This is a genomic window from Paenibacillus sp. R-74696, from assembly GCF_055814915.1.
The window spans coordinates 171,730-229,400 of sequence record NZ_JBPULM010000030.1 but is presented as its reverse complement, the minus strand read 5'-3'; the positions used below and the strand labels follow the sequence as shown (position 1 = coordinate 229,400).

The following is a 57,671-nucleotide window of genomic DNA, read 5'->3' as shown; positions in this document are numbered from 1 at the left end:
CAGCAAACGGTGCGGGAGGCGCTCAAGTTCCTGAGCCCGAGCCTGCAAGTCGAGTTCATCGCACAGGGAAGCTCGATTCCAGAGTCCTTCCAACGCATGCAGGAGGAGCGTCGAGACGTCTTCGGGATGCTGTATCTGTGGCCGCTTGAAGACAAGTCTCTAATTCGAGAGTACTCCAGTATCGTGAACATCCTGAAGTTCCTCGACGCTTCCGGTCTGAAGCCCGAACGCTTGCTGCTGGCTGGGCAATTCGAGAACGGAGTGGAGCGAAGCTACTTCGAATCGTGGATCGGCTTTGAAAGATCTTTGGGCCTAGTGCTGCCTAACACGAAGGTGACGGCGGTCTTGCAGGCGGGCTCTTCCTCGCTTCAAGACTGGATGCCGCTGCTCTGGCGTGAACTCCATGCCCCGCAAGCGCAAAGCATCCTGTACGAAGCAGGCAAGCGCCACATCTGCACCGTCCAGCCGACCCGTCTTGAAGCGGGCCAACGCACGGTACGGGCAGGCGGCACCTACCTGATCACCGGCGGCCTCGGTGCGCTCGGCTACTTGTTCGCGGAGCATCTGGCCCAAAAACAGCCTGTGAACCTCATTCTTACCGGCCGCTCCGAGCTCGACGAAGAGAAGCGAAGAAAGCTGAGCGATCTGGAGATGCTGGGTAGCCAAGTCTTCTACCTGCAAGCGGACGTATGTGCCAAAGAGCAGATGCGAGCCGGGTTGATTCGTGCACGCGATCGCTTCGGACCTCTGCACGGCGTGCTACACGCAGCAGGATTGTCCGGGGACGATAGCCTTTTTGCCAAGGACATCAAGGCGTTTGAACGGGTTCTGAGCCCGAAGATCGCAGGAACCCTGCTGCTCGACGAATGGCTGGCGGAGGAGACCGATCTTGATTTTGTCTGCTACTTCTCCTCGTCATCCGCCGTGTTGGGCGATTTCGGTTCCTGCGACTATGCGATTGGCAACCGCTTCCAGATGGCCTACGCGCAACACCGTCACGAACAGCAGTTGCCGGGCCAGACGCTGGTGATCAACTGGCCGCTCTGGAAAGAAGGCGGAATGGGTCTTGATGAAGGAGAGATCACGGCGAACTACCTGAAGTCGAGCGGACAGCGCTTCTTGGAAGCGGAGGAGGGAGTGGAGCTCTTTGACCTGATCCTCTCGCAGAACGACGTGCAGCATCTGATCCTCGTCGGGCAGCCAAGCCGCGTCAAACGCTTCCTCAGAATGGCTGCACAAGCGACGACAGCGGTTCAACCCACTACGCCGCTGCCAACTTTCAGCGTCTCGTCGGGTACAGCGATGCGTCCGGAGTTGCAAGGAATCTCGCTTGAGCAATGCATCGAGTGGGATCTCAAAGAACAGGTCAGCCAGATCCTAAAAATCTCCCGCGACGAACTCGATGTCGAGGAAAATCTGGTCGACTTCGGGTTTGACTCGATCAGCTTGGCCGAGCTTGGCAACCGTCTTTCCAAAAACTACGGCCTCGAAGTGACGCCGGCCTTGTTCTTCAGCTACTCTACGATGGAAAAATTGACCCTGCACTTCCTGCGCGAACACGAGGCGTTGATGACGCAGTACTACCTTGAACCGACTGCCGAACCAGCCCCCGAACCGACACCCGTTCCGGTTGTCGCTCGGGCCCGGGAAGAAGTCGCGGTGACAAAAGAGACTCTCGTGCCGCCGCCGACATCCAGCGTTCACGAACCGATCGCCGTAATCGGGATGAGCGGACGCTTCCCGCAAGCGGACAGTGTGCAGGACTTCTGGCAGAACCTCAAAGCGGGCAAGAACGCGATCACCGAGATTCCTTCGGATCGCTGGGACTGGCAAAGTGACTATGAAGAAGGCAAAATCACGTCCAAATGGGGCGGATTCGTAAAAGACGTCGACTGCTTCGATCCGCTGTTCTTCGAGATCTCGCCGAGAGAAGCCGAGTACATGGACCCGAAACAACGCCTGTTCTTGGAGGAAGCATGGCATGCGCTCGAAGATGCCGGCTACATGGGCGATCAGATTCGCGGCAAGTTGTGCGGCGTCTACGTCGGTGTCGAAGAGGGTGAATACGGGTTCCTGACAGGGAATGGCGGCCCGCTCAACGGCAATCAAAATGCGACGTTGGCCGCCCGCATCGCCTACGCCCTCGACTTGAAGGGGCCGAATCTGGCGTTGACCGCCGCTTGCTCCTCCGGGCTGGTTGCGCTACATCAAGCCTGCCAAGCCTTGCGCGCAGGGGACTGCGACGTGGCGCTGGCCGGCGGGGTCAACCTTTTGATCTCCCCGATGATCTACCAAGGGATGAGCAAGATCGACATGCTGTCCCCGGACGGACACTCGTATGTGTTTGATTCGCGTGCGAACGGGTTGGTGCCGAGCGAAGCCGTTGCCGTCGTCGTGCTCAAGCCTCTGTCCAAAGCAATCGCCGATCGCGACCAGATCTACGGCTGCATTACAGCGACCGGAGTCAACTACAACGGCCAATCCAATGGTATCACATCGCCTAACCCGGACGCTCAAGCCGATCTGATCCGCAGCGTGTATGACCGTTATGGAATCGATTCGTCTGATATCCAGTTCATCATGTCGCACAGCACCGGGTCGAAGCTAGGTGATCCGATGGAGATCCAAGCGCTGACCAACGCCTTCCGCAAGCCTGGCGCTCAAAAGCAGAACTGTGCGCTCTCCTCGACCAAGCCGCTCATCGGGCACACGTTTGCCGCATCGGGCATCGTCAGCCTGATCAGCATGCTGATGGCGATGCGCGAACGCACCCTGTTGGGCTTACACGGATTCGAATCGAGCAACGAATACATCCGATTTGAGGAGAGTCCGTTCGTCGTCAGCACCGAGAACCGAGCGTGGACGACGCAGGAAGGCCGCCCGCGAGTCGGCGCGATCAGCACGACAGGGATCAGCGGCACGAATGCCCATGCCGTGATCGAAGAATACATTCCGACCGCGATGGCTGTGCAGGTAGAACGACTTGGCGCAGCACAGCAACTGGTGATCCTCTCGGCCCGAAACCACGATCGCCTGCAGCACATGGCGGCTCGTCTGACTGAGCATCTCGCGAGCGAAGCGGGCCGATCCCTGACGCTCGCCCAGATCGCCTACACGCTGCAAGTCGGTCGCGAGCCGATGAAAAAGCGCGCAGCCTTCATCGTCTCTTCCAAAGAAGAACTGCTGCAGCGCTTGCAGGAATACATCTCCTCGCCTGTTGTGGACGAGACACGTCCTGCACCGGATCGCCACCAAGCCAGAGCCCTTGTGGAAACCGCGCTGCAAGAGCGCAATCTTGAGCAACTGGCCGCCCTCTGGCTCTCCGGCAGCAAAGTGCTGTGGCAGCGACTACATGACGACAAGAACGTGCAGCGCGTCTCGCTGCCGACCTATCCATTTGTGAAGCGTAGATGTTGGGTGGAGGGGCCGAAACCGCAAGAAAAGGAATTTGCCATCTCGAACAAGGCGGCCGAGTTCTATACACGCGTCGTCGAAAGCGGAGACTCCGGCTTCCAAGAAGAGTATCTGACCTTCTGCCCGTTTGAGGAAAAAATTCCCGACTTCTCGATCAGCCGCGTGTACCTGAACCCGGAACAATATCCAGCCGAACTTGAGATGGTGCGCAGCAAGCAGATCGAGATGCGCCGCGTGCTGTTCAGCCGAGGCGATTTCCAGCGCGCGCAGGCTCTGCTCGACATCGGATGCGGTCATGGGACGGACGTGATTCAGCTGGCCAAGCGCTACCCGCATCTGAAAACGCAGGGCTTTACGATCACGGAGGCGCAGGTGGACCTTGGCAACCGGAGAATTCAAGAACTGAATTTGGGCGCACAAGCTGCCATCTTCCATGGTGACAGCTCCAAAGACCGATTCCCAGGTCGCTACGACATGATGATCGGGATCGAAGTTAGCTGCCACATCCCTGGCAAGCAGGGGCTGTTCCAGAACATGTCCTCGGCGCTCAACGAAGGGGGGCAGGTGCTGATGATGGACTTCATCGCGAACCTGTGCGGAGCCATTGCCGATCCGAGCATCGACATCTACATCCCGACTGTACAAGGCTGGATCGACCTGCTGGCGGAGCATCACCTCGTTGTTGACGAAGTGATTGACGTCTCCAAGCAGGTCGCCAACTCTCTGCATGATCCTGAGCACGCGGAGAATACGAAAGGTCTGCCGGAAGTCGTACAAAATTCCATTCGGAACTTTGCCAATAGCTCGATCGCGCTTGAGAAAGGCTGGATTAGCTACTGTTTGTTCGTCATCAGCAAAAATTCAGCTCTCAGCCCGGCAGAACTGCGAGAGCACAACGCAAAGCAGATGTCCAACAGGACACCGTATCTGGAAGCTCGGCGCAACATGTTGCAACAAATCTAAAGGAGTGAGGGAGCATGAGTTACGGGATTACCAGAACTGAGATCAAAGAGATCCTGTTCGATATCTTCGAACAGACCTTGGGTTTGGAACGCACCGAATTGGAGCAATCGGATACCTTCAAAGAACTGGGGATCGGATCGCTCAATGCGGTTGAACTGCTCGAAGCGATCAACGTCCGGTTCGACCTGAACCTGCCGACCAGCATCGTATTTGAATGTGCAGACCTTGAGTCTCTGGCGGTCTACATGGAAAAGCAGTTCCATACCCTCGTACAACCTGCAAAACAAGCACAGCCGACGGTATCGGCACCAACGCCGACACCGACACCGAAACCAGCACCAGCACCGACACCCACTCCGCCCGCTCGCGAAGCACGGGTCGAGACCGAGGAGATCGCCATCATCGGTCTCTCCGTCCGGAGTGCCGGGGCGAACGATCAAGAAGAATTCTGGAACCTGATTCGCGACGGGAAAAAATGCATCAGCGAAGTGAGCGATCCGAAACGACTGGAATACATCCAAGATCATTCGTCCAATCCGTTTCCGATCAACTATGGCAAGATGGACGACATCGACCGCTTTGACCCGCTCTTTTTTAATATCTCGGCCATCGAAGCTGAGAAGATGGATGTCACCCAGCGTATTTTGCTGGAAGAAGCGTACAAGTCTTTAGAAGATGCCGGCTACACCCCGACGCAGCTGCGCGGGCAGCCCGTCGGCACCTTTATCGGCACCGCCGGTTCCTCGGCGCTCGCTCAAGATTTTTCCCATTATTCCATGCTCGGATATGACATCAGCATCCTCGCGGCTCGCATGGCGTACTATCTGGATCTGAAAGGGCCGGCGCTGGCGGTGAACACGGCCTGCTCCTCTTCGATGGTGGCGATCGACCTGGCCTGCCAGCAGTTGAAGAGCGGGGAGATCAACCTCGCCATCGCAGGCGGAATCACGGTCTACAGCCATCCGGGCTCGTTCATCTCCATGCACAACGCCGGGATGCTGTCTCCTAATGGCGAGTGCCGTCCATTTGACGATGGAGCGAACGGCATCGTTGTAGGCGACGGCGTCGGGGTCTTGATTCTCAAGCGCCTCTGCGATGCCGAGCGGGACAACGACCACATCTACGGCATCATCCGAGGCAGCGGCACCAACCAAGACGGCCAGACCTCCGGCATCACCGCGCCGAGCTTCCTCGCGCAGAGCCAGCTGCAAGAATCGATCTACCGCAAGTACGAGATCGACGTGGAAGACATTCAATACATTGAAGCGCATGGCACGGGCACCAAGCTTGGCGATCCGATCGAGATTCACGCCCTTAACAACACCTTCCGCAAATTCACGACTCAGACAGGCTTCTGCGGAATCGGTTCGCTCAAGGCGAACATTGGTCACACGACGGCTGCAGCAGGCGTGCTCGGCGTGATCAAAGTCTTGATGAGCATGAAGCATGGAGAGATGCCACCCTCCATCCAGTATGCACAGGGCAACAAGCACATCGACTTTGCCAACAGCCCGGTCTTTGTCAACACAGCTCGTCGCGAGTGGACGCCAAATCGAAATGGCAAGCGCCTGGCTGCCGTAAACTCGTTCGGCTACAGCGGCACGAATGCCCATATGGTGATTGAAGACTATTCCAATCCGTCGCGTGCGGTTGCAGCGCCGATCAACGAAGCGATGCCAGGTCTGTTCGTGCTGTCGGCCCAAAGTGCAGAATCGCTGCAAGCCAATGCCGATGCCGCGCTCCGCTACCTCCGCTCTCACCCGGACGTCTCGCTCCCCGACTTCCTGTACACCTATCAAGTGGCGAGAGAGAGCATGGCACAACGGCTTGCCATCGTTGTCAAAGACCGGGACCAGCTGATCGGCCAGCTCGAACGCTACCTAGCAGGGGCCGGCAAGTCTGGAGAAGTCTTCGTGGGCACCGTCGGCAAGAACGGCAGCGTCAACGTTATCAATCTGGCCGACACCGAAGAGGGACAGGCGTTCCTCCTGAGTCTGCTGCACAACTGCAAGCTCAAGACGATTGCAGAACTGTGGGTCAACGGCAACCGGATCGACTGGGAAGGGCTCTACCCGGCGGGGACGGTCAAGCGACTGACCGGACTGCCGACCTATTCGTTTGCGCAAGAGCGCTACCCGTTGCCTGCGTTTCAAATCGTGCAGACAGGCTTCGGCAAGCAGGGAAAATCTGCCGTCAACGCCTTGCATCCGCTGCTCCATCGCAACACGTCAGACCTGAACGAAATGCGCTACAGCACCGTCTTCGCCGGCGAGGAGACCTTCCTTCGCGATCGGATGGTGCCGGAATTCGCCCTGTTGGAGATGGCGCGCGCGGCTGTGGAACAGGCGTCCGGCGCTCTAAAGGAAGGTCGCACACGCCTTTGTTTGCAAAATATCGTCTGGGAGTCGCCGCTCGCAGTGGGTGCTGACGGGTCGCAGGTGCACATCGCACTGTACCTGGCCGCTAATGGCGAGATCTCCTTTGAGATCTACAATGACGAGGAAGAGCTGCACGCATCAGGAAGCGCCTTGCTGACAGAGGACGAAGCGCCACTCCTCGATGCGTCCACCTTGCAGGAGCGGGGCGCGCGCGTCACGCTGCCGATGGTGCCTTCGCAGTTTCTGCTCCATCCGCACTTGCTGGATACCGTGCTGCAAGGGAGTGTGCCCGCCACCTTGCAAGAGGTCGCGATCTATGCCCCTTGCCCTCCCTCCATGTGGGTTGTGGCAGACGACGGCAACTTCACGTTCTGCGACGAACAAGGCAAGGTCTGTCTGCAAATCAGCGGTCTGCAAACGCAGAAGAACCGCCCGCAAGCGGTCTCTCCATCCGCCGAGCCGTTTGCCTTGATGACCTTTGAGGAGATCTGGCAAGAAAAAGCTCGAAACAACCACGCGCCTTCCAACTTGAACACGCTGCTCTGCTTCCTCTCGAATGCGGAGGCTCAGCGTGCGGTCGTGGAAGCGGTGCAAGCGCGAAGCCCGCAGACGCAGGTCCTTTTCGTCGCGCAAGAGACATCCTGTCAGCAGGCGCTCCGCAGCGTCCAAGAACAGCAGGGGGAAGTTGATGCCTTGCTCTACCTCTGGCCGCTGGAAGACGCTTCGCTCGTGGAGGACACGAAACCGATCCTCGACATCGTACAAGCCCTTGCGACGACGAAGCTTAAAGCCAAGAGCCTGATGCTCGTCGGCCAGCACCGAAATGCGACCGAGCGTGCGTTCCTTGAATCATGGATCGGCTTTGAGCGCTCCTTGGGCTTGGTGCTCCCGGATACCCGAGCGGCTGTCGTGATGCAAGAAGCCGGGGCCGTTTCCTTGCAGGAGAACATGCATCTCCTTCTAGACGAGCTTAATGCTTCCAAAATCGAAAGCGTCCTCTACCAAAACGGCAAGCGCCACGTCTGCAAGGTACAGCCGACCCGCATCCAAGCCGGCTCTTCCACCTTGCTGAAATCGGGCGGCACTTACCTGATCACCGGCGGTCTGGGCGGTCTGGGCTACTTGCTCGCCGAGCATCTGGCTGGCAAACACACGGTCAACCTGATCCTGACCGGGCGCTCGGCGCTCGATGCTGCCAAACAGGCGAAGATCGAAGCGCTTGAAAAACGAGACAGCCGCGTCTTCTATCTGCAAGCGGACGTCTGTGACCGCACGCGTATGGAGGAGGGGCTTGCAGAAGCCAGGTCGCAGTTCGGCCGTGTTCACGGCGTCCTGCACGCAGCCGGCCTCGTCGGAGCCGAGAGCATTCTCGACAAGGATGACCGCCGGTTCCAGCAAGTGCTCGACCCGAAGGTCAAAGGAACGCTTCTGCTCGACGAACTGCTGCAAGGGGAGCCGGAACTTGATTTTACCTGCTACTTCTCCTCTTCATCGGCGATCATCGGGGACTTCGGCTCGTGCGACTATTCGATTGCCAACCGCTTCCAAATGGCCTATGGCGAGCTGCGCAACGGGACAACATTCGTCATCAACTGGCCGCTTTGGAAAGCTGGGGGCATGCATTTTGAGAAGAAAGAAAACACGGAAGCCTACTTCAAGACCAGCGGGCAACGCTTCTTGGAAGTGGAAGAGGGCCTTGCAATTTTTGACCGCATCCTGTCGCAGAACCGCACCCAGCATCTTGTGATGGTCGGCCAGCCGAGCCGCATCGAACGCATGCTGGGCCTCGCGAAGTCGGCAGCGCCCACTCCGGTGCCCGTGCATTCCGGCAGAAACACCTCTTGCGGCAAGGGAAGACGTCCGGAGATGAAAGGATTCACGCTCGAACAGTGCGTGGGGTGGGATCTCAAAGAGCAGATCAGCTCCGTTCTCAAGATTCCGCGCACCAAACTGGACGTCGAGGAGAACTTGGCCGATTTCGGGTTTGATTCGATCAGCTTGGCCGAGTTTGCCGGTTTCCTGTCGAAACACTACAGCATTGCCGTGACGCCAGCCTTGTTCTTTGATCATTCCACGATCAGAGCTCTGACCCAGTTTTACGCGGTCACACATAGGGAGGCAATGCGGGACTTCTACCAAGAGCAAGCGGCATCCACACCGGCGATCGCGTCAGCACCTGTCGCTCCAATCGTCAGCACCCCGTCCAAGCGCCCTTCGCGCAAAAAGACCGGCAAGGCGCGATTCGCGCCCGGAGGAGCGGTGCGCAGTGCGCAGGAGCCGATTGCCATTGTCGGGATCAGCGGCAGATTCCCGCAGGCGAGCAACGTGCAGGAACTGTGGAAAAACATCCGAGACGGGAAGGAAGCGATCACGGCCGTCCTGTCTGACCGCTGGGACTGGCGGGAAGAGAAGGGCATGGGCAAATGGGGCGGATTTGTCCCGGACGTGGATCGCTTCGATCCCTTGTTCTTTAAGATCTCGCCCAAAGAAGCGGAGTACATCGATCCGAAACAGCGCCTGTTCCTGCAGGAAGCATGGCATGCGCTGGAAGATGCCGGCTATATGGGCGAGCGCATTCGTGGAACCGCATGCGGCGTCTATGTCGGGGTGGAAGAGGGAGAGTACGGGTTCTTGGCCGGAGAGGACAGTCCGCTGAACAGCAACCAGAACGCCACGCTCGCGGCCCGCATCTCCTATGCGCTCAACCTCAAGGGCCCGAACATGGCGATCACCGCCGCCTGCTCGTCCGGTCTCGTCGCGATTCACCAAGCCTGCCAAGCCCTGCGCCAAGGCGAATGCGACATGGCGCTGGCCGGCGGTGTCAGCCTGTTGGTCTCGCCGATGATCCACAACGGCATGGGCAAGCTCGACATGCTCTCCCCGGATGGCACCTGCTTTGTGTTCGACGGGCGTGCAAATGGCCTGGTGCCGAGCGAAGCGGTAGCTGTCGTCGTGCTCAAGCCGCTTAGCAAAGCGCTGGAGGATGGCGATCAGATCTACGGCTGCATCAAGGGCAGCGCCGTCAACTACGACGGCCAGACCAACGGCATCACCGCGCCGAGCCCTGCGAGCCAAGCAGACCTGCTTCATCAAGTCTACAAGCGCTTCAGCATCAACCCGGCCGACATCCAGTTTGTGCTCTCCCACAGCGTCGGTTCCAGATTGGGAGACCCCATCGAGGTGCAGGCGCTCACTAACGCCTTCCGCCGACACACTGACCGGACGCAATACTGCGCGCTCGGCTCGATCAAGCCGTTGATCGGGCATACGTTCGCCGCATCCGGCGTCGTCAGCTTGATCTCCATGCTGATGGCGATGAAAGAGCGGACGATTCCGGCTCTGCACAACTATGAATCGAGCAACGACTACATCAACCTGACAGACAGCCCGTTCGTGATTTATACCAAGAACAGATCGTGGACCACAGCCGATGAGCGCCCGCGCCTCGGTGCAGTCAGCACGACCGGCATCAGCGGCACGAACGCGCATCTTGTAGTCGAAGAATACATCCCGGCGCAGCAAGAGGCGGTCGATCAAGAACCGACGGAACCACCGCAGATCATCGTCCTCTCCGCGAAGAATCGCGAGCGTCTGGACGAGGTTGCCGCACAGCTGCTCGCGTTCCTCGAAGCCGACGAGAGCTTGAAGCTGCCTGACATCGCGCACACGCTGCAAGTCGGCCGTGACGAGATGGAGGCGCGACTTGCGATGGTGGTACAAAGCCGCGACGAGCTGATGCAAGGTCTGCGAGGCTATTTGAAAAAAGGCGACGCGCCCATCGTGCTCTATCTCGGCGACCTGAACGAGTCTCATTCCGAGATCCTCGATCTTCTGGCCGTGATCACCGGAGAGACCGTTCTTCGAGCCTTGCTGGCAGAGGGTAATCTTGGAAAATTAGCCCTCTACTGGGCGAAAGGCGGCAAGATTCCTTGGGAAGCGCTGCAAGGCGGAGCATCCGCTCGTCGCATCTCCTTGCCGACCTATCCGTTTGAGCGCCGCCGCTGCTGGCTGACCGCTCCGACAATCGCAAGACGAGAGCTGACAACGCAGAGCCTGCCAGCAGTTGCTGCAGCTTCTGCTTCCGAGGCGGCTCCCGTCTCGGAGGAACAGGACCTCGCCATCGCGGAGGATCTGCAGGAGCGAGTCATCGGCATCATCTCCGAACTGGTGGGTCTCAAGCCTGCGGAGCTTAAGGTGAACAAGCCGCTCGACCACTACGGGTTTGACTCGATTCTGTTCATGCAGCTGCTGCAGCAGATACAAACGCAGATCGACCCATCTTTCTCATTCGTCAAACTGAGCGATTGCCGATCGATGGAAGACCTGATTCGAGAGCTGGTTCCCAATGGGACGACCAAGGCGAAGCCTAAAGCGGAGATCGTGAGCCAGACTCCCACACCGCCGCAAGCACCGCTCGCAGCACCGCCGGCCCACAAGCCCGTGCAGACCAGCTTGCCGCAGTTCCCGGAACTCGTCCTGCTGAACCAAGCCACGGAAGGTCGTCCGATCTTCTGGATGCACGGGACGGCTGGCGGCGTCGGCATCTACTCGATGATCGCCAAAGTGAGCAACCGACCCTTCTACGGCATCAAAGCGCGTGGTTGGATGAGCAACCGCACCCCGATCCGAGGCATCTACGCGATGGCCGCGTATTACGTGCACATCATTCAGAGCGTGCAGCCGGAAGGGCCGTATGACTTCGGTGGCTATTCGCTCGGCGGCCTTCTCGCCTACGAAGTGGCCCGTCAATTGCAGGAACTCGGGCAAAAGGTGAACTCCATCATGTTCCTCGACACCTTGTATTCGGACAAAATCTACACCAAGACCATTTTGCCGGAAGCGATGTTCAATAGAAAAACCGCGATCCTGCAGTCGGTCAACATGTCCCTGCTCACCGAGATTCAGCACGAGCCGGAGAAGATTCCGACCACATTGATTCACCGTGATGATCTGGACCCGACACTCTCGGATGAGGAATATTCCAAGCAGCTGTTGACCCTGGCCCGCGAGCGCGGCTACAAGCGCACGGAAGACTACCTGAACACCATGATTCAGAGTAGTTCTGACGTGCAGGAAGCGATCGACCGCAGCGGATTTACCATCTTGCCGTTGACCTATCCGCAAGAGGTCAGCGCCTATTTCTTCCGCAACAAAAGCGGCTCGTTCCTCGGGGCACTGGAACCGTACTTCAAAGTCAAGACGAGCCCCGTATTCGACCAAGGGGATTATTGGTCCGAATTTGAACGTCAGATCGACGATTTCCACCTATTCGACATTGACTCGTCCAACCACATGATGCTGCTCTCGGAACCAAAAGCAGCTGCATCGATCCTTGCTTTCAGCCAAGAGCTCTACTCCGCATTCGGGCTGGACCCGACGTTCCTTGTAACGTTTGCCAACGAGCATCGCAGTTGCGTCGGCACCACTTCATAACGCCAAAAAGGGATTCTCACGCGGGTCGTGAGAATCCCTTTTTTTGTCTTCAAAATTAGTCTTTTTTGATTGCGAAGGTCAGTTCCGCTTCAGCGGCCAGCTCGCCGTCGACATAAGCAACGGCCTGTCCTTTGCCGATGACGCCTTTGAGTTTCGTGATCGAGACTTCGATGCGCAGTTGGTCGCCCGGAACGACTTGGCGGCGGAAGCGAGCACCGTCAATACCTGCCAGGAAGGCGATCTTGCCTTTAAAGTCCGGCACGCTCAACATTGCGACTCCTCCAACCTGTGCCATTGCCTCGACGATCAGCACCCCCGGCATCACCGGAAATCCTGGGAAATGCCCTTGGAAAAACGGTTCGTTGATGCTGACATTCTTGAATGCAAACAGCGCCCGCACCTGTTCTTCCTCCGTATGATCGATCTGCAACGCAATCCCGAGGCCGCCGGCCTGGGTGACCATCTCCGCCGTCTCCTCAATCGTTTCCGTACGCCCGAGGTCCGAGCTATGCCCGCGCACGCGACCCGTGCAATACAACTGCTTCAAAGCGAAGAAGGGTACCACCTTTCGGTTCGTCGTATGATTGAACCCGAAAGTGTCATTGGGCAACTGAAAAGTAACCGGGGATTCTGGCGTTATCTGCTTCGTGGCTTACCCAAAGTGAGTCTTGAGGTCGGGTGGCTTTCGCTTGCCCACAATTTGCTCAAGTGGGCAACGCTGAAGCAAAAGCGCAAGTTCTGGGGCTAGTTTAGCCCCGAAACTCGCGCTTTTTTTATCTCATTCAAAATTCGAAGCGGTAAGGGCATCACAAGGTAGATAAAAAACTACTTTTGGGACAGCCCATTTTTTCTTGTTTTTACCTGCTGCGTCGTGACTATCTGATTCCTGTTTTTCTCATACTAAAAGGGAAACGAACCCAAAGTACAGATAAAGGACTGATGACGGATGGATACGACGCAGCGGCAGCCTCTCTATTTGCGTTTGCGCAAGCGGATTGGGATACGTCCCGAGAAGGAAGTGACGCTCGGGCAGGCGGCGAGGCTGCTTGGCGAGTCCGAAGAGCAGGAACAGCGCCTCGGCCAGCTCGTTCTATATCGTCACAGCAAGCCGGACGGCAACCGCGTCGTCATCGATTTGCTGCAAATTGTCAGCCGGCTGCGCGAGCTGGAGCCTGGTCTGTCTATTGAAGCCTATGGCGATCCGCAGGTGCTGGTTATGATTGCGGATAAGCCGCCAAAGCCGCGCATTCCGCTGCTGATTTTTTCATGGCTGCTGCTGTTTTTCGGCGCAGGTCTGGCGATTATGAACTTCCATACGGATGTCAGTATGAAGGAGGTCCATATTCGGATCGTCGAGCTGATAACCGGAGAGCATAATGAACATCCGCTTTGGTTTCAAATTCCATATTCCTTCGGCATTGGGCTTGGCATGGTGCTGTTTTTCAACCATCTGTTCCGAAAAAAATTCAATGAAGAGCCGAATCCGCTAGAAGTAGAGCTGTTCACCTACCAGGAAAATGTGAACGCCTATGTTATCGCCGACGAGATGCGTAAAAAAAATGATCGTCAAACCGCTCGGAGTGAGGACGATGCTTGATTGGCCGATTCATGCGTTTATTGTCATGCTGGGCTTATCGGGAGGGCTTGCGGTAGGCAGCGGACTGGTGGCGCTGCTAACAGTGCTGGATCTTATTCCGCGATTGGCCCAAATTGCCTTTGCCTACAGCCTGTCCATTTGGTTTGAAACGGCGGTAATAAGCGGTGCGGTTTATTGGACATTCGCAGATTTTTTCGATTGGAAGCTTTCGCTTGCGGGCATTACGTCACAGATTGCTGTTGGGCTGCTCAATGGCATTTTCGTCGGCTTGCTTGCGGCGGCGCTGACGGAAGTGCTGAATGTGTTTCCCATCCTCGCCAAACGCATCCATCTGTCGGACTATTTAGTTGGCCTTGTGATGGCGATGGTGCTTGGCAAAACGCTCGGGTCGCTGCTGGACTGGCTTTGGTATCAATGGTAGGGAAATGGTAGAGAATGAGCAGGGCTATGCTGGAGAACTGAGGTGAAGGAAGAGGATGGATAAGGATCAAGAGCAGCACAATGAAACGGGGCAAGATTACAAGCAGGCGAGCATTCCTGGCTTGATGAAGCTGGGAAATGAGCCAGACACCGAAGCGGGCAGGGAGAAGCATTCTTCCGGTAAAAGAGAGCGAGGCTGGCGGCAGGTGAAGGGGTTTCTTCATGCCCAGCAGCTTGCTGGCGGGGAGAAGGAGAACCCGCACGTGGAGAGTAGAAGCGACCACCAGCAAAATAGGGAGGAAGGGCAGCATGGCCACGATCAGCCGCTGCATGCCCGTGCCAAAGTGCAAGAAAGCAGGCAGGGACAGCGGCAAACGCAGGAACGAGGGAAGTCGCAAGGCAAAGAGCAAGGGCAGGATGGTCGCGAGGAGCGGATTCCTTCGGATTTGGATGATGTATTGGAGCGGCTGAAAAATGAGCTTGGCTACGGCAGCAGCTTCGATGTTGTTGTTCGGGAAATGATATTCGGCGAGCGGCGAGTCGCGTTCGTGTTTATGAACGGTCTAGCAAAGGATACGCTGCAAACAGAAGTGCTGAAGCGGCTGACCTACTTGCAGCCGGATGATTTATCATCCGATGCGCTGCATGCCTTTCTCGATATGTATGTGCCAGCATCCCAGGTCAAGTCCGAGCAGGACTGGAATAAGCTGCTGACGGGCATTCTCTCTGGCGGAACGGCGCTGTTCATCGACAAGGAAGCAACGGCGCTGCTTATTGACGCCAAAAACTTTCCGGCACGCTCGCCGGACGAGCCAAGCCTGGAGCGGGTCGTCAGAGGCAGTCGCGACGGCTTCGTCGAAACGTTGATGATGAATATTTCGCTTGTAAGGCGCAGGCTGCGTGATCCGCAGCTTCGTTACGAGCTGGTGCAGATTGGCGAGCGCACGCAGACGGATGTATGTATCGCCTACATTGCTGATTTGGTAGACAAGGAATTGCTTAAATCCGTTAAGGAAAAAATTTCGCTGGTCAAGGTAGACGGCATTCCGCTTGCCGACAAGCAGCTGGAGGAGGCGACCGTTAAACGGGGCTGGAGCCCATTCCCGCTCGTCCGTTATTCGGAGCGTCCGGATGTTGTGGCCTCGCATTTGCTGGAAGGAGCGGTTGTCGTCTTCGTGGACACATCGCCCAGCGTCATGATTTTGCCGACGACATATTTCGATCTTATCCAGCATGTTGAGGAAAATCGCCAGACGCCGTTTATCGGCACCTATCTGCGCTGGGTACGGTTTATTGGCATATTCGCCTCGCTTTTTCTGCTGCCGCTCTGGCTGCTGTTCGTTATCCATCCGGAGCTGAAGCCGCAGGCGCTGGAGTTTCTAGGGCCATCGAAAACCGGCAAGCTACCGCTGCTCGTACAATTTCTACTGGCGGAGGTTGGTGTCGATCTGCTGCGGCTCGCCTCGGTGCATACGCCAACTTCGCTGGCGACGGCAATGTCGCTCGTATCAGCTATTCTCATTGGCGATATTGCGGTCCAGACGGGCATTTTCGTCAATGAGGTCATTTTGTATATGTCGGTTGCGGCTATTGGGATGTTTGCGACGCCGAGCTATGAGCTGGGGCTGGCGAACCGCATTGTCAGGCTTGTGCTCATTACGCTTGTGGCAGCCTTTCAGGTGCCGGGCTTCATTGTTGGGACGACGGTTATCCTGCTGTTTTTGTGCATGGAGCGTTCGTTCAATCGTCCCTACATGTGGCCGTTTATTCCGTTTGATTTCCGGGCGATGATGAATATCATTTTCCGGACGCCCGTGCTGCAAAATCGCAAGCGGCCCAATCTGCTGCGGCCCCAGCAGCTCGATAAAATGCCCGAAACGGAGTAAAGCCGTAAATAATGCAAATGACTTGTTAAATTATCCATTACGCTTGCGGGTAGATTGCGATATACTGTTGCTATTGGTGTAAATCGAATCTATTCACGTATGGAGGAATAATAACAATGTACTTGCACGGAACGAGCAAAGTTAATGCCCAGGGGCATTTGGAAATCGGCGGCTGTGATGTAACGGAGCTGGCGAAAGAATATGGTACGCCGCTATATATTGTCGATGAGGCGTTAGTGCGAAAGCGCGCGAATGAATATGTGACCGCTTTTCAAAAATCCGGCCTGCAATTTCAAGTGGCCTATGCAAGCAAAGCATTCAGCACAATGGCAATGTGTGCGCTTGCCGAGCAGGAAAACCTGTCGCTTGACATCGTTTCCGACGGAGAGCTGCACACGGCGCTGAAAGCGGGCTTCCCAGCAGCGCGCATTCACTTCCACGGCAACAATAAATCGCCGGATGAAATCAATATGGCGCTGGATGCAGGCATCGGCTGCTTCGTAGTAGATAACTCTACTGAGCTTAAAGTGCTTAATGCGCTGGCGAAGGACAAAGGCTTGACGGTTAAAATTTTGCTGCGGATTACGCCGGGTGTTGAGGCGCATACGCATGACTATATTTCCACGGGCCAACAAGATTCCAAGTTCGGCTTCGATTTGACGAATGGCGCGGCTAAACTGGCGATTAAGGAAGCGATGGAGCTGTCCAATCTGGATGTGCTTGGCGTTCATTCCCACATCGGCTCGCAAATTTTTGAAGTAGACGGCTTTAAGATGGCTGTTGAGAAAATGTCGGCGTTTGCAATTGAAATTCGCCAAGACCTTGGCTTGACGTTCCAGGTTATCAACCTTGGCGGCGGCTTCGGCATCCGTTATGTAGACGGAGATTCCCCGCTTCCAGTTGCTCAATACGTTGCAGCGATTACGGATACGCTCATTTCCAGCTTTACGGCAGCGGAATTCCCGCTTCCTGAAATTTGGGTTGAGCCGGGCCGCAGCATCGTTGGCGATGCAGGCACAACGCTTTATACAGTTGGAACTAGCAAGGAAATTCCAGGCGTGCGCAAATATATCGCTGTAGATGGCGGCATGATGGATAACCCGCGTCCGGCGCTTTATCAATCCGTTTATGAAGCGGTGCTTGCAAATCGTGCGAACGAGGCAAGCGAAGAGACGGTTACCGTAGCGGGCAAAGCTTGCGAAAGCGGCGACAAGCTCATTATTGATTTGGAATTGCCGAAAGCAAACAGCGGCGATCTGCTTGCAGTATTTTGCACAGGCGCTTATAATTATTCGATGGCGAGCAACTACAACCGTTTCCGCCGTCCAGCTGTCGTATTTGTCAAAGATGGCGTGTCTGATCTCGTCGTTCAGCGCGAATCTTTGGACAATATTGTCGGCAATGACTTGCTTCCGGCAAGACTTCGCAAAACAGCCCTTGCGAAATAAGGGTTAAATTTGGTAACGTAGTCTTATTCGGATATAGAAAGGTAGATGTTTAATAGATGGCAAAACAAGCGAAAATTACAATGGCAAACGGAGCAGAGGTTATAATTGACCTCTTTGATCAAGATGCGCCTAACACAGTTGCAAACTTTGAGAAGCTTGCCAACGATGGTTTTTATAATGGTTTGACTTTCCACCGCGTAATCCCGGGCTTCGTTGCTCAAGGCGGCTGCCCTACTGGCAACGGCACTGGCGGACCTGGCTACACAATCAACTGTGAAATCAACCCAAACAAGCATGAGCGCGGTTCCCTTGCAATGGCGCATGCTGGACGCAACACAGGCGGAAGCCAATTCTACATCGGCTATGCTCCACAGCCGCATCTGGATGGCGGACACACTGTATTTGGCAAAGTAGCTAAAGGCATGGAGCATGTTGACACGTTCCGCCAAGGCGAAAAAATGGAAAAAGTTGAAATTGTAACGGTTTAATCGTTGCTAGAAGGCCGCTTGTTTTTCCGATTGGTCGGGGGAACGAGCGGCTTTTTTTATAAAAGGCTCAAACATTATGACTGCTAATTGAGAATCAGAATCGAAAACTCTTGCTTTTTCAATTTTGCGGTGGTAACATTTCATCAGAGTTACATTTTAAAAGTAAGTGACTATAAGAAAAACGCCTGACGGCGTTCTTTCTATTAGACGCCATCGTTTTGGCGAAACGTATAGAAAAAAATAATACAGTGGCTTTCCTTCGGGGTCGGGTGAAAATCCCAACCGGCGGTGATCAGGAGGCTGTCTAAGCGCTTGGAACGTTGAAGCGACAGATATGCTGCCTGTCAGTCCGTGACCCGTATACAATGAATTCAGAGCGTGTGAACGCATGAACGGATTGTGTACGGCTGACCTGGTGCAATTCCGGGACCGACAGTACAGTCTGGATGGGAGAAGGAGACACTTTCAAGGCGTGATTTCATGCTTATTTGCTTGCACTTTTTTTGCTGGGCAATTAGGTCTGTTAAAATCGATTATTTGTGTACTTGAAAGCGGGTCTCTAGGATATACTCTCATCTCCGTTGGCTATGTTGCTAATGGAGGTTTTTTGCGTTCATGGATATTTTGAATGACAGTTATTATATGAGCTTAGCACTGGATATGGCAGAGAAGGCGGCTGGACAGACGGATATTAATCCAATCGTCGGCTGCGTCGTTGTAAAGGAAGGCCGAATTATCGGCATTGGTACACATCTCAAGCGGGGAACCGGGCATGCTGAGGTGCATGCGCTGCAAATGGCGGGCGAAGAAGCGGAAGGTGCTACTGCGTATGTAACGCTGGAGCCTTGCAGCCATTTTGGCAAGACGCCGCCTTGCTGCGAGCGGCTTATTGATGCCAAGGTGGCAAGGGTGGTCGTTGCAACGACCGATCCGAACCCACAGGTAGCTGGGCGGGGCATTGAACGGCTGAAGGAATGCGGCATTGAGGTTGAGGTGGGCCTTCTAGGGGAACGTTCCAACCAAATGAATGAAAAATTTAATAAATACATTACGACGAAGCTGCCGTTTGTCACCCTTAAGACAGCGAGCACGCTCGATGGCAAAATTGCTTCCCGCACCGGCGACAGCAGATGGGTAACGGGCAGTGCTGCAAGGGAGCAGGTGCATACGCTGCGCCATCAGCATATGGGTATCATGGTCGGTATCGGCACCGTTCTTGCAGACGATCCGCAGCTCACGACAAGAGCAGACGTACCGGCGCTGCATCCGGTGCGTATTGTCATCGACAGCAGCCTGAAGCTGCCGCTCACCGCGCGCGTGGTCACGGATCGGACAGCAAGAACGATCGTCATTGCGACTGAGCAGGCGGGTGACGCCAAGGCGCAGGAGCTGCTGGCTGCTGGCGTCGAGCTCATTCGGGCAGGCACCGGAGAGCAGGTTGATTTGCCGGAAGCGATGAGAAAGCTTGGCGAGCTGGAAATAGGGTCGATTTTGCTGGAAGGCGGAGGTAAGCTCAATGGTGCAATGCTAACAGCAGGACTCATCGATAAAATCATGATTTACATGGCTACCAAAATCATTGGCGGAGCAGCAGCTCCCGGCACCTTTGATTTTGAAGGCTTTGAAAAAATGGCGCAGGCTATTGAACTGGAGCGCACGCAGGTGGAGCAAGCGGGAGCTGATATTTGCATAAGCGGCTACCCGGTCTACCGTCATGTTTAGAGAGGAGGGTTAGCCGTGTTTACGGGTCTGATTGAAGAAGTCGGGAAGCTGAAGCGGGTGGTCAAGCAGGGCGAGGCTATGGTAGTAACGATTGCCGCCTCCCGCGTCCTCGAAGGTGTGGCGCTGGGCGACAGCATAGCCGTAAACGGCGTTTGTCTGACGGTCATCTCCTTTACAGGCAGCACCTTTGACGCTGATGTAATGCCGGAGACATACCGGCGCTCCAATCTTCACCAGCTAAAGCCCGGTGAACAGGTCAATCTGGAGCGCGCGATGCTGGCTGGAGGGCGCTTTGGCGGTCATATGGTGCAGGGGCATATTGACGGCACAGGCGTCATTGCAAAAAGGGCAACCGACGCCAATGCTGTTATATTCAGTATTAAGCTGAACGATGCGGCAACGCTGAAATATGTCATTCCGAAAGGTTCGATCGCCATTGACGGCATCAGCCTAACGGTTGTTGGCACGAATGATTCGGGCTTCTCGGTGTCCGTCATCCCGCATACGCTTGGCGAAACGGCTTTGCTCGATAAGCGCATAGGCGATTCCGTTAATATCGAATGCGATATGATTGGCAAATATGTGGAGCATTTGCTGCATTTCAAGCCAGCTCGCGAGGCTGGGGCGACTTCCGGCAGCAAAGCTGGCACGGCAAGCGGAGCGAAGCTGAGCACTGCTTTTTTAAGTGAAAATGGATTTATGTAATAACGAATAGATGTTTAGTTGAAGTGGTGAACGATCAGGGAGGGAAGCTTTATGGGACAGCAGGATCAGCCTTTGGAGAAATCATTGTTTAATACGATTGAGGAAGCGCTTGAGGATTTGCTGCTTGGCAAGCCCGTTATCGTTGTAGATGATGAGGATCGTGAAAATGAAGGCGACCTCATTGCGCTGGCCTCAATGGCGACGCCTGAAGTGATCAATTTTATGATTACGAAGGCCCGCGGGCTTGTGTGCGTTCCGATTACCGCAGAGCGGGCGGAGCAGCTTGAACTGCCGCCGATGGTAGCACGCAATACGGATTTTCATGGAACGGCATTTACCGTTTCCGTTGACCATATTTCCACAACGACCGGCATCTCTGCGCATGAGCGCTCCGAGACGGTCAAGTCGCTCATTGACCCGAATACGAAGGCGGCGGATTTCCGCAAGCCGGGCCACATTTTTCCGCTGATTGCGAAAGATGGCGGCGTGCTCAGACGGGCAGGCCACACAGAGGCGGGTATTGATCTGGCCTTAATGTGCGGCTCAGAGCCCGCAGCGGTCATTTGCGAAGTCATTAATGAAGACGGCACGATGGCAAGATTGCCGGATCTTGTTGAGTTTAAGCATGAGCATGATCTCAAGCTTATTACAATCCAAGAGCTGATTGTATACCGCAATGCGAAGGAAAAGCTCGTTGAGCGAGTCGTTGAGGTTAATATGCCGACGGATTTCGGAGATTTTAAAGCGATTGGTTTTACGAATGATATAGACGGCAAGGAGCATGTCGCTTTTGTAAAAGGCGAGATTGATCCGGAAAGCCCGCTGCTTGTGCGCGTGCACTCGGAATGCTTGACGGGCGATGTATTCCATTCGCATCGCTGTGATTGCGGACCGCAGCTTGCGGCAGCGCTGACGCAGATTGAGGAAGCGGGCAATGGCGTGCTGCTCTATATGCGCCAAGAAGGACGCGGAATCGGCCTAATCAACAAGCTCAAAGCTTATGTGCTTCAGGAGCAGGGGCTCGATACGGTCGATGCCAATTTGCAGCTTGGATTTGCGCCGGACTTGCGCGACTACGGCATTGGAGCACAAATTTTGCGCGATCTCGGCATTCGCAAAATGCGCCTGCTCACCAACAACCCGCGCAAAATTAAAGGGCTGGAAGGCTACGGGCTTGAAGTTACCGAGCGTGTGCCGATTCAAATGGAAGCGAATAAGGACAATGACCGTTATTTGCGGACCAAGCAAGCGAAGCTCGGCCATCTGTTTGATTTTCAGGATCAAAATCAGGAACAAAAGTAATATTACACGCATTATAAAAACCAATTGGGAGGAATTTAATTATGCCACATGTATATGAGGGACATTTAGTTTCGGAAGGCTTGCGTTACGGAATCGTTGTTGGAAGGTTTAATGAATTTATTGCCGGCAAGCTGCTTAGCGGAGCGCTTGATGCATTTAAACGCCATGGTGCATTGGATAACGAGGTTGAGGTTGCTTGGGTACCGGGAGCTTTTGAAATTCCGCTTATCGCGCAAAAGATGGCAGAGAGCGGCAAATACGATGCGGTTATTACGCTAGGCGCCGTTATTCGGGGGTCAACACCGCATTTTGACTACGTGTGCAACGAGGCGGCAAAAGGAGTGGCGGCTGTTGGCTTGAAAACGGGCGTACCGACGATTTTTGGCGTATTGACGGTTGATTCCATCGAGCAAGCGATTGAGCGTGCAGGAACAAAAGCTGGAAATAAAGGGTACGAAGCTGCAGCCAGTGCAATAGAGATGGCTAATTTAACAAAATTGCTGCATAATTAAGCTTAAGGCTTGCAGCTCACGAGAAGGGCCTCTGAGAAGAGGCCTTTCTATTTTTGGCGTAACGGATGGTTGCGGTTGGTTGGCATCAGCTGTTTACGTTTACGAGTGGCGCAGCGATTTTATCGGAAGATTAGTCGGGAGGAAATGGCAGTGTCAGTGCTTTACAAGCTGGAATCTTTCGAAGGGCCTCTGGATCTGCTGCTGCATTTGATTGATAAAGCAGAAATCGATATTCATGAGGTATCAATCAACGAGATTACAGATCAGTATATGGACTATTTGAATGCAATGACGGAGATGGAGCTTGAGGTGACCAGCGAGTTTCTGGTGATGGCGGCTACACTGCTGGCCATTAAGAGCAGGCAGCTGCTGCCGAAGCCGCCCGTGTTTGAGGAAGAATATGAGGACTGGCCGGATGATGGCCTTGATCCTCGCGATGAGCTCATTCAGAAGCTCGTTGAATATCGCAAATTCAAGCAAATTGCCGAGCAGCTGCGGGAGAAGGAAACGCAGCGGAGCCTCGTTTTTTCGCGTGAGCCGGAGGACATGACCCCCTTTTTGCAGGAGCAGGACATTAACCCGCTTGAGGGCCTGCATGTGTCTGATCTGGTAGCGGCTTTTCAGCGTGCGCTCAAAAAGGCGGCGAGGCGCCAATTTGTGGCGACTGTGCAGCGGGACGAAATATCCGTAAAGGATCGGATTCGCGACATTGTTGAGGTGCTGCGGCAGTATGAGACGGTGCAGTTTTCAAAGCTGATTCGCGAAAATATGGACAAGCATGAAATCGTCGTAACGTTTTTGGCGATTTTGGAGTTGATGAAGATGAAGCATATTCGTTGTTTTCAGCATCAGCTGTTTGATGATATTGTGATTCATTGGAGAGGGGATGCGGAGGACAGTGGATTATCAGAAGTTGAAGTCGATTATTGAGGGTCTGCTGTTCATGGCAGGCGATGAAGGGCTGACGAAGCGGCAAATTGCAGATATTATGCAGTTTGATGCCGAGCTTGCTGCCGATTTGGTGTATGAGCTGCATCGGGATTTGGCTCGGGAGGAGCGAGGCGTTCAGGTAACGGAGGTTGCCGGTGCTTATCGGTTGACGACTCATCCAGATCACGCCGCTTATTTTGAGCGGATGGCCTATACGCCAACACGTTCGCAGCTATCGCAAGCAGCGCTGGAGACATTATCAATCGTTGCTTACCGCCAGCCGATTACCCGTATTGATATCGAGGAAATTCGCGGTGTCAAAACCGATAGAGCAATTCAGTCGCTCGTCTCCAAAGATTTAATTGAAGAGGTGGGCCGCGCGGAAGCAATTGGACGTCCTATTTTGTATGGCACGACCAAAGCGTTTCTCGATTATTTCGGCTTGTCCAGCATTAAAGCTTTGCCAGAGCCGAAGCATATCGATGTGGAAGACGCCCTTGAAGAACAGACACAAATGCTGTTTGAACGCATCGGCGAGCGGCAAATGACGATTGACGAGATTCCGCCGAATTAATCAGGCTTGCAGAGAATGAGATTTGACCGCCGGGTCATACTATATTCAACCCATAATAGGAAAACGGAGGAAGCACTATGCCCGGAAACCTTTACGGCTTGATGACGGCGGCAGGTCTCTTTTTTTTGTTCTTATTGCTGCTTGCCCTTGCTTCGCCGGTGCGCGTATATGGAAAGCTTAGAAGGAAGGGCGACCTTGACCATATCGATGTGCGAATTGTAGGGCTGTATGGTCTGCTGCATTATAAGGTGAAGATCCCGCAATTGAAATTGCAGGGAGCCACAATCCGGCTGCATGAGCAAATTAGCACCAAGCAGGCGGGCGTGGAGCATTCCAAGGAGCAGCAGGGGAAAATTGACGCCGAAAATGTACAGCGGTTTATTGAAAAACTGAAGCATGCGCTGGAAGTAACCGATAATTTGCGAGGCTGGGTCAAGCAGCTGCTGAAAAAGGTGCAATTGACCGAATGGAAATGGTCGACAACGGTAGGCGTTGGGGACGCGATGTGGACGGCCATGACGACTGGGGCTGTGTGGTCGATTAAAACGACGATGCTGGGCGTCATATCACAGTTCGTTTTGCTTAAAGCCGATCCGGTGCTTCAGGTGCAGCCGATGTACCAAGGGACTTATTTTCAAACAGAATGGCAATGTACGGCCAAGCTTAGCATGTTCCATGCGGTAAAATCAGGCCTTAGCTTGCTATTCAGACTCAAAAAAGGCTCGCATGGCATCACAATGTGGCACCAAATTTTGTTTAAATAATGGATGAGTACAAACTGAATATTTCGCAAAAAAGCAAAGCCGCCTCCTTAAAGAAGAGCGGGGTTTTGCTTTTTTTATTTTTAGAAGCAAAGCATAATTTTTCATCGTACTGTGCTTTTATTTCTCTGACTGAAACGCGCGGCGCCGCCAGAGGGCGGAATCAACCGTTTACGCTTAATACATACAATGTGGGGCTGCGGGAAACATTATTAGCGTAGCCTGCATTAAATTGATTTGTACAATTAGGAGGAGATGTCGTGCAAGAGCATCCAATACAAGGCCTTATGCAGACAGCAATGGAAAATATTAAAGAAATGGTCGATGTAAACACAATTGTTGGCGACCCGGTGCAAACGCCAGATGGCAGTATTATTATGCCGATCAGCAAGGTCGGATTTGGATTTGTTGCAGGCGGCAGTGATATGCGGTTCAGCGGTGACAGTTCAGCTTCGTCGAGCAGCTCCGATGACAGCCACAAGGCGGCAATAGCTGCGCCATTCGGCGGAGGAAGCGGGGGCGGTGTATCAATCACGCCTATTGCCTTTCTCGTTGTTGGCACACAAGGCGTCAAAATCGTGCCGCTCGATAATAACACGCATCTGCTGGAGCGAATTATTGATTCGACACCGTATGTTTTCGATAAAGTGCAATCCATGATGCGCAGCTCGTCCAGTGGCACGAGCCAATTAGCAGGCACCAATATGAATTCAGGCTATATGAGTACAACGGACTCAACCGTTATTTAAGGACAAAGCTGCCCGCAAGGGCAGTTTTTCATTTAAAGCACAAAATTTTATAAGCGGAGCCGATATAAATAGGGTTTTAATTATGCAAAGCGGGCATTTGTCCGCCGAGAAAAGGGTAAGCCATCTACACATTACAGTCTAATTTTGCCGAGACAAGCATACAGTGTACAAGGCGTTTAAAAGTCTGTGGGGAAGGCATTGACCTCTCATGAGTATCAGACTTACACATAGGAAAGGGGCCGCGAACAATGATTAGCAATGTGAAAATAGCTCGTATATCGCTCTTGTTAGGTTTGGCGATCTGTTTGTTAGGGACAAGCCTGCCAGCGCCAGGCTACGCGGCTGAACCAGAACCGCTGAGCACACATGCATCAGCGTCAGCGCTGATTGATGTCACCTCGGGCAGATTGCTCTATAGTGAGGACGGAGACAAGCCGATGCTTATAGCCAGCCTAACCAAAATTATGACGGCAATTGTAGCGATAGAGCATGGCAATCTGTCAGGCACCGTCAAGACGGGCAAGCGGGCGGTAGGCAAGGAAGGCTCTTCGATTTACTTGCAGCTTAATGAAGAAATGAAATTGCAGGACATGCTGTATGGCCTCATGCTGCGATCGGGAAATGATGCAGCAACCGCGATTGCAGAACATGTCGGCGGTTCAGAGGAAGGCTTTGTTATGCTGATGAATGAAAAAGCGGCTTTTCTGGGAATGACAAATTCCCAATTTAAAAACCCGCATGGCCTTGATGAGAAAGGGCATTATTCCTCAGCTAACGATCTTGCTAAGCTGACCGCTTATGCGCTCCGCAATCCTGTATTCGCCGAAATTGTCAGCACACCCGTCAAGCAGGTCCCAAACCCGCATGAGCAGTGGCAATATAAATGGGTCAACAAAAATAAAATGCTCCAAATGTATGATGGCGCAGATGGCGTTAAGACTGGCTACACGAAGCAGGCGCTGCGCTGCCTTGTCAGCTCCGCCACCCGAGGCGGTCAGCAGCTGGCAGCTGTCACGCTAAGCGATGGAGACGATTGGGCGGATCATCGCCATATGCTTGATTGGGGCTTTCAGCATTATCCGCTAGCCCAAATAGCGGGCAAAGGACAGGCGCTCACCGGCTATCCTTATGCTGTAGGGCAAACCTTCAGCTACCCCCTAACGGAGGAGGAAAAAGGCCAGCTGACTTCACGGCTTATCGTTGTAAATACAGCAACGACGCGTTATGCATTGGGCGAAAGAGGTTCGCTCGAGTGGTATATGAACGGGGCGAAAATAGGAGCTGTGCCCATCTATGATACGGGGAGCAGCAGACTTACGCTTCCAGAGCGCAGAAAGGCTGAGGCGGATGCTTTTTTCAATGATGGATTGGGGAAGAGAAGTTATTTGGCGTCTGCAGGCGAGGCTATTCGGGCTTTGTTTAAATGAAAAAGCAGCAGCTTGCCTATTTTAATCGAATCTGAAACGGCGGCTTCGTATTGAAAAGGTAGCCGCCGTTTACGCTTGACTGCTTGGGGAGGCGGGAAGCATGGTTAACTTTATTTGGCTGTTTTTAATTGTCATTAGCGTCGTCGTCGGCGCTTTTAATGGCAAAATTGATGCAGTAGCCGGAGCTGCGTTCACAGGAGCGCAAGCTGGCGTGACGATCAGCTTCGGACTGATCAGCATTATGGTGTTCTGGCTGGGCATGATGCGTATAGCAGAGGACGCAGGATTGTTGAAAAAAATGGCACAGCTGCTCGGCCCCATCGTTCGCTTCCTATTTCCGGATGTGCCCAAAAACCACCCGGCACTCGGCTATATTATGAGCAACCTGAGCGCCAACCTCTTCGGATTAGGCAACGCGGCAACGCCGATGGGCATTAAGGCGATGCAGGAGCTGCAGAAGCTGAACCCAGATCCGGCTGTCGCAACTCCAGCCATGTGTACGCTGCTCGCGTTAAATACATCCAGCATTACGCTGATTCCGACAACATTAATTGCGATTCGCATGAATTACAGCTCGGCGAATCCGGCGGAAATCGTCGGCACGACGCTCGCCGCTACGTTTATTGCTACCGCTGCGGCGATTGTGGCCGATCGCTGGTACCGGAGCAGGCAGAAGCCGCCTATTGTCAAAGGTCCGTCCCAGCCTCTTGCCCCAGCAGCCAAGCCGGGAGCAGCGGCAGCTTCGGGGGGAGGTGGCGGCGTTGCTTGACGCTTTTACCAGAGCATCGGCATGGCTGATACCTGCTATTATCGTATTTATTCCACTTTATGCGGCTTTTCGCAAAGTTCCCGTCTATGAGACATTTACTGAAGGTGCCAAGGATGGCTTCGGTACAGCCATTGCAATTATTCCCCATCTCGTCGGGATGATGGTTGCAATCAGCATGTTTCGTGCTTCTGGCGCGATGGATTTTATGATTGGCGTCGTTCGCCCGCTGTTCGATTGGCTCAGCATACCAAGCGAGGTATTGCCGCTTGCGGTGCTTAGGCCGTTAACTGGGGCAGGGTCGCTTGCTTTTACCGCAGATCTGATTCAAACCTATGGGCCGGATTCGATGATTGGGCGAATTGCTTCTACTATTCAAGGAAGCACGGATACGACGCTTTATGTGCTAACCGTTTATTTTGGAGCTATCGGAATCCGAAAAACCAAATATGCGCTTAAAGTGGGCTTGTTTTCCGATCTGGTCGGTTTTTTAGCAGCAATTTTCATTTGCATGTACATATTCGGTTAACAGCGCTTGTGCTTTGCGCCTCATATCGTTATGATAAAGTTTGAGGTGAAAGTATTGGAACGTTTACAGAAAATATTAGCGCAAGCGGGCATCGCATCCCGGAGAAAATGCGAGGAAATGATTTTGGCTGGAGTGGTTGAGGTCAATGGCGAGAAAGTGACCGAGCTCGGTGTGAAAGCGGACCCTGCTGTAGATGTCATTCTTGTGAATGGCAAGCCAATCCGAAATGAGAAAAAAGTGTATGTGATGCTGAATAAGCCGAAGGGCGTTATTACGAGCGCGAGCGATCCACAAGGCCGCAAAATCGTCTCCGACTATTTGCCGGGCATCAGAGAGCGCGTTTATCCGGTAGGCCGTCTGGACTACGATACAGAAGGGCTGCTGCTGCTCACAAATGACGGCGAATTCGCCAATCTTCTGACGCATCCGAGCCATCATGTACCAAAAACCTATTATGCGACAGTAAAGGGCGTGCCTCACGGAACGCTGCTGGATCAATTGAAGAAGGGCGTTAAGCTTGAAGACGGCATGACCGCTCCTGCTGAGGTTGAGTACCAGGACGTAAATACGGAAGAAAATACATCAACTGTCCGTATTACGATCTATGAAGGCCGTAATCGTCAGGTTAGAAGGATGTTCGAAGCGATTAATCATCCGGTTGTTCGTTTGAGAAGGGTGAAGTTCGGCGAGCTGGGCTTGCATAATTTGGCAAGGGGGCAATTCCGCCATCTGACGCCTGTAGAAGTGAAGGAGCTGCGCGAAGCTGCTCGCAAGTCACATAAAGTTCATAAAAAGTAGACGGCGGCAGCGGCAATTGCCGCCAGCTTTTCGTTATAATGGATCTATCTATGTTGATACACTAATCGAAATGCAGGTGATGAAAGCTCTATGAAATCGTCACGCAAAATCATGCAGATCGTCATATTGTCAGCCGTGCTCATTATCGGAGGGTATGCGATTGGAACAACTTTGTTTGCTTCCGGCCAAAGCGGGGGCGTTCCGAAGGTGGGAGGCACACCTCCGGAGTTTAAGCTTGTAGATATACAGGGCAACGTACATCAGCTGTCCGATTACAAGGGCAAAGCGATTGTCGTTAATTTCTGGGGAACATTTTGCCCGCCATGCGTGAAGGAAATGCCGGAATTCGAGCGTCAATTTGCCAAATGGCAAAATGATGGCCTCGAAATTCTGGCTATTAATTTGAGTGAGGATACACTCACCGTTAACAATTTTGTCCATCAGTTTGAGCTGAACTATCCGATATTGCGGGATGTGGACCGGAAGACGGAGCGGGAGTACGGACTAAGATCGTATCCGACTACTTTTTTCGTTAAACCGGATGGGACAATAATGGATATTACGGTTGGTGGAATGACTGAGGAATATATTGATGAGCGAATAGAGAAGCTGTTAACGTATTAGGAGGTTTCATCCGTGTTAGCTATACATAACACCAAGTGTGAATGCGGGCATCAGAACGCGGTTGGAACCGTGCTGTGCGAAAGCTGCGGCAAGCCGCTTATGGAGGACCAGCAGCAAAGTGAGCCGCTGGAAATGCGTTATGACGGCATTGCCCGACGTTCGCAGAAAAAAAACCAAAATCCAATCGACCGGATTTGGAGCTTTTTTTCTTCTGTGAAAATCGCCATTTATTTAATTGTGCTGACGTTTGTCAGCGCATCTCTCGGAACGATTTACCCGCAGGAAAACACATTTATCAATAACTTTGATATTGCGGCTTATTATGAAAGTACATATGGGACACCAGGCAAAATCTATCATATGCTAGGTTTGTCGCACACTTACGAGTCCTGGTGGTTCATTACGCTGCTTGTAATGATCGGGACATCACTCGTCATTTGCAGCCTGGACCGGATTTTGCCGCTTTATAGGGCGCTGAGCAAGCAGCAAATTCGCAAGCATCTCCAGTTCATCAATCGGCAGAAGACGGTATATTCCGCAAAAGTGGACGAGCCTGCCGAAGCATGGGTGGAGCAGTTTGCGGCTCAGCTAAAGCGGAAGCGCTACCGCGTTCATATGGACGGCTCGGCACTGCTTGCGGAGAAAAACCGATTTAGCAGATGGGGTCCTTATATTAATCATATCGGCCTTATTTTGTTTCTGCTGTCGATACTCGCCCGCAGCCTGCCTGGCTGGCAAATGGACAGCTATATTTCGATTGCTGACGGCGCGACCGTACCGATTGAAGGCACCAACTATTATGTCAAAAATGAAAAGTTTACCGTTGATTTTTATACGGATGACGAGCTTCCGCCGGAGCTGAAGGGACAAGCAAGGGCAAAGCTTTATGAAACGGCGGCTGTGCTTTATACATGTACAAGCGGCTGCGAGGCTGGCGAGACGCCGGTGCTTGAGGAAGTAGCGAAGCATGATATTATCGTCAACAGCCCACTGAAATACAAAGGTTTGAAGCTGTATCAGTTTGACTTCGATCTGACGCCTAAACTCATAAGCGTCCAGCCTATGCTGATTAACAAAGAGACGGGCGAGAAATACGGGCCTTTCGAGCTGACGATGAAGGATGCTGCGCTCGATTATGAGCTCGGCCCTTACAAAATGCGGCTGATCGCCAATTACATGGATTTTGCAGTTGGCGAGAATGGCGAACCAACGACGCTCGGGCGTGAACCAAATGCGCCAGCATTCGTCTTTCTGATTACCGGTCCGGGACTCCCTGAAGCGGGACAGCCTTATATGTATTTCCCGATGCAGAAGGACAAGGAGAAGTTTGGGCAAGATCAAATTAATGGCGCATTAGCAAGCAAGTTTGAGATCAAGGTTGACGGGATGCAAAATGTCAACTTCTCAGAAGCTTCTACCTCGCTTAATGTTCGTGTGGACAAGGCGCTGAATTTTGTCTGGGTCGGTGCAGCTATATCAATGATCGGCTTGTTGATGGGTTCATACTGGCAGCATCGCAGAATATGGCTGCGCATTGACGACGGCCAGCTGTCGCTTGGCGCACACACGAATAAAAACTGGTACGGCATGCGGGCGGATGTGGCAGGCGCGCTTCAAAAGATTGGCGTGACCGTAGATCCAAAGTCGCTAGATAACGGAGGGAATAACGCGTGAGTTTAGTTGATTTGAGCAGTGATGCTTTTATAGCCGCTTTTTTTCTGTATTGCTTTGCCTTTTTATTTTATGTCATTGCGATTGCGGGGAAAAAGTGGAGCAACCGCGATCCGTTTCAGCATGAGAAGCGCTGGGGACGCATTGCGTTTGTCACCTCAAGCTTGGGGCTGGCAGCCCATCTGACCTTCTTCTTCACAAGATGGGCAGGTAGCGGTCAAATTCCAACGAGTAATATGTACGAATTTATGACCTTCCTCGGCATGGCGATAATGATTGCTTTTACGATTATATATGCGATTTATCGTAAAGCGCTGCTGGGCATGTTCTCCCTGCCGCTAACCGTTATTATCGTAGCTTATGCTTCGGTTTTTCCACAGGAGGTCCAGCCGCTAATTCCAGCGCTTAACTCCATATGGCTTAAAGTACATGTCACGACTGCTGCGCTTGGCGAAGCCTTTTTTGCCGTCGGCTTTGCTGCCGGGCTTATGTATTTGCTGCGGGTTGTTGATTTCAATAGCGAGACGAAGGAAGCGCGGAGATCGCGTTTTTGGGTAGAGTTTTCGCTATATACGATTATTATTATTATTGGTTTTCTGGTTGCGGTATTCGGTTTCCGTGCCGCTGGTTATGAAGCTCAGTTCTCGCAGGAGATGTCGACAGTTGACTCCAAAGGAATGGAGTCGTCTAAAGTCGAAACGGTTGATTATTCCCTGCCTCCGATTGTGAAGCCTTATAACAGCCAGGTCGTCCATTCTGACAGTTTCCTTGGCATGACAGACACGAAGCTGGAGGCACCATCTTGGATGAACGGCGTTAATGCAGGCCGCAAGCTCAATACGGTCATTTGGTCGATTATTGCTGGAACGATATTGTATGGCTTGCTCCGCCTCGTATTCCGCAAGCCGCTTGGAGCAGTTATTCATCCAGTCATGGAGGGGGTAGACCCGGATGATCTGGATGAAATCAGCTATCGCGCCATTGCGATTGGCTTTCCGATTTTCACGCTCGGTGCGCTCATCTTTGCCATGATTTGGGCCAATATTGCATGGGGGCGGTTCTGGGGCTGGGACCCGAAGGAAGTTTGGGCGCTTATTTCCTGGCTTTACTACAGTGCTTATTTGCATTTCAGATTGTCGCGCGGTTGGCAGGGACTGCGGTCCTCCTGGCTCGCGGTCATTGGCTTCGTCGTTATTCTGTTTACGCTTGTGGGTGTAAATCTGGTAATAGCGGGTCTTCATTCTTACGCGGGAACGAATTAATCGCGATTGGGAAAGGGGTTAGTGAATATGTCTAATTTCGCCAGCCGAATTTTGGTTGTTGACGATGAAGAACGGATTCGCCGTTTGCTCAAAATGTATTTGGAAAAGGAAGGCTACGTCATTGATGAAGCGGAAGATGGGGAATCCGCGCTGCAAATGGCTACGGCTACGGACTACGCGCTGATTTTGCTCGACGTTATGCTACCGGGCATTGACGGCGTGGAAATGTGCTCCCGCCTTCGTCAAGTGAAAGCGACGCCTGTCATTATGCTGACGGCGAAAGGCGAGGAAATGAATCGCGTGCAAGGATTTGAAGTGGGGGCTGACGATTATGTCGTTAAGCCATTTAGCCCGCGCGAAGTCATTTATCGAGTTAAGGCGATTTTGCGCCGCTCCTCGGCGACTGCCTTTTTGACGAAGGAAGTCAATTCCAGCAACAATATCGTATTTCCGAATTTGGTCATTGAGCATGATGCCCACCGGGTAACAGCGGCAGGTCAGGAAGTGAGCTTGACGCCAAAGGAATATGAGCTCTTGCACTATTTGGCTGTTTCGCCGGATAAAGTGTTTTCCCGTGAGGAGCTGCTTAAGGATGTATGGAACTATGAGTTTTTCGGTGATCTCCGAACCGTTGATACGCATGTCAAGCGCCTGCGCGAGAAGCTGAACAAAGTATCGGGCGATGCAGCAGCCATGATTACAACGGTATGGGGCGTCGGCTACAAGCTTGAGGTGCCAAAGTAATGAACTGGAGGAAGTACTCTCCTTTTCTACTGTGGCATAGCGTCGTAGGCAAGCTGTGGGTAACGATTATTTTGCTCGTGGCCGTCGTGCTGCTGACGCTTGGCGTATTTCTTATTCCGTATATCGGGTATTTATTTGAAAATGATGCCAGCCATGAAGTGATGCTGCTGTTCGTCATCGTTGCAGTTATCGGCTTTCTGATGTCGACCTTCTTTGCCTTTTTTCTATCGCGTAAAATTCAGCAGCCGCTGCTCGAGCTGAAGGAGGCTGCGGATTCGATATCGCAAGGAAATTATCAGATGCGGGTGAAAATTCGCTCAAATGATGAAATTGGCGAGTTGGCGAATACGTTCAATAATATGACTGAGCAGGTCGATAAGCTAATTCATGATCTTAATCATGAGAAGGAGCATTTGTCGAGCATCCTGCGCAGCATGGGGGACGGAGTTATTACGTTCGATGCTGAAGGCGAAATAATTTTGACAAATCCGCCGGGGCATTTGCTTATAAACCGCTGGGCTGATCTGAATCAGGAGTGGGGCGATGCTTTTTACGATAGCACAAAGCCATACTCTTCTGTCCCTGGACCGCTGCTTGATATATTCGAGAAGGTCATGGACGAAGGCCGCGATGTTTCGAATAAAGTATACGTGCACAACAGCATGTGGTCGGTCGTGATGGCTCCGCTGCTGCGCGAGGGCGTTGCCCGCGGAGCGGTCGCAGTTATTCGGAACGTGACGGAGGAGCATAAGCTGGAGAAGCTGCGGCGTGACTTTGTGGCGAATGTTTCACATGAGATTAGAACGCCGCTTTCGATGATGCAAGGCTACAGCGAAGCGCTGCTTGATGATATTGTGGCTTCTCCAGAGGAGCGCAAGGAGCTTGTGCAGGTCATTTATGATGAGTCGCTGCGTATGGGCAGGCTAGTCAATGATTTTCTGGATATGGCGCGTATGGAAGCTGGGCATGTGGAGCTGAATTTGCGGCAGGTCGATTTGCTGCAAATTATAAGGCGTGTGCATCGCAAGTTCCAAGTATTTGCCAAAGAACGGGAAGTTATGTTTAAGACAGAGCTGCCTGATATACCGCTCTTGCTGCTAGGGGCGGATGAAGATCGGCTAGAGCAGGTGCTGACAAATTTGCTGGATAATGCGCTGCGGCATACGCCGCTTGGCAAGTCCGTCACGATTGCGGCAAGCCAAATGACGATTAATCAGACCCATTTTATTCAAATGCAAATTAAAGATGAAGGACAGGGCATTCCTAGCGAGGATTTGCCGTATATCTTCGAACGGTTTTACAAAGCGGACAAATCGCGCAAGCGAGGCACCTCTGTTGGAACGGGTCTCGGTCTTGCGATCGTCAAAAATATTATAACCCAGCATAATGGGCAAATCGAAGTAGACAGCATACTCGGCAAAGGAACGACCTTTACGCTGTTGCTGCCTGTCGAAACGAAGCATTAGCTGTCAAGGCGCTCCTATCGGAGCGCTATTTTTTGTTGAAAAGAAGCATTAAATCTTGTTGCTCGTGAAACATTTTCATAAATAGAATAGAGTTTTCTAACAAAAAATGTTTTTAAATGACAGGAACCTCGGATACGGCGAATGTGCAGTTGATGCAGATGCAGTGGCTGCCTTACACTTTAGGTAGGAATGTCCTACGAGCTTAAGGGTCCAGATACGTTCAATCTTGGCGATAGCGGTGCATTGCTAATCACCTACAAGGCAAGACATTTAAGGCGGTAGAAGCCGATTAGGCCGTGTGTAGTGTGTAGCAGCCTGTTGTCAGGAATAGGAGTAGAGAAGGGCCATATCAAGCCGATTGGCAAACAAAAACCCCTAAGTGGTCAATTAAGAACACTTAGGGGTTTCTTGCATGGATAGAAGTCCTTATTAGATTTTGATTTCTTTTGCAGTGTTCAGCTCAGTTAAGTTCATAAGCTGCTCAAGAACCTCTTTCGGCGTTCCTTTGTCAACACGCAGTACCATAATCGCGGAGCCGCCCTCTAGCTGACGACCCACCTGCATCGTTGCGATGTTCACGTCATTTGTACCAAGCAGCGTACCAACGCGGCCGATAATACCAGGCTTATCATTATGCGAGATCAGAATCAGGTTGCCTTCAGGTGTAACATCGACAGGGAAGTTGTCAATTTGCACAATGCGAGGACCGTAACCCGTAAGCAGTGTGCCTCCAACGACGCGATCTTCCTTCTTCGTGCGCAGCGATACGGTTACGAGATTCGTAAAGTCCTTCGAAATATGCGATTTTTGAACGACAATGTTGACATCGCGCTCTTTCGCAAGGTGCATCGAGTTGACGATATTGACTTGCTCTGTGCCAAGGTGGTGGGACAAAATGCCTTTGACAACGTAGCGAGTCAGTGGCTGAGTATCTACTTCCGCAAGATCACCGGAATAACCGACAACGATTTCCTGTACAGGACCGTCTGTCATTTGGGAAATAAAGCTACCGAGCTTCTCCCCAAGAACGAAATACGGTTGAAGCTTGCTTTGCAGGCCAGCCGGAATTGGCGGCATGTTGACTGCGTTGCTGAACGGCTCATCACGCAAAATGTGCAGCACTTGCTCCGAAACGTCAATCGCAACATTTTCTTGCGCTTCTACTGTCGATGCGCCAAGGTGAGGCGTTACGATAATTTTCGGATGCTTCAGGAACGGGTGGTCCTCAGCAGGAGGCTCTACTTCAAATACGTCGAATGCTGCTCCAGCGACGATGCCTTGATCGACCGCTTCAACCAGAGCAATTTCATCAATGATGCCGCCGCGAGCGCAGTTTACGATGCGCATGCCAGGCTTCATAACAGCAAATTGGTCTTTGCCAATCATATGATGAGTCTCAGGTGTGAGCGGGGTGTGCACCGTCATAAAATCCGCGTTACGGACAATTTCTTCCACCGATGCAAGCTTAATGCCAAGCTTTTCTGCACGCTCTTCCGTCATAAACGGGTCGTAGCCGAGAATGTCCATGCCGAAAGCTTTTGCACGTTTTGCAACTTCGCTGCCGATACGGCCCATGCCAAGAACGCCGAGCACTTTGTTGCGAAGCTCTACGCCAAGGAAGGATTTGCGGTCCCAAACGCCATTGACCGTTTTCATATAAGCTTGAGGAATATGGCGGGCTACAGCCATCATCATGGCAAAAGTGTGCTCGCTAGTTGTAATCGTATTGCCGTCAGGAGCGTTAATAACGATGATTCCGCGCTGGGTTGCAGCGTCCAAATCAATGTTGTCTACGCCAACGCCTGCGCGTCCAACGACTTTCAGAAGCTTGCCAGCTTCCATAATGCGTGCTGTTACACGCGTTTGGCTGCGAACGAGCAGAGCGTCATATTCGCCAATAATGGCGACGAGCTCGTCCTCGCTTAAACCTGGTTTTTTATCGACAATGATATCTTCCGCGTCTACAAGCTGTTGGATGCCCAGATCGCTGATGGGATCGGATACTAGCACTTTAAACATAAGTAGATTGCCCCCTAAAATTTTTGCGAATGTAAAAATCATTTCGTAAGCTAGATCAGGTGTGATACTAAAATAAAAACCGCCCTTGCACACTATGCATGCGAGGCGAGAGTTTCATATAGTCAAACGGCTACTCGAATCATGTCGAACGGACAGAAAGGATAGCCTTTATCATTTTAAAGCATTAACATGGACAATTGCAATCCTCAAACTTGATCAAATGTGAAATTTTTTGATATGATTCATGCATTGCCTGCTTAAATAGATAAAGGGGAGAGACGAGACATGAACAATTGGGAAGAGATCGAAGCGGATGTTTTTTTGCAGCTTTTGGAGAAAGGACATATAGAGGCAGGGCAAGTCATTGACGTTCGTGAGTCATTTGAATGGGATTATTATCATCTGGAGCAGTCTACGCTTATTCCGATGAATACGATTCCTCAGCAATTGGGACAATTAGCGGATGACAAGCCGCTTTATATTGTATGCGCACATGGCGTTCGCAGCGCAAATGTATGCGGATATTTAGAAAAGCAGGGCTACGGCAGCCTCCTCAATGTGACGGGAGGAATGGCGGCCATAGCCCTGCTTCAAGGGTTTCAATACGATTAGCACCATTTGGCGCTTAAGACGAAGTCGTGGTGAAGAAAGGCAGCAGCGGCAGCACTTCCTTGCTGTACATTTGCTCTGAGCCGCTGCTGTAGTCGCCGTTGCGTACTGCGGCTGTATTCATCAGCAGCTCAGCAATGGCAGCGATGGAGCGGATTTTCATTTTGCTCGCTTGCCCCGTCTTAATAAATTCATCGATCCGGATAACCAGATCCTGTGGATAGTAATTCGTTAGCTGCTTATGCGACAGCAAATGGTCGGCCATTAATTTGTTTTTTACAATAAGGGGCAGCTTGTTCCATTTGCTGATTTCCAAAATATTCGGGAATTTGTATTCGTTAGGAATATCACTGTTTACGGTAGCCGCCCATTTCATCATCGCGCTGTAATAAGATTGCTGCGAGGACAGGGTTTGCTTCACGGCTGCTTGGTAAATGGAATCGTCATCAACGGCTGCAATGAGCTTCGCAGAATTGAGCGTCTTCGCCTTGTTTGCTGCTTTATTAGACGTTTGCTCAAACAATTCAAGGCTTTTAATGACGCTCGCCTGTGCTTCACCGAGCAGTGGCGATTGCTGCATGTTGAAGGAGGCGACCTCGGCTGCCTTTTTCTTGGCCAGCTTGGACAAATCCTTGAAAATGGCATTGCCATCGGCTGAATCATCCTGCTCCAGCTTCTTCATAGCATTGAACCATTCGTTTTGGAATTCACGGTAGGGCAGAAATACAGTATGATAGTAGGAGACGAGATCTTGCTGCTGATACGGAGTCGACTTGGATTTTGCCTCACTGTTTAACTGTTTCATTTCGTAGCTGGTTTTTGTCTGCTCACTGCCGTACTGTACACCGTAGAAAAATGCGCCAACTGCGCAAACCAGCATGAAAATAAAACCTATGCTGTAAAACATGGCGGAACGGGTTAGCTGCTTTTCCATAACAAAACTCCCTTTTATGTATGTATTCATTATTGCTCTCTTTTGCAGCCTGTGCGTACAGGTGAATTTACTTCAAAAATACGAACCTCCAGGACGGGCGGGAAGTTATGAAAAAATTCGACATCCGTAAAATACGAGTGCGCAAGGTGACCGTTGACGAGCTTGACGATCGCATGCTGCTCATTAATTTGTACATGACGCAAGCACTTACTTTTATTATCGGCTTGATATGGGTTTTATTTCAGCGTCAAAGCATAATTACTTTATTTCATTTTCCGAAAGAGCTTGCCGTCGTATGGTTTGGACTAGGTTTGGCGGCGGTTGTACTGCTTGTAGATTTGTCTATTTCCCGTTTTGTCCCTGATGAAGCTGCCGATGATGGCGGTGTAAATGACCGGATTTTTCGTGAACGCCCGATTTGGCATATTATCGTATTGTCGTTTGTCGTCTCGGTTTGTGAAGAGCTCCTCTTCAGGGGCGCTCTGCAGCATGCGTTCGGGCCGTATTGGACAAGCATTATTTTTGCAGCCATTCATGTCCGGTATTTAAAGCATTGGATTCCAACTGGACTTGTGTTTTCCATTAGCTACGGCTTAGGATGGATTTATATCCAAACCGGCAGCTTATGGGCCCCAATTCTTGCGCACTTTGCGATAGATATGATTATGGGCTTTATTATAAGATTCAGGAGGGAACCGAAAGGGCAATTATGAGCAGGGTACAAAAATTCGGGAAAGCCACGCGCAAAGGGCCGTCGCCCGAGACAACGGAAGCTTCCCGAATTGATGAAGAGGGAAGGGAGATCCTTCCCCCAAGACGGAAAAAGTTCCCTTCGGGCGCTAGCAAAATAACGAGATGGTATTATAATGTATTGTTTTTCCTCTTTTTGAGCTTGGTCGGCTTATTGTTCTGGTACGGAGTGAAATATGCGAATTAAGCTGCTGCAGCGATTGGCTACCTCAGCGCTTTAATTCGTTTGCTCCGTATCAATTGCAGCCGGATCGATGAAGCCATAGCCCTTGTCTTCAAGCTGCGTCAGCAGCTTGTCAAGCGCTTCAGCGGTCCAGGCCAGCTCATGCATTAAAATGTTGGCGCCTGGATGGAGCTGCTCCAGCACACTCGCGACGACTTTATCAGGATCTCCGGGAGATTTCTGCTCCCAATCGAGCGAACCGTTGGACCACGTCATGTACAGCATGCCGTGGTTTTTGACGATTTCTTTGACGCTATCGTTGCCGGAGCCGTAAGGCGGACGGAAAAACTTTGGCGCTTCACCGGTTAGCTTCATGACGCTATCCTGGACATCAGCCACCTGCTGCTCCACTTTAGCGGCGGATTCTTTTTTCAAATTGATGTGGTCCCAGGAGTGGTTGCCGATCGTCTGTCCGCGCTCATGAATGAGCGAGAGCAAATCAGGATTCGCTTGAACCCGATAGCCGTTTACGAAAAAGATCGCTTTGGCCTTGTGCTTGTCCAGCGTATCGAGCAGGCTGGTCAGCACCTCCTTGTTGTGCGGCCCATCATCAAAGGTCAGCAGCACGACTTTGTCCGCCACCCCTTTATCAATCGGCTTGAAGCGGTATACGCTGTCCATTTTGTAAAGCTTGGCTGCCGGTGCCTCGCTTGGCGGCGGCGTTGCTTCGGCTTCTGTAAGAGGCGAGGCCGTTGGCTCCTCCTGCTGAAGGGTTGGCGAAGCGGCAGGCGACTGGCTTGCTGCTGGACTTTCCAGTGCGGAAGCACTTTCCTGCGGCAGGCTGCTGCCTGAGGGGACGCTTTGCTGGCTGCAAGCGGCAGCAACTAAAGCGGCTCCCAGAACAACAGCGAGCGCTGCGGTCATTCGTTTAAACATAATGAACCTCCATTTATATTGTAGTTGTCAATGGGTATTATTGTAGCATAATCAATAATGCTGTGTTTTGCAGGCTGCTGGATTTCCTTTATTAAGCAGGATAAATAAGGTCAAGCAAGCCACACTAAAGGGTGAAATCGAATATTGAATGGGGATTTTTTAAGGCCCTAAATCAAGGAGGTTTTGTCCTACTATGAGGCTAAGAGGATTTCTTCTCGGAGGGCTTGCCGGGGCAGCCGCTGCTCTCTATGTTGCCCGCAAGCGTCCAGGTACAGCTGCACTTGCAGCGGGCGTGCTGGCGAGCGCTTGCTCATCGATTAGCCATAAGGCGATGTCCTTGTGGAACGACAATTGGACGCAAAAGGCTGTAAATACGGGCCCAAAGCGTACAGACGATACCGCCGGAAAATTCGGAGACGGCTGGGTTCAGATTGAAGCAATGATGAACAGTGATCCGGAGCTGAAACAGCAAGCCGAGGAGATCATGGCGGAATCGTCGAACACGACACATTAACCAACAGTTTCTGGAAGGAATCGTTTGAACGAGGCACTGAAAAAGTGCAGATTCGAACGATTCTTTTTGCCTATTTTAGGTGCAATCCGAGTTTGAACATGATAAAGTAGTTACATAGTTTGATTTGACCATTTTGGTCACATCTTCTTATAAATTTCATACGCTGTTACAACAGATGCTGCAGAGGAGGATCCTGTCATGAAGATCGAACGACTTAGTCAGGACAAGATAAAAATATTTCTGACGTTCGACGACCTGCTGGAACGAGGGATCCAGAAGGACGACATGTGGCGCGAAATTCCAAAGGTGCACGAACTATTCAGTGAAATGATGGATCAAGCATACAGTGAACTTGGATTCGATGCCAGCGGACCGTTAGCGGTCGAAGTGTTTGCCCTGCCGGCCCAAGGTATGGTCGTGATTGTCACTCGCGGCAAAATGAACGGAAGCTCGGAAGAGAGAACTTCCGATGATGATGACGCAGATGACGAAATCTACGAAATGGAAGTGACGCTTGAGCAAAGCGATATCGTCATGTATTCCTTTCGGGATTTCGAGGATGTTATACAGGTTTGCAGACAGCTGCAAGCCGCTGCCCTAACAGAGGATGGGCGCCTGTATGCTTACAATAATAAATATATACTGGCGCTGGAACCGGCTTTGATTGAAACGTCCCGCCATAATGCCGTTATCGCCCTGCTGGCGGAATACGGCGAAGCCACATCGGTCACTTATGCGATGCTGGAGGAGTACGGGAAAGTAATTATGCCTTCCGAGGCAGTGAAAGAAATATGCACTCATTTTTTCAACTAGGCAATGCTTAAGCGAAGAGGGCGCAATGAACAGAGCATTTGCGGGAGTGTCAAGCCTGCTGATGCTCTTCTTCTTTTTTTGTGAAAAAACAGGATTATAGTGTCCGCCGCTTCTGCTAGATAGCTCCATAGACAGGAAGACCGTAGCGGTGCGGGGGAATGTCATAATGATAATAGGTATATCCGATGCGTCCGGAGCGTTGTATAATGAAGAGGGATTGAACATCCTAATTTGTTGGACAAGCGGGATTCAAACAGCATGCTGCTGGTGATGAATTCGAAATAGATGTGAAGCGGGATATATGAATAATACGCAGTTTGGTGCAAGTATGCGAAATCCATCAAAACCGTAAAGTGGATATGCGGCTTGCCGATTATATGGCGAATAGCCGTAAATTGAGGAAGCCTCCCTATCGGGGGCGGGTGCAGCAAGGGGGTGAACAACGACGATGACGTGGATTTCTGTCTTGACAGCAGCAGTGGCACCGGGAATAGCGCTGCTGACTTATTTATATTTAAAGGACAAATACGATACGGAGCCGATTCATATGGTCGTCCGGATGTTTTTGCTGGGCGTGCTGATTGTGCTGCCGATCATGGTTGTGCAGCGCGGCTTGCAGCTGTGGTGGGGGGACAATCCGATCGTATTTTCCTTTGTGCAATCGGCTGGCGTAGAAGAATTTATAAAATGGTTCGTTCTTTATCATTTTATTTATAATCATACGGAGTTTGACGAGCCTTATGACGGCATCGTTTATGCCGCCTCCATCTCGCTCGGATTTGCGACGCTCGAAAATGTGATGTATGCCTTCCTGACACCCGCAACGTTCGGATCGCTCATAATGAGGGCGCTGCTTCCGGTATCGGGGCATGCCCTATTCGGCATTATGATGGGCTATTATGTAGGCAAAGCGAAGTTCGAAAGCAATGGCAAAAAACGCAGAAATTATATCATCGTATCGTTTCTACTGCCCATTATGCTGCACGGCAGTTATGATTGGATCATGATTACGATGCGTTCCAGCTGGATATGGTTCATCATTCCGTTCATGGCCGTGCTATGGGTCGTCGGGCTCCGAAAAATGCAGCGGGCTAATTCGCGCTCTCCGTTTCGTTTTTTGAAGCGGGATGAAGAGGTTAAATTGTAACGATGCCGTCCATACTGACAGCTAGAGGAAATTTTTCGATAAGCTGGAGGTAGGGATGGAAGCAGTCAGAGTGAAAGTGACCATTCGCTGCAATGTATGTGGCGAGAAGTTCGTTTTGCGCGGCAAGCGCGAAAGCAGCGGCGTAGATACAGGTTTCAAGCAATGCATTTGCAACAACATCGACGATCTTGATATTGAAGAACATACTTTTTAACCAAATTGAATGCATAAAGCTCCTTTCGGCAAACCAAACTAACACCAGGTTTGCACAAGAAAGGAGCTTTTTGTATGGTTTATAAACGGATAAGCGCGGTATTGTTCCCGATTGCTGCAATTTTGCTGGTCGGTTCGCTCTATTGGGGCTATCAGGAGCATCAGGAGAAAAATACGGTTTTGATGAAGGCGGAAAATCAGTATCAACGGGCGTTCCATGATTTAACTTACCATGTGGATAAGCTGCATCAGCAGCTTGGCAATACATTAGCCGTTAATTCCACATCACAAGCGTATCATCGAAAAGGGCTCGTTAACGTATGGCGGCTAACAAGCCAGGCACAAAACGAAATCAACCAGCTGCCGCTTTCGATGCTTCCATTTGACAAGGCGGAGGACTTTTTGTCGCGCATCTCCAATTTTGCCTATAAAACTTCCGTTCGCGATTTGACGAAGCAGCCGCTGTCAGAGGATGAATTCAAAACCCTCAAAACGCTATATGCCAACTCAAAGGATATTTCACAAGATTTGCAGGGCATGCAGGAAAAAGTGCTCTCCAATCATTTGCGCTGGATGGATGTCGAGCTGTCATTGGCTGCGCAGCAGGCCAAAGGCGACCAGACGATTGTGGATGGCTTCAAGGGAGTCGATAAAAAGGTAAGCGAGTATCCGGAAATCAACTGGGGACCTTCGGTTTCGAGCATGTACGAGAAGCGTCCGATCAGCATGCTGAGTGGTAAAGCTGTAACGCCGGATGAAATTAAGCAGCGCGCTGCCAAGTTTGCCGGCAAAAAAGGCGAGGGCAAGAACATTCGCGTGGAGGAAAATGGCAAAGGCACGGAATATGCTTCGTATTCCGCAGTATTGTCCGAGCATAAGTCCGGTAACTCGATTCATATGGATTTTTCGCAAAAGGGTGGCCAACTGATCGCTTATATGGATCCCCGTGATATTGGAGAGAAGCAGCTGGGCATCGAGCAAGCGAGGGCTGCGGCTGAAAAGTTTTTGAAAGAACATGGATTTGACGGCATGAAGGCAGTCAGTTATGACGCCTATGATAATGCAGGAACGTTCAGCTTCGTCGGCAACCAAGGCGATGTGCTGATTTACCCAGACAAGCTGACGATCAAGGTTGCCCTTGATAATGGAGATATAGCGGCTCTGCAGGCGAATGAATATGTTTTCGAGCATCATAAGCGGACGCTGCCAAAGGCAGGCATCTCCAAAGCAGACGCGCGCAAGGCGCTGAATCCGCAAATGAAAGTGTCGAAAGAGCAGATGGCGCTGATCAAAAACGATGATGGCAATGAAGTGTTATGCTATGAATATACGGGCCGGATCAACGATAACGATTACCGCATTTACATTAATGCAGACAACGGTATGGAAGAATCGATTGAAGTTTTGTCTTCGCTTGACAAAGTGGCAAGTTCCGGTAAATAACCTTATGGCTCCTCTCTATATGTCGTGTTATAATGACAGCATTATAGGGGGGAGCCAACTTGTTGCCGAAAATTAACCAAACGCTATTTTTCCAAATTGCTTCTTCTGATGAAGCAGAAGCTACCATTGAGTACAAGGCACGTATTGCCGAGGTGCTGGATGAAGACTTTTTGATTGAGAACCCGATAAATAGCCAAAATGGCAGAATGAAAAGAATGTTTTTGGGCGACGAGCTTTCGGTCTATTTTGTATCGGAGGACGGAATCAAGCATTTCTTTAATTCCCACGTTCTTGGTTTCCGGGAAGATGTCGTCAAGCTGGTCAAAATCCGGAGGCCGGAGCTTGATCAGATTACAAAGGTGCAGCGGCGCAATTTTCTTCGGGTAGCTGCGGAGCTTGAAATCGCAGTGAAAACGCCGGATCAGGTTCGCTTCGTGGCGCTTACAGATGATGTTGGCGGCGGCGGAATTTCGTTCATTTGCGATGGCAAATGGCCGATTTCCCAAGGTCAGGTGCTGGAGTGCTGGCTGCTGGTTCCTTATAAAAATGGTTCCATAGAGCATGCATCATTTAATGCTGAAATTGTGCGGATTGTAAATCTTGAAACGGGGCGCAATCAGGCGATGATAAAATTTGCCGGCATTAATGATTCAGACCGCCAGCGAATTATTCGTTACTGCTTTGAGCGTCAGCTGGAATTCCGCAACCGCTGAATAGCGCAGGCACCCTCTAGACATGCTATCCTTTAATAGGGATAGAAGGGAATGATTGCATGGCTCGAATGTTTGGGCAAAGCAAGAAACAGCAGGAGGGACAAGCTCCCGGCGAGTCTTTTCCAGCTCGGTTTGATCAAATAGGAAAAGGGCTTGGAATCGTGGCTGCCGCGCTGCTTATCGCCTGTTTGCTTGCGCAAACGGCGCTGCAAAGCAGCGCGGTAAGACACTTGCTGTCGGGAGCCGAGCGTATGGAAGGAACCCGTCTGAAAGGACAGGTTTCTTCATAATGCGTTCAAATACCTGAAAGTGGGGTGGAGGGGGTTTTTGCATCCGCTCGTATAGTGTGGTATAATTTTCACGTCCGCAGGCAAAGCCTGCTTTTTTATTGAGAGGTTAGCGTCGCATCTGTCACGGTGTATCAAGCCAGCCATCTCGACATAAGGGGGGTTGACTTTTAGTGATGCAGCAAGACGGTGACGGCGAGCGGATCAACATTGCTATCGATGGACCTGCTGGGGCAGGGAAAAGCACAGTAGCGCGTAAAGTTGCCGAACAATTAGGATATGTTTACATTGATACAGGTGCTATGTATCGAGCCGTGACCTATAGTTCGCAGCAGGCGGGTATTGGGCCGCAGGAAGCTGGCAAGCTGGCTGACCATGTGACACATCTGGACATTAAGCTCCAGGCTGGCAACAATGGACAGACTGTATTTTTGAATGGAGAAAATGTCACTGAACAAATTCGTTCACGCGATGTAACGCTGAGTGTGTCTCATTATGCGGCGAATGAAGCGGTTAGGCAATTTCTTGGCGCAGCCCAGCGTAGGCTGGCTGAGGAAAAAGGTGTTGTAATGGATGGCAGGGACATTGGCTCCCATGTGCTTCCAAACGCTGAGTTGAAGGTTTTTTTAACAGCATCCGTTGAGGAGCGTGCGCTTCGCAGATACAAGGAGCTAGCTGGCAAGCAGCCAGTGACGCTGGAACAGCTTGCGGAAGAAATTTCGCAGCGGGACCAACTGGATGAACAGCGGGAGATTTCACCGCTCGTCCGCGCTGAAGATGCAATCCTGCTGGACAGCACAGCGATGTCGATTGAAGAGGTCGCCGAGGCTATTGTCAAATTAAGCAGAACCAAATTGGCGGGGGCGAAGTAAACTATGTTATACCTGTTGTTCCGATTTCTTCTCCGTGTGCTTTATATATGCCTATTCCGTCTTGAAGCCAAAGGGCTTGAGAATATACCTGCTGACGGGCCCGTTATCCTATGCGCCAATCACGTCAGCAATTTTGACCCGCCTACAGTAGGTGTCAAAGTTAAACGGAAAGTCCATTATATGGCGAAAGCGGAATTGTTTAAAATTCCAGTTTTCGGGCCGCTCATTCGGGCATTTGGAGCTTTTCCAGTTAAGCGCGGAGGCGTGAGCAAAGAGGCGATCAAATCATCGATCACCCTGCTGAAGGAAGGCAATGTAATGGGGATTTTCCCAGAAGGCTCTCGCCGCAATCAAGGCGGGGAAGCGAAGAAGGGAGCCGCAATGATTGCGCTTCGCAGCAATGCGGTTGTTATTCCTGTGGCAATTGTGGGTAATTATTCCTTGTTTCGCAAAGTAACGGTCTATTATGGCAAGCCGGTTGATCTTACCGCATTTATTGATGATTCCTCACCGGATAAGCTGGACCGTCTGACTGATGCGATTATGAAGGACGTTCGCGCTCTTATTGCAGCGAACAAATAAACATAGCTGTTTTAAATGCTGCTTAATGTTTTACTTTAGAACGTTGGCGGATTTAAATAAATTTGTAAGTTGAAAAGTTGTTGGATGAATTGAGGAGGTTATTTCAATGTCAGAAGAAACCAATGTGCAAGAGTCCGCAGTAGCGGAAAATCAAGAGGCTATGGATAATTTCGTATCCTTGAAAAAAGGGGATACAGTTAAAGGTTCGATCGTCAAAATCGAAGATAACCAAGCTTACGTAAGCCTTGGATATAAATATGACGGTGTTATCCCGATTCGCGAACTGTCCGCAGTTCAATTGGATAATGCAAACGATGCCGTACAAGTAGGCCAAGAGGTTGAGCTTAAAGTTATCAGCATTGATGACGAGAAAGAAAAGCTTGTTCTTTCCAAGAAAAGCGTAGATGGAGAGCGCGCTTGGGATTCGCTTCAAGCTCGTTTCGAGAGCGGCGAAGTATTTGAAGTTGTCGTAGCTGACGTTGTAAAAGGCGGCCTTGTCGCTGATGTTGGCGTGCGCGGCTTTATTCCAGCTTCGATGGTTGAGCGTCATTTTGTAGAAGATTTCAGCGACTACAAAGGCCGCACACTTCGCGTAAAAGTGAAAGAAATCGACCAAGAAAACGGCAAAGTTATCTTGTCTGCGAAAGAAGTATTGGACGCAGAATTCGAAGGCAACAAACAAAAATTGATCGCGGCTCTTGAGCCAGGCCAACAGCTTGAAGGTACAGTTCAGCGTTTGACACCATTTGGTGCATTCATTGATATCGGCGGCGTTGACGGTCTTGTTCACGTTTCCGAGCTTTCATGGCAGCACGTTGCTCATCCTAAGGATGTAGTAGCTGAAGGTCAAGCGGTAACGGTTAAAGTGCTTAAAGTTGATCCGGCTGCTGGTAAAATCAGCCTAAGCATCAAAGCTGCTCAACCAGGTCCTTGGGAAACAGCTGGAAGCCAATTCAACATTGGCGATATCGTAACAGGTACAGTTCGTCGCCTCGTTACTTTCGGCGCATTCGTTGAAATTGCTCCAGGCGTTGAAGGTTTGGTTCACATTTCCCAAATCGCTCACCGTCATATTGCGACTCCTTTCGAGGTATTGCAAGAAGGGCAAGAAGTTCAAGCGAAAGTTCTTGACTTCAACCCTGCTGAAAAACGCGTTAGCCTGAGCATCAAGGAAACAGAAGAAGCTCCTGAGCAACCGCAAAAGCCAGAAAGACAACAACGCGAGCGCGCTCCTAAACAAGAGGAACTGAACAATCCTAATGTTAGCTTGAACAGCCAAAGCATGAGCTACTCGCTGGCTGAGCGTTTCGGCGACAAACTGAATAAATTGAAATAATTCGTTTACAGGTATTCTCTCGAAAGGCCAGGCAGCTGCTTGGCCTTTTGTTTTTTTATATAAGCATTTATATACCTCATTAATAGGGTGATATTATGACTATACATAAGCAATTGGAACGCATTAGGCAAAAGCTGAAGACCGCAGCTCTGACCGATGCAGACCATCAGCTATTTGGGGCGAGAAGCCATACATATGCAATGAACAGCCCGCTTAGCCTCGATGAGCTTCGTCAGTTTGAACAAGCGAATGGCGTCAATTTACCTGAGGAATTTTCAGCTTTTTTAATGCATATTGGAAATGGCGGTGCTGGACCCTATTATGGTATCCATCCATTAGGGACGAAGCAGGCTATTGATCTGGATCGAATAGGTGAGCCTTCTCCTTTGCAAGCAGCAATGACTAAGGAGCAATGGGAGAGCGAATATCCTTGGATCAAGGATGAAAGCGTATTAAGCGATGAAGAATACGAAAAAGCGAGCGCAGAACTATTCCAAGGACTGGTCAATATAGGGGAACAAGGCTGCACATACGAAACGATGCTGGTCATTACAGGCAAATACCGTGGAAAAGTCGTTTATATTGATCTCGATTATCAGAAGCCGTTCGTGACCTATGAAGCCCATTTTTTAGACTGGTATGAGCGCTGGCTAGATGAAGTCATTGCCGGGTATGTAACGAGCTGGTTTGGTACGAGGCGTGGTGGAGATGATAAACAGCTATTTGAATTGTATCAATCTACAGCGGATGAACGTGTGAAAATCGAGGCTTTGGATGGCATGTTTAAGCTAAAGGAGATTTCGCAGGAGACGATTAGCTTTTTAATAGACGTGTATGCGGGACCTTCCATAGCCTTGCGATGCCTGTCGATGCAGGTGCTTGCAAAAATGAATGTGGCTGAGGCAGAAATTTTCATTAGGCAGGAGCTCACAAGCAGCCATGCTGAAAATCGTGTGCGTGCCATACAGTGCATTCATTGGTATATGCCAAAAGGAGATTCACGCTTTAATCAGGAATTAATTGCGCTATTCTCAAAAGAGTCAGATGAGGAGGCGTTTCGCTTCATCTGTTATATTTTGCAAGCAGCCGGTGTTGACTTACTGCCCATGCTCCAGCCTTTTTTCAAGCATCCGAATGAAGAAATTCGCGTGCAGGCTGTATATCAGGCGGGACAATCGGATAAAAAAGCAGATTATGTTCCCGATTTTATACAATTGCTTGATGATCCGGCGGTTAGAGTACAGCATATCACCTTGCAGGCACTGTCTGGAGTGACTAATCCGGTACTGCTCCCTATATATGAGCGTCTGCTGCAGCAGCATAAGACTGACAAAGATTATATTCGGTCTAATATTGAGAGACGGCTTAAGGAGTTTCCGTATAACTCTATGGAGCAGCTTGATAAGATGCTTTCTTCAGCCTTAAAACAGGTTGGCAAGCTGTTTGGAAAAAAATGATGAACTTTAAATGCATGAACTGTAATGGAGGTTGTTCCTAATGTTTCATAATTAGGAATAGCCTCTTTTTTTTGGCGCATAATAGCTTCACGTGGGGTGATTTGGCTGTGAACGAAGGATATTTGTCGTTCTGGATTATGAGTATGGCTTTCATATTAATGATGACAGGCTGGGCGGAATATGTCGGAGCAGGGCGCTCAAAGTTGTTCGTTGCTGCCTTGTGTCTACTTGCGCAGCCACTTCATTATCTTGTAACCGTTTATGGGACAGCCATTGAGATTTATGGGAGTGTTATGGTTGCGGCGGCTGCTGTCTGCTGGACGCTGCGCAGAGGAGCAGCCGGAGAATCCAGACGATACCTGCTGTTATGCGCTTGCTTGACCGGTATTATTTTGGGCGGTATTCAGAAGCTGTATCGGCTTGATCCGGTATTTTATTGGCTTGACCCCGTTTCAGATGGAGGCCTGTTAGGCGGACTGCTCGCAGCTGCTTTTTCGGTGAAGGCGGGCCATCAATTTGGCCTATTGCTGCTCGCGGAAATAATGGCGGAATTAGCGAATGGGCTGTTATCAAGCGGCGGTTACATGGCTAGAATTGGCTCCTTGGCTTGGTGGGACAGCTTTTGGCTTGCTTTTGCTTGTGCGCGGATCATTAGTATTGCTTTCTATTTGCTCCGCGCTTCTTACAGCAAGGTATCTGGAGCGGGCTGGAGAAATAAAGGAGGGAGCTCCCCGAAATGAGCCACTATTTAATTGTAAATAAGCATCTGCTAGGTGTATTGCTTGGAATGGCATTCGGTATTATAGCAAGGCTGCTGATGCTGAAAACCGATTATCGCCAATATCCGACTTATCCTCACGGAAGGATTATCCATATTTCTCTAGGCGTCATTGCTGCGGCGCTTGGGGCAGTGGCTGTTCCGGCGCTATACAGTAAAGACTATACGGCGATTACCTTTTTATCACTAGCCGCACAGCAATTTCGGGATGTCAGAAAAATGGAGCGCGAGACGCTGACGAAGATCGACAGCTTGGAGCTCGTCAGCCGTGGGGCAACTTATATAGAGGGCATCGCTATGGTGTTTGAAGGCCGCAATTACCTCGTCATTATGTCATCACTGCTTACTAGTCTTTTCGCTGTAATGGTCAATCTATGGGTTGGTCTGCTGGCAGGAGGAATATCGCTGCTGATCGTCCATCATTTTCGTTCGGGCAAAACGCTGTCGCACATTATTTCGGCGGAAACAGCTGAGGTGCGCGTGGATGGGCCGGATTTGCTCGTCGGCGATATATATATTATGAATGTGGGGCTGAAGTCAAATCAGGATATTATCCGTGAGCGCGGAATGGGCTTTATATTGACACCTCTGAACGCAAACAGCAAGGTTACCATGGGTAATTTGGGCCAGCGTCAAGCGATTTTGTACGATTTGGCTACGATGCTGGGTGTTTACCGTGATGATGGCGAACCGGCCTTAATTCCTATGGCAAAGCTCGATATGAAGGATGGCAGACTTGCCGTATTTATGCTTCCGCAGGACAAGGACAAGAGCAAGGCGCTCAAGGTTATCGGACGCGTTCCGATTCTCGAATCGGCTGTACGCATGCCTACAGAAGCAAAAGTCAATAAGCAGGAGGGCTGAAAATGGCGAATATTGTAGCAGTCGTTTCGAGCAACCGGGATGTCTCAGGAGGCGGTGCACCAATCTTTTTCGCAGGCAGCGAGCAGGAATTGGAGCAGACTGCTTTTCTGCTGGAGAAGATTTTGAATGCGAATGCCCACAATCTTAAAAATGGCGTCATTATCCTCGTTAATCACCTTTAAGATGAAAAGTTAGCCAAGGCGGCTGTTTTTTGCTATGATGGTAAGCGTGAGAATTACTGAAGGAGTGAATCGATAACTATGGCAAGACCTGTTATCGCCATCGTCGGGCGCCCGAATGTGGGTAAGTCTACCATATTTAATCGGATAGTCGGCGACAGGCTGGCAATTGTAGAAGATAAGCCGGGGGTTACGAGGGATCGGCTGTACGGCACCGGAGAATGGAATGGCATAGCCTTTAATATTGTAGATACAGGCGGCATTGAAATTGATGGTGAAGATGAGATTATGAAATCGGTTCGGATGCAAGCCGAGCTGGCAATTGAAGAAGCGGATGTCATTATTTTCATGGCAGATGCGAAAGCGGGCCTCACCCATTCGGATGAAGAAGTGGGACAAATGCTGTTTCGCTCCCGCAAGCCTGTCGTACTCGCTATTAACAAGGTGGACAATGCGGGACGTATGGACGAGGTTTATGAATTTTATGGTTTGGGCTTTGGCGAACCGATTGCGATTTCCGGTTCCCATGGCATGGGCATTGGCGATTTGCTGGATGCTGCCGTATCGAAGCTGCCAGAAATTGAAGAGGTTGAATATGAGGACGACGTGATTCGCGTTGCCTTAATTGGACGTCCAAACGTAGGCAAATCCTCACTTGTTAATGCGCTGCTTGGCGAAGAACGCGTTATCGTCAGCAATGTAGCAGGTACAACTCGCGACGCCATCGATACGCCTTTCGAGCGCGATGGACAGAAGTATGTGCTGATCGACACAGCTGGTATGCGCAAGCGCGGCAAAGTGTATGAATCTACGGAAAAATACAGCGTTATGCGTGCGATGAAAGCGATTGAACGCGCTGACGTTGCCCTCATCTTGATTAGTGGTGAGGAAGGCATTATTGAGCAGGACAAGCACATTGCTGGCTATGCGCATGAAGCGGGCAAAGCGTCTATTTTTGTTGTAAACAAATGGGATGTCGTCGAGAAGGACGAGAAAACGATGCAAGCTTTCTCGCAGACGATTCGCGACCACTTCCTGTTTATGTCGTATGCGCCGATCGTTTATTTATCCGCGCTGACGAAGTCCCGTCTGCATAAGCTGCTGCCTGTCGTGAATCACGTATCGGAGCAGCATGCTTTGCGCATTCAGACGCATCTGCTGAATGATATTGTTGGAGATGCGGTTGCTTACAACCCGCCGCCGACGGACAAAGGCAAACGTCTGAAAATCAACTATGTGACACAAGTGGCGACAAAACCGCCGACGATTGTCATTTTCGTCAACGAGCCAGAGATGATGCATTTCTCATATGAGCGTTATTTAGAAAATAAAATACGGGCAGCGTTTAATTTTGAAGGCACGCCGCTACGGTTATTTACACGTCGCAAGTCAGACGAGGATTAGGGGAGAAGAGGCGTGCTGTACTCAGCCATTGCAGTTATTATCAGTTATTTATTAGGTTCCGTTTCATTCAGCATCGTCATCGCGAAATGGCTGAAAGGCATTGACATTCGCGAGCATGGCAGCGGCAATGCCGGGGCGACGAATACGATTCGCGTGCTTGGTAAAGGGCCGGGTATAACGGTCTTTTTGCTGGATATTGCAAAAGGGGTAGTCGCTGTGCTGCTGGGCCAGTGGCTCAGCGGGGGCGACGCTGAAAGCTGGACGCCTGTTCTATGTGGACTTGCGGCCATTATAGGCCACAACTGGCCCATTTGGTTCCGTTTCAAAGGTGGCAAAGGCATAGCAACAACCGTTGGTGTCATTGTAACGCTTGCGTTCTTGCCAGCGCTGCTTGCGGGAATCGTCGCTATACTTGCGATTGCCATTACACGCTACGTATCGCTCGGTTCCTTGCTGTTCGCAGCATTGACGCCGATCTTTATTGCTTTGCTTACTTACTCCTTGCCGCTGCTTTGCGCGAGCCTTGTATTATGCGTATTCGCGTTTGTCCGCCACAAGGCGAACATTGCGAAGCTGCTGAAGGGAACGGAGAACAAGCTTGGCGCAAAGAAAGGAATGTGAGTCCAATATGGCAAAAGCAAAGTCTGAGCAAGCGCGCCGCGCTGCGGTGCTTGTAGCGGGAAGCTGGGGCACAGCGCTTGCTTCCGTTCTGGCTCGCAACGGCTATGAGGTGCTGCTGTGGACGCGTAATGCGGAGCAGGCAAGCAGCATCAATGAAAGCCGTATGAATGCTAAATATTTGCCAGGCGTAACGCTTCCGGAAGGCCTTCGGGCAACGACCGATTTGCAGGAAGCGCTCAGCGGAGCGGAGCTTGCGCTGTTTGTTGCTCCATCCGGTGCGATGAGGGAAGTGGCGAAGCAGGCCGCTCCTTTTCTTGCAGCCGAGACGCTTTGCGTGCATGCAACGAAAGGGTTTGAAGCCGATACGCTTAAGCGGATGACGACGGTGCTTTCCGAAGAGCTGGGTCGTGCGCCTGAGCAAATTGTTGTGCTGTCTGGCCCGAGCCATGCGGAGGAAGTGATTAAACGCCAGCCGACAACCGTAGTTGTCGCTTCGGCAGACATGAAAGCAGCCGAGCAAGCACAGGATGCTTTCATGACCTCCGATTTTCGCGTTTATACGAATCCAGATGTCGTGGGCGTTGAGGTAGCTGGCGCGATTAAAAATATTATCGCGCTCGGTGCCGGCTTATCAGACGGGCTCGGCTTTGGCGATAACGCCAAGGCGGCGCTGCTTACGCGCGGGCTGGCAGAGATCGGACGCCTGGGCGCAGCCATGGGCGCCAATCCGCTCACCTTTGCTGGGCTAGCGGGGGTTGGCGACTTGGTTGTTACTTGTACGAGCCAGCACAGCCGCAACTGGCGTGCGGGGCATATGCTGGCGGATGGCACGCCGCTCGCCGAGGTGCTCACTAGGATGGGGATGGTCGTTGAAGGCGTGCGCACGACACGTGCCGCGTTTGAGCTGGCCAAGCGCTATGAGGTTGAGATGCCCATTACCGCACAACTGTACAAGGTGCTGTTCGAGGAGTTTTCGCCAAAGGCAGCGGTTGAGCATCTTATGGGCCGGCTAAAAACCCATGAGATTGAAAGCATCGGCTAAGACAGGCGCCTACACCAAACGATTGCCCTGCTCATATGATATCCCATCGGAGCTGAAGCTTAAGATCAACAAGCTGATGCGATTGCGATGGGAGGTAAAAGCATGGGGAAAAATATTTCAAAAGACGTGCTCGGCGCCATTAATAAAAAAACAGGCAAAAACATCTCCGAAAACTCGGTCAAGAAGCTGGCCAGCGGTGTAACGGATTCGACGATGCAGAACGAAGCCGAACTACGCAAGCTGATCAAGCAAGTGTCTGAGATGGCGAAGGTGCCTGTGGCGGAATCGACTATAAACGATATTGTCAAAGCCGTTAAGGCGACCGGCATGAATATGAACAGCATGGAATCGCTTGTCAAAATGATGATAAAGAAGTAGAAATCCTTATATTAGGGCAAAAGCGCAAAGCTTTGCTGCAGCGGAGCCATCCCGCAGCAGCCATTTTGCGCCTTTTGTCCTTTTTTGCAGTCAATGATATAATATGGGTTGCATTTATTACATTGGTGAAGAGTGGGAGAAGAGTCGACTATGGATGCTATGATGAAAATGTGGGTTTCGCTGATCGGCATCGGCTTAATGGCCATTTCGGCGGTAATCATTACATTTGCCCGGATTAAGACGAAGGGGATCGTTAAATTTATTTTATCGCTGATTGCTTTTGTTTTGCTGCTCATTGGTTTTATTTGCGGAGTCATTTCAATTATTTAACGGTTATACGAAAGGCATACATACATCCAGATAGAGAAGGGGACGGTTGCGCTTATGATTGAGCTTACGGGGAGAACGAGAACGGCGATTGTAGAAGCGGAGGACGGACTGTCGCTGCTGGACTTAGCGATGAAGCATAATGTGGATTTTGCTTTCTCCTGCACGCGTGGCACCTGTGCTCGATGTCGCTGTCAAGTGATCGAAGGAGCCAGTGGGCTCGAAGGAATAACGGATCAGGAATGGGATCGCATGGACCCGGAAGAGTTTGAAGAAGGCTATCGCCTTGCTTGCCAAGCGATTGTAAAGTCGGTCGATGTGAACATTAAAGCGGTTAATAAAACTTATTTTTAAAATATAAGCAGTTTTAATTTTCACCTTGACCCTTATGCGCCTCGTCATTTGTTACTTTAACGGGTGGGTGAAGTTGATAGAGTAGCGCCGCCATTATTTTTGATAAAGGAAGTGCAAGTGATGAGCATTAGAGGACGAATCGAGCAAGCGCTGGCCTCCATTGCCCAGCTGACAGCCGGAAGCGGCGCCCCTTGGGTTGTTGGGGGCAGCGCAGGGCTTATGCTGAGAGGCGCGGCGCTGACCAGCGAACCTAGAGATTTGGATTTATACACCGATGAGGCTGACGTCGATCGTCTTCATGCCTTGCTTCAGCCTTTTTCTACAGATATTCCAGTATTGGATGAGACGGGCATATACCGTTCCAGGCTGAGCCACTATCTCATTGACGGTGTGACCGTTGAGCTAGTAGGCGGGTTTGTTGTGCGGGCACATGACAGTTGTTATGAGACGCAGGTGCGTTCGCTGCTGCTGCCATACGCAGAGCAGATAACGGTTGGTAAAGGCTCTGCTCTCGCTACTACAGTGGCTGTAGTGCCGCTCGCTCATGAGCTATGGTTTAATGTGCTGCGTGATCGCCGAGATCGTTATGAGCTGATCATTGAAGCGTATTGCGAGGACGAAGCCCGCCATTCACCAGCGCTTGAGCAGTTGGAAAGCCGCAATCAGCTGAGCACAGCACTGAAAGCGGAGGTGCGCCGCTGGATTGCGGAGCAGCGGGTAGGGCAGCTGATATGAGCGCCGAGGTGACGTTTCTGCCTGCTGGCAAAACAATCAAGGTGCGCCCCGGTACGACGCTGCTGGACGCTGCAAGACAAGCGGGTATTGCGGTAAGAACGCGCTGCGATGGCAAAGCTGCTTGTTTTATGTGCAAAATGGAAGTAAAGCCAGGCAGCGAGCTGATGCCGATCGGCGATGTGGAACGGCGCAAGCTTGCAGGCTTGGAAGACGGCATGCGGCTTTCCTGCCAGGCGCGTGTGAAGGGCAAGGTACAGGCTGAAATTCCGATGGACCCGCTTCGCGCGGCGGTGCTTAAGCAGCTGGCGAGGCAGGCTGAGGAAGATGATAAGCTTTGGTAAGGCTTTGGAAGATAGGGGGACGCATTAAAATGTTTAATTTTGTGTTTGCGCATCCAATTAGCCGCGAGCTATGGGTGCGGAGGGCAGCGTTGCTGGCAACTGCCGCCGCTCTGCTGGTGTTAACCGGATGCATGTATCCGAATGATCGCCTATCGCAAAATCAAGGCGCTCCGAAAGAGGCAGTCCGGAGTGTACAGGCCGCGATTGATGAGTATATGGCAGATACGGGCGTATTGCCCATTAAGAATAGCACGTCTGAAACGCCATTATATGAGAAGTTCATCCTTGATTTCGTTCCGCTGCAAGGAAAAGGGTATTTGGGTGATATTCCGTCAGCGGCGTTTGAGAAGGGCGGCAATTATTATTTTCTGATTACGGATGAAGAAACAGATCCTAAAGTTCGGCTGATGGATTTGCGCATTTATCAGCAGATCAACGATATTTCGAGCTGGGTGCAGGCGTATTCCACTGCTAATGCGGGCAAGCTGCCGAAAGGCGACGAGGCTTATCCGGGCTTTTACTACGTGGATTACAATTTGCTTGGCAAAAAAGCGCCTACGATTGTCAGCAGCTACTCCAGCTTGACGATGGCGGCAATGCTTGACGAGAAAGGCCAGGTTTATGCGGATTATGGCCCTGATCTGATGCAAGCGATCCAGAAGGATGGCGAAACGACCTTTGCGGCCGATTATGACCTGCGCCAGCTGTTGGTTGAGCGGGATGTTTTTGTCCCAGTAAAGGCGCCCGTCTATTATTGGGTGGACGGACAGCCGAAGGCGATATCGTAAATCTGTAATGATTTGATCTTCATAGATTCTGATAGTGGCGTCCTCCAAGCTTGATTCTTCGAGAATCGGTTTGGAGGATTTTTTGCTGTATTGGCATACTGCAGCTGTATTTTTCATATAACTCAATCTTGGAAGGGCAAGAGCGTGAATTAAGCTTTAAAAGATTTGATAACAATCGTCATAATTGGAGAGCTGGAACAATAGGATATTACTAGTCCTAAAAGCTGTACGAGTTGCGTCGCTGGCCTGCCCTCTTGTCCGGTGGAAGGCGGCGAACCGGGAAATCAATTGGGAGGGGATATTCAGTGGAGAAAGTAGACATTTTCAAGGACATAGCCGAACGTACCGGTGGGGATATTTACCTCGGTGTTGTAGGGGCTGTCCGCACGGGCAAATCAACGTTCATCAAGCGGTTCATGGAAACGGTGGTGCTCCCTAACATTACGAGTGAGGCTGATCGTGTACGAGCCGTAGACGAGCTGCCGCAAAGCGCTGCGGGCAAA

At 51.3% G+C, this 57,671-nt stretch carries 55 protein-coding genes and 1 riboswitch (2 of these 56 only partly in view); of the genes, 51 read left to right on the top strand and 4 right to left on the bottom strand.

From position 1 onward, the window contains the following. Nucleotides 1-4,377, top strand: the 3' end of a protein-coding gene (locus ACSR9A_RS12800) for a PfaD family polyunsaturated fatty acid/polyketide biosynthesis protein (protein ID WP_473757575.1). Its footprint begins 8,046 nt before the window's first position; only the last 4,377 of its 12,423 coding nucleotides appear in the window; its start codon lies beyond the left edge, outside the window; the stop codon is at nucleotides 4,375-4,377. 14 nt (nucleotides 4,378-4,391) lie between these two features. Next, entirely contained in the window at nucleotides 4,392-12,188 is a 7,797-nt protein-coding gene (locus ACSR9A_RS12795; protein WP_473757574.1) for an SDR family NAD(P)-dependent oxidoreductase, read from the top strand. A 55-nt stretch (nucleotides 12,189-12,243) separates the two neighbouring features. Here the strand turns inward: ACSR9A_RS12795 and fabZ are convergent, their stop codons facing one another. Beyond that, nucleotides 12,244-12,651: a 3-hydroxyacyl-ACP dehydratase FabZ gene (gene fabZ, locus ACSR9A_RS12790; protein WP_473757573.1), complete on the bottom strand. Its 408-nt coding sequence runs from the start codon at nucleotides 12,649-12,651 to the stop codon at nucleotides 12,244-12,246. Between fabZ and ACSR9A_RS12785 the strand changes: the two genes are divergently transcribed. The 23 genes from ACSR9A_RS12785 to ACSR9A_RS12675 all read left to right on the top strand — a co-directional run bounded on the left by ACSR9A_RS12785 (nucleotide 12,604) and on the right by ACSR9A_RS12675 (nucleotide 34,569). Next, the gene (locus tag ACSR9A_RS12785) at nucleotides 12,604-12,936 is read left to right on the top strand and encodes a transposase (protein WP_473757572.1); all 333 of its coding nucleotides are present in this window, start codon (nucleotides 12,604-12,606) and stop codon (nucleotides 12,934-12,936) included. The two genes, fabZ and ACSR9A_RS12785, sit on opposite strands and share 48 nt — an antisense overlap. Before the next feature lie 198 nt (nucleotides 12,937-13,134). Further along, nucleotides 13,135-13,785, top strand: a complete 651-nt coding sequence (locus tag ACSR9A_RS12780; RefSeq protein ID WP_341278214.1) for a stage V sporulation protein AA — start codon at nucleotides 13,135-13,137, stop codon at nucleotides 13,783-13,785. Continuing rightward, complete coding sequence (locus ACSR9A_RS12775) at nucleotides 13,778-14,206, top strand: stage V sporulation protein AB (RefSeq protein ID WP_473757571.1); 429 nt, start codon at nucleotides 13,778-13,780, stop codon at nucleotides 14,204-14,206. Before ACSR9A_RS12780 ends, ACSR9A_RS12775 begins: the two co-directional genes overlap by 8 nt. 55 nt (nucleotides 14,207-14,261) lie before the next feature. Then, nucleotides 14,262-16,091, top strand: a complete 1,830-nt coding sequence (locus tag ACSR9A_RS12770; protein WP_473757569.1) for a spore germination protein — start codon at nucleotides 14,262-14,264, stop codon at nucleotides 16,089-16,091. Between the two features lie 116 nt (nucleotides 16,092-16,207). Beyond that, on the top strand, nucleotides 16,208-17,539 hold the full coding sequence (gene lysA / locus ACSR9A_RS12765; RefSeq protein ID WP_473757568.1) for a diaminopimelate decarboxylase: 1,332 nt from the start codon (nucleotides 16,208-16,210) through the stop codon (nucleotides 17,537-17,539). Nucleotides 17,540-17,595: 56 nt separating this feature from the next. Next, nucleotides 17,596-18,027: a peptidylprolyl isomerase gene (locus tag ACSR9A_RS12760; RefSeq protein WP_341278210.1), complete on the top strand. Its 432-nt coding sequence runs from the start codon at nucleotides 17,596-17,598 to the stop codon at nucleotides 18,025-18,027. Nucleotides 18,028-18,278: 251 nt separating this feature from the next. Further along, nucleotides 18,279-18,489, top strand: a riboswitch (FMN riboswitch). A 153-nt stretch (nucleotides 18,490-18,642) separates the two neighbouring features. Further along, nucleotides 18,643-19,749, top strand: a complete 1,107-nt coding sequence (gene ribD, locus ACSR9A_RS12755; protein ID WP_473757567.1) for a bifunctional diaminohydroxyphosphoribosylaminopyrimidine deaminase/5-amino-6-(5-phosphoribosylamino)uracil reductase RibD — start codon at nucleotides 18,643-18,645, stop codon at nucleotides 19,747-19,749. 15 nt (nucleotides 19,750-19,764) lie between these two features. Continuing rightward, the gene (gene ribE / locus ACSR9A_RS12750) at nucleotides 19,765-20,454 is read left to right on the top strand and encodes a riboflavin synthase (RefSeq protein WP_473757566.1); all 690 of its coding nucleotides are present in this window, start codon (nucleotides 19,765-19,767) and stop codon (nucleotides 20,452-20,454) included. Between the two features lie 51 nt (nucleotides 20,455-20,505). Then, on the top strand, nucleotides 20,506-21,756 hold the full coding sequence (locus ACSR9A_RS12745) for a bifunctional 3,4-dihydroxy-2-butanone-4-phosphate synthase/GTP cyclohydrolase II (RefSeq protein WP_473757564.1): 1,251 nt from the start codon (nucleotides 20,506-20,508) through the stop codon (nucleotides 21,754-21,756). A gap of 41 nt (nucleotides 21,757-21,797) precedes the next feature. Then, nucleotides 21,798-22,268: a 6,7-dimethyl-8-ribityllumazine synthase gene (gene ribH, locus ACSR9A_RS12740; RefSeq protein WP_056028895.1), complete on the top strand. Its 471-nt coding sequence runs from the start codon at nucleotides 21,798-21,800 to the stop codon at nucleotides 22,266-22,268. 150 nt (nucleotides 22,269-22,418) lie between these two features. Then, nucleotides 22,419-23,198, top strand: a complete 780-nt coding sequence (locus ACSR9A_RS12735) for a segregation and condensation protein A (protein WP_056028893.1) — start codon at nucleotides 22,419-22,421, stop codon at nucleotides 23,196-23,198. Then, nucleotides 23,167-23,772, top strand: a complete 606-nt coding sequence (gene scpB, locus ACSR9A_RS12730; RefSeq protein ID WP_046231988.1) for an SMC-Scp complex subunit ScpB — start codon at nucleotides 23,167-23,169, stop codon at nucleotides 23,770-23,772. Before ACSR9A_RS12735 ends, scpB begins: the two co-directional genes overlap by 32 nt. A gap of 77 nt (nucleotides 23,773-23,849) precedes the next feature. Then, entirely contained in the window at nucleotides 23,850-24,536 is a 687-nt protein-coding gene (locus tag ACSR9A_RS12725) for a DUF2953 domain-containing protein (RefSeq protein WP_473757563.1), read from the top strand. Nucleotides 24,537-24,793: 257 nt separating this feature from the next. Then, on the top strand, nucleotides 24,794-25,282 hold the full coding sequence (gene ytfJ / locus ACSR9A_RS12720; RefSeq protein WP_473757562.1) for a GerW family sporulation protein: 489 nt from the start codon (nucleotides 24,794-24,796) through the stop codon (nucleotides 25,280-25,282). 248 nt (nucleotides 25,283-25,530) lie between these two features. After that, a complete protein-coding gene (locus ACSR9A_RS12715; RefSeq protein ID WP_473757561.1) occupies nucleotides 25,531-26,709 on the top strand; it encodes a D-alanyl-D-alanine carboxypeptidase family protein in 1,179 nt (392 codons plus the stop codon). A gap of 100 nt (nucleotides 26,710-26,809) precedes the next feature. Next, nucleotides 26,810-27,478 (top strand): nucleoside recognition domain-containing protein, encoded by a 669-nt coding sequence (locus tag ACSR9A_RS12710; RefSeq protein WP_473757560.1) that lies wholly within the window; start codon nucleotides 26,810-26,812, stop codon nucleotides 27,476-27,478. Next, nucleotides 27,471-28,004 carry a spore maturation protein gene (locus ACSR9A_RS12705; protein WP_341278202.1) on the top strand — a complete coding sequence of 178 codons (534 nt, stop codon included), beginning with the start codon at nucleotides 27,471-27,473 and terminating at the stop codon, nucleotides 28,002-28,004. The genes ACSR9A_RS12710 and ACSR9A_RS12705 overlap by 8 nt, the downstream gene beginning before the upstream one ends. Before the next feature lie 54 nt (nucleotides 28,005-28,058). Then, nucleotides 28,059-28,802 (top strand): pseudouridine synthase, encoded by a 744-nt coding sequence (locus ACSR9A_RS12700; RefSeq protein ID WP_046231994.1) that lies wholly within the window; start codon nucleotides 28,059-28,061, stop codon nucleotides 28,800-28,802. A 90-nt stretch (nucleotides 28,803-28,892) separates the two neighbouring features. Further along, nucleotides 28,893-29,426, top strand: a complete 534-nt coding sequence (locus tag ACSR9A_RS12695; RefSeq protein ID WP_341278201.1) for a redoxin domain-containing protein — start codon at nucleotides 28,893-28,895, stop codon at nucleotides 29,424-29,426. A gap of 12 nt (nucleotides 29,427-29,438) precedes the next feature. Beyond that, nucleotides 29,439-31,100, top strand: a complete 1,662-nt coding sequence (gene resB / locus ACSR9A_RS12690) for a cytochrome c biogenesis protein ResB (RefSeq protein WP_473757558.1) — start codon at nucleotides 29,439-29,441, stop codon at nucleotides 31,098-31,100. Beyond that, nucleotides 31,097-32,359, top strand: a complete 1,263-nt coding sequence (gene ccsA, locus ACSR9A_RS12685) for a cytochrome c biogenesis protein CcsA (RefSeq protein ID WP_473757556.1) — start codon at nucleotides 31,097-31,099, stop codon at nucleotides 32,357-32,359. The genes resB and ccsA overlap by 4 nt, the downstream gene beginning before the upstream one ends. Before the next feature lie 27 nt (nucleotides 32,360-32,386). Then, on the top strand, nucleotides 32,387-33,103 hold the full coding sequence (locus ACSR9A_RS12680) for a response regulator transcription factor (protein WP_473757554.1): 717 nt from the start codon (nucleotides 32,387-32,389) through the stop codon (nucleotides 33,101-33,103). Beyond that, on the top strand, nucleotides 33,103-34,569 hold the full coding sequence (locus tag ACSR9A_RS12675; protein WP_473757553.1) for an ATP-binding protein: 1,467 nt from the start codon (nucleotides 33,103-33,105) through the stop codon (nucleotides 34,567-34,569). The genes ACSR9A_RS12680 and ACSR9A_RS12675 overlap by 1 nt, the downstream gene beginning before the upstream one ends. A 429-nt stretch (nucleotides 34,570-34,998) precedes the next feature. Here the strand turns inward: ACSR9A_RS12675 and serA are convergent, their stop codons facing one another. Next, nucleotides 34,999-36,588, bottom strand: coding sequence for a phosphoglycerate dehydrogenase (gene serA, locus ACSR9A_RS12670; RefSeq protein ID WP_473757551.1), 1,590 nt, complete (start codon nucleotides 36,586-36,588; stop codon nucleotides 34,999-35,001). A gap of 285 nt (nucleotides 36,589-36,873) precedes the next feature. Here serA and ACSR9A_RS12665 point away from each other — a divergent pair, with 285 nt between their 5' ends. Next, a complete protein-coding gene (locus ACSR9A_RS12665) occupies nucleotides 36,874-37,200 on the top strand; it encodes a rhodanese-like domain-containing protein (RefSeq protein WP_341278195.1) in 327 nt (108 codons plus the stop codon). 13 nt (nucleotides 37,201-37,213) lie between these two features. On the opposite strand, the gene ACSR9A_RS12660 is transcribed toward ACSR9A_RS12665, so the two are convergent. Beyond that, nucleotides 37,214-38,131, bottom strand: coding sequence for a hypothetical protein (locus ACSR9A_RS12660; RefSeq protein ID WP_341278194.1), 918 nt, complete (start codon nucleotides 38,129-38,131; stop codon nucleotides 37,214-37,216). A 107-nt stretch (nucleotides 38,132-38,238) separates the two neighbouring features. Between ACSR9A_RS12660 and ACSR9A_RS12655 the strand changes: the two genes are divergently transcribed. After that, a complete protein-coding gene (locus ACSR9A_RS12655; RefSeq protein WP_473757549.1) occupies nucleotides 38,239-38,844 on the top strand; it encodes a CPBP family intramembrane glutamic endopeptidase in 606 nt (201 codons plus the stop codon). A 254-nt stretch (nucleotides 38,845-39,098) separates the two neighbouring features. On the opposite strand, the gene ACSR9A_RS12650 is transcribed toward ACSR9A_RS12655, so the two are convergent. Then, nucleotides 39,099-39,980, bottom strand: coding sequence for a polysaccharide deacetylase family protein (locus ACSR9A_RS12650; RefSeq protein WP_473757548.1), 882 nt, complete (start codon nucleotides 39,978-39,980; stop codon nucleotides 39,099-39,101). A gap of 193 nt (nucleotides 39,981-40,173) precedes the next feature. On the opposite strand from ACSR9A_RS12650, the gene ACSR9A_RS12645 reads away from it, so the two are divergent. The 24 genes from ACSR9A_RS12645 to spoIVA form a co-directional block, all read left to right on the top strand. Next, entirely contained in the window at nucleotides 40,174-40,494 is a 321-nt protein-coding gene (locus tag ACSR9A_RS12645; protein ID WP_473757546.1) for a hypothetical protein, read from the top strand. Nucleotides 40,495-40,692: 198 nt separating this feature from the next. Continuing rightward, on the top strand, nucleotides 40,693-41,307 hold the full coding sequence (locus ACSR9A_RS12640; protein ID WP_046232007.1) for a genetic competence negative regulator: 615 nt from the start codon (nucleotides 40,693-40,695) through the stop codon (nucleotides 41,305-41,307). 448 nt (nucleotides 41,308-41,755) lie between these two features. Further along, the gene (gene prsW, locus ACSR9A_RS12635; protein WP_341278190.1) at nucleotides 41,756-42,454 is read left to right on the top strand and encodes a glutamic-type intramembrane protease PrsW; all 699 of its coding nucleotides are present in this window, start codon (nucleotides 41,756-41,758) and stop codon (nucleotides 42,452-42,454) included. A 55-nt stretch (nucleotides 42,455-42,509) separates the two neighbouring features. After that, the gene (locus tag ACSR9A_RS12630) at nucleotides 42,510-42,668 is read left to right on the top strand and encodes a hypothetical protein (RefSeq protein ID WP_338551755.1); all 159 of its coding nucleotides are present in this window, start codon (nucleotides 42,510-42,512) and stop codon (nucleotides 42,666-42,668) included. Nucleotides 42,669-42,742: 74 nt separating this feature from the next. Next, on the top strand, nucleotides 42,743-44,110 hold the full coding sequence (ypeB, locus tag ACSR9A_RS12625; protein ID WP_473757544.1) for a germination protein YpeB: 1,368 nt from the start codon (nucleotides 42,743-42,745) through the stop codon (nucleotides 44,108-44,110). A 59-nt stretch (nucleotides 44,111-44,169) separates the two neighbouring features. Then, nucleotides 44,170-44,823, top strand: a complete 654-nt coding sequence (locus ACSR9A_RS12620; protein WP_473757542.1) for a flagellar brake protein — start codon at nucleotides 44,170-44,172, stop codon at nucleotides 44,821-44,823. Between the two features lie 59 nt (nucleotides 44,824-44,882). After that, nucleotides 44,883-45,113 carry a hypothetical protein gene (locus ACSR9A_RS12615; protein ID WP_473757540.1) on the top strand — a complete coding sequence of 77 codons (231 nt, stop codon included), beginning with the start codon at nucleotides 44,883-44,885 and terminating at the stop codon, nucleotides 45,111-45,113. A gap of 173 nt (nucleotides 45,114-45,286) precedes the next feature. Further along, nucleotides 45,287-45,982 carry a (d)CMP kinase gene (gene cmk, locus ACSR9A_RS12610; RefSeq protein WP_473757998.1) on the top strand — a complete coding sequence of 232 codons (696 nt, stop codon included), beginning with the start codon at nucleotides 45,287-45,289 and terminating at the stop codon, nucleotides 45,980-45,982. 3 nt (nucleotides 45,983-45,985) lie between these two features. Beyond that, entirely contained in the window at nucleotides 45,986-46,564 is a 579-nt protein-coding gene (locus ACSR9A_RS12605) for a lysophospholipid acyltransferase family protein (RefSeq protein WP_473757539.1), read from the top strand. A 106-nt stretch (nucleotides 46,565-46,670) separates the two neighbouring features. Continuing rightward, on the top strand, nucleotides 46,671-47,900 hold the full coding sequence (gene rpsA, locus ACSR9A_RS12600) for a 30S ribosomal protein S1 (RefSeq protein ID WP_341278185.1): 1,230 nt from the start codon (nucleotides 46,671-46,673) through the stop codon (nucleotides 47,898-47,900). A gap of 95 nt (nucleotides 47,901-47,995) precedes the next feature. Further along, nucleotides 47,996-49,357: an SMI1/KNR4 family protein gene (locus ACSR9A_RS12595; protein ID WP_473757538.1), complete on the top strand. Its 1,362-nt coding sequence runs from the start codon at nucleotides 47,996-47,998 to the stop codon at nucleotides 49,355-49,357. Between the two features lie 107 nt (nucleotides 49,358-49,464). Beyond that, entirely contained in the window at nucleotides 49,465-50,097 is a 633-nt protein-coding gene (locus ACSR9A_RS12590) for a YphA family membrane protein (RefSeq protein WP_473757537.1), read from the top strand. Beyond that, nucleotides 50,094-50,999, top strand: coding sequence for a YIEGIA family protein (locus tag ACSR9A_RS12585; protein ID WP_473757536.1), 906 nt, complete (start codon nucleotides 50,094-50,096; stop codon nucleotides 50,997-50,999). The genes ACSR9A_RS12590 and ACSR9A_RS12585 overlap by 4 nt, the downstream gene beginning before the upstream one ends. A gap of 2 nt (nucleotides 51,000-51,001) precedes the next feature. After that, the gene (locus ACSR9A_RS12580) at nucleotides 51,002-51,181 is read left to right on the top strand and encodes a capping complex subunit for YIEGIA (protein WP_046232017.1); all 180 of its coding nucleotides are present in this window, start codon (nucleotides 51,002-51,004) and stop codon (nucleotides 51,179-51,181) included. A gap of 78 nt (nucleotides 51,182-51,259) precedes the next feature. After that, nucleotides 51,260-52,582 carry a ribosome biogenesis GTPase Der gene (gene der, locus ACSR9A_RS12575; RefSeq protein WP_341278181.1) on the top strand — a complete coding sequence of 441 codons (1,323 nt, stop codon included), beginning with the start codon at nucleotides 51,260-51,262 and terminating at the stop codon, nucleotides 52,580-52,582. Nucleotides 52,583-52,594: 12 nt separating this feature from the next. Then, on the top strand, nucleotides 52,595-53,203 hold the full coding sequence (gene plsY, locus ACSR9A_RS12570; RefSeq protein WP_473757535.1) for a glycerol-3-phosphate 1-O-acyltransferase PlsY: 609 nt from the start codon (nucleotides 52,595-52,597) through the stop codon (nucleotides 53,201-53,203). 7 nt (nucleotides 53,204-53,210) lie between these two features. After that, complete coding sequence (locus ACSR9A_RS12565) at nucleotides 53,211-54,245, top strand: NAD(P)H-dependent glycerol-3-phosphate dehydrogenase (RefSeq protein ID WP_473757534.1); 1,035 nt, start codon at nucleotides 53,211-53,213, stop codon at nucleotides 54,243-54,245. 102 nt (nucleotides 54,246-54,347) lie between these two features. After that, nucleotides 54,348-54,623: a stage VI sporulation protein F gene (locus tag ACSR9A_RS12560; protein WP_341278178.1), complete on the top strand. Its 276-nt coding sequence runs from the start codon at nucleotides 54,348-54,350 to the stop codon at nucleotides 54,621-54,623. 150 nt (nucleotides 54,624-54,773) lie between these two features. After that, nucleotides 54,774-54,953 (top strand): DUF2768 family protein, encoded by a 180-nt coding sequence (locus tag ACSR9A_RS12555; protein ID WP_046232021.1) that lies wholly within the window; start codon nucleotides 54,774-54,776, stop codon nucleotides 54,951-54,953. Nucleotides 54,954-55,007: 54 nt separating this feature from the next. Beyond that, nucleotides 55,008-55,304: a 2Fe-2S iron-sulfur cluster-binding protein gene (locus ACSR9A_RS12550; protein ID WP_473757533.1), complete on the top strand. Its 297-nt coding sequence runs from the start codon at nucleotides 55,008-55,010 to the stop codon at nucleotides 55,302-55,304. A 120-nt stretch (nucleotides 55,305-55,424) separates the two neighbouring features. Further along, nucleotides 55,425-56,039, top strand: a complete 615-nt coding sequence (locus ACSR9A_RS12545; RefSeq protein ID WP_473757532.1) for a nucleotidyltransferase domain-containing protein — start codon at nucleotides 55,425-55,427, stop codon at nucleotides 56,037-56,039. Beyond that, a complete protein-coding gene (locus ACSR9A_RS12540; protein WP_338551739.1) occupies nucleotides 56,036-56,380 on the top strand; it encodes a 2Fe-2S iron-sulfur cluster-binding protein in 345 nt (114 codons plus the stop codon). Before ACSR9A_RS12545 ends, ACSR9A_RS12540 begins: the two co-directional genes overlap by 4 nt. 29 nt (nucleotides 56,381-56,409) lie before the next feature. Further along, nucleotides 56,410-57,168 carry a hypothetical protein gene (locus tag ACSR9A_RS12535; protein ID WP_473757531.1) on the top strand — a complete coding sequence of 253 codons (759 nt, stop codon included), beginning with the start codon at nucleotides 56,410-56,412 and terminating at the stop codon, nucleotides 57,166-57,168. Between the two features lie 305 nt (nucleotides 57,169-57,473). Further along, nucleotides 57,474-57,671 carry the beginning of a stage IV sporulation protein A gene (gene spoIVA, locus ACSR9A_RS12530; RefSeq protein ID WP_473757530.1) on the top strand. Its footprint extends 1,281 nt past the window's final position, so only the first 198 of its 1,479 coding nucleotides appear in the window; the start codon lies at nucleotides 57,474-57,476; the stop codon falls past the right edge of the window.

Bases quoted from the DNA above. Each gene is read 5' to 3' on its own strand.
- ACSR9A_RS12795 (WP_473757574.1), top strand. From the start codon at position 4,392: ATGAGTTACGGGATTACCAGAACTGAGATCAAAGAGATCCTGTTCGAT.
- ACSR9A_RS12785 (WP_473757572.1), top strand. From the start codon at position 12,604: ATGATCGATCTGCAACGCAATCCCGAGGCCGCCGGCCTGGGTGACCAT.
- fabZ (WP_473757573.1), bottom strand. From the start codon at position 12,651: ATGGTCACCCAGGCCGGCGGCCTCGGGATTGCGTTGCAGATCGATCAT.
- ACSR9A_RS12780 (WP_341278214.1), top strand. From the start codon at position 13,135: ATGGATACGACGCAGCGGCAGCCTCTCTATTTGCGTTTGCGCAAGCGG.
- ACSR9A_RS12775 (WP_473757571.1), top strand. From the start codon at position 13,778: ATGCTTGATTGGCCGATTCATGCGTTTATTGTCATGCTGGGCTTATCG.
- ACSR9A_RS12770 (WP_473757569.1), top strand. From the start codon at position 14,262: ATGGATAAGGATCAAGAGCAGCACAATGAAACGGGGCAAGATTACAAG.
- lysA (WP_473757568.1), top strand. From the start codon at position 16,208: ATGTACTTGCACGGAACGAGCAAAGTTAATGCCCAGGGGCATTTGGAA.
- ACSR9A_RS12760 (WP_341278210.1), top strand. From the start codon at position 17,596: ATGGCAAAACAAGCGAAAATTACAATGGCAAACGGAGCAGAGGTTATA.
- ribD (WP_473757567.1), top strand. From the start codon at position 18,643: ATGGATATTTTGAATGACAGTTATTATATGAGCTTAGCACTGGATATG.
- ACSR9A_RS12745 (WP_473757564.1), top strand. From the start codon at position 20,506: ATGGGACAGCAGGATCAGCCTTTGGAGAAATCATTGTTTAATACGATT.
- ribH (WP_056028895.1), top strand. From the start codon at position 21,798: ATGCCACATGTATATGAGGGACATTTAGTTTCGGAAGGCTTGCGTTAC.
- ACSR9A_RS12725 (WP_473757563.1), top strand. From the start codon at position 23,850: ATGCCCGGAAACCTTTACGGCTTGATGACGGCGGCAGGTCTCTTTTTT.
- ACSR9A_RS12715 (WP_473757561.1), top strand. From the start codon at position 25,531: ATGATTAGCAATGTGAAAATAGCTCGTATATCGCTCTTGTTAGGTTTG.
- ACSR9A_RS12710 (WP_473757560.1), top strand. From the start codon at position 26,810: ATGGTTAACTTTATTTGGCTGTTTTTAATTGTCATTAGCGTCGTCGTC.
- ACSR9A_RS12695 (WP_341278201.1), top strand. From the start codon at position 28,893: ATGAAATCGTCACGCAAAATCATGCAGATCGTCATATTGTCAGCCGTG.
- ACSR9A_RS12680 (WP_473757554.1), top strand. From the start codon at position 32,387: ATGTCTAATTTCGCCAGCCGAATTTTGGTTGTTGACGATGAAGAACGG.
- ACSR9A_RS12675 (WP_473757553.1), top strand. From the start codon at position 33,103: ATGAACTGGAGGAAGTACTCTCCTTTTCTACTGTGGCATAGCGTCGTA.
- serA (WP_473757551.1), bottom strand. From the start codon at position 36,588: ATGTTTAAAGTGCTAGTATCCGATCCCATCAGCGATCTGGGCATCCAA.
- ACSR9A_RS12665 (WP_341278195.1), top strand. From the start codon at position 36,874: ATGAACAATTGGGAAGAGATCGAAGCGGATGTTTTTTTGCAGCTTTTG.
- ACSR9A_RS12660 (WP_341278194.1), bottom strand. From the start codon at position 38,131: ATGGAAAAGCAGCTAACCCGTTCCGCCATGTTTTACAGCATAGGTTTT.
- ACSR9A_RS12655 (WP_473757549.1), top strand. From the start codon at position 38,239: ATGAAAAAATTCGACATCCGTAAAATACGAGTGCGCAAGGTGACCGTT.
- ACSR9A_RS12650 (WP_473757548.1), bottom strand. From the start codon at position 39,980: ATGTTTAAACGAATGACCGCAGCGCTCGCTGTTGTTCTGGGAGCCGCT.
- ACSR9A_RS12645 (WP_473757546.1), top strand. From the start codon at position 40,174: ATGAGGCTAAGAGGATTTCTTCTCGGAGGGCTTGCCGGGGCAGCCGCT.
- ACSR9A_RS12640 (WP_046232007.1), top strand. From the start codon at position 40,693: ATGAAGATCGAACGACTTAGTCAGGACAAGATAAAAATATTTCTGACG.
- prsW (WP_341278190.1), top strand. From the start codon at position 41,756: ATGACGTGGATTTCTGTCTTGACAGCAGCAGTGGCACCGGGAATAGCG.
- ACSR9A_RS12630 (WP_338551755.1), top strand. From the start codon at position 42,510: ATGGAAGCAGTCAGAGTGAAAGTGACCATTCGCTGCAATGTATGTGGC.
- ypeB (WP_473757544.1), top strand. From the start codon at position 42,743: ATGGTTTATAAACGGATAAGCGCGGTATTGTTCCCGATTGCTGCAATT.
- ACSR9A_RS12615 (WP_473757540.1), top strand. From the start codon at position 44,883: ATGGCTCGAATGTTTGGGCAAAGCAAGAAACAGCAGGAGGGACAAGCT.
- cmk (WP_473757998.1), top strand. From the start codon at position 45,287: ATGCAGCAAGACGGTGACGGCGAGCGGATCAACATTGCTATCGATGGA.
- ACSR9A_RS12605 (WP_473757539.1), top strand. From the start codon at position 45,986: ATGTTATACCTGTTGTTCCGATTTCTTCTCCGTGTGCTTTATATATGC.
- rpsA (WP_341278185.1), top strand. From the start codon at position 46,671: ATGTCAGAAGAAACCAATGTGCAAGAGTCCGCAGTAGCGGAAAATCAA.
- ACSR9A_RS12595 (WP_473757538.1), top strand. From the start codon at position 47,996: ATGACTATACATAAGCAATTGGAACGCATTAGGCAAAAGCTGAAGACC.
- ACSR9A_RS12585 (WP_473757536.1), top strand. From the start codon at position 50,094: ATGAGCCACTATTTAATTGTAAATAAGCATCTGCTAGGTGTATTGCTT.
- ACSR9A_RS12580 (WP_046232017.1), top strand. From the start codon at position 51,002: ATGGCGAATATTGTAGCAGTCGTTTCGAGCAACCGGGATGTCTCAGGA.
- der (WP_341278181.1), top strand. From the start codon at position 51,260: ATGGCAAGACCTGTTATCGCCATCGTCGGGCGCCCGAATGTGGGTAAG.
- ACSR9A_RS12565 (WP_473757534.1), top strand. From the start codon at position 53,211: ATGGCAAAAGCAAAGTCTGAGCAAGCGCGCCGCGCTGCGGTGCTTGTA.
- ACSR9A_RS12560 (WP_341278178.1), top strand. From the start codon at position 54,348: ATGGGGAAAAATATTTCAAAAGACGTGCTCGGCGCCATTAATAAAAAA.
- ACSR9A_RS12555 (WP_046232021.1), top strand. From the start codon at position 54,774: ATGGATGCTATGATGAAAATGTGGGTTTCGCTGATCGGCATCGGCTTA.
- ACSR9A_RS12550 (WP_473757533.1), top strand. From the start codon at position 55,008: ATGATTGAGCTTACGGGGAGAACGAGAACGGCGATTGTAGAAGCGGAG.
- ACSR9A_RS12545 (WP_473757532.1), top strand. From the start codon at position 55,425: ATGAGCATTAGAGGACGAATCGAGCAAGCGCTGGCCTCCATTGCCCAG.
- ACSR9A_RS12540 (WP_338551739.1), top strand. From the start codon at position 56,036: ATGAGCGCCGAGGTGACGTTTCTGCCTGCTGGCAAAACAATCAAGGTG.
- ACSR9A_RS12535 (WP_473757531.1), top strand. From the start codon at position 56,410: ATGTTTAATTTTGTGTTTGCGCATCCAATTAGCCGCGAGCTATGGGTG.